Raw genomic sequence first — 55,567 nt, 5'->3', positions numbered from 1 at the left:
CCGACCCATTCCGGGGCCCAGGCCGTCTGGACACTCGTCACCCACTGATCGCCCTCGATGCGATAACGCCCGATATAGGCGACCAGGGTCTTCATCAGCTCGGCCCGCTCGGCTTCGGTCTTGGCAGGCTGCCGGCCGCTGCCTTCGAGGTTGAATGCGACCCAGCCGTCCTTGGTGAAGATCACCCGGCCACGCGGCGTCGGCCCCATCGCCTCAATCAGCTTTCCGGTGTCCTTGTCCTCGACCTTGTAGGACACGAGCTCCCAGGTGCCGACGATCTTTTCAGCGAGCTCCGTTCCGGTCGGGGACGCAGCGACCTTCTCCTCGGCAGAGGCCAATCCGGGCAAGAAAGCCAGGCCTATGCTGAAAGCGAAGGGCAGAATTGTCAGTATTTTTCTCATTTTACACGCCTTACACTATTATAGTGCGAACATTTATCTATAATAAATACCTGCTGAGGCCAGCGCGATTGGAAGACGATTGGCCCGAAATGTATCGCGATGCGCGAAAGGAGCCTCGTGCAGACCTCTCATCTCCCTGCGCGCTCGCCGGCCAGGGTCCGAATGTCTCGAGGGAGTCCGGCTGCGAAATACGACCGGCAAGATGCCCGATCCGTGCGGGTACGATCGGGCCGCGGTCAGGGCGCGGATTGACACGCTGCCCACCACCGACTATCCGACCGGCTCCGCGCGGCTTCCTCGACGAAGTCCGCGCGTTTCGCGTTCGTGCGCTCACGGCTTGGCCTATGCCGCGCGGATGACCTGAACAAGAAGACGGTCCAGGCCCCTCGCGGCGCCGGAGGCCGGCAGAGAACACGAGAGAGAACGATGTTCGCAGTCATCAAGACCGGCGGCAAGCAGTACCGCGTTGCCGCCAACGACGTCATTACCGTGGCCACCCTCGAGGGTGAGGCCGGCGCCGCCGTCACCTTCGGCGACGTGCTGCTGTTCACCGACGGCGATGCCACTCAGATCGGCACCCCGCTCCTGTCGGGCATCGGCGTCACCGGCGAGATCGTGCAGCACGGCCGCACGCGGAAGGTCATCGCCTTCAAGAAGCGCCGCCGCCAGAACTCGCGTCGCCGCCGCGGCCACCGCCAGGACTTCACGGTCGTGCGCATCACCGAGATCAGCGCCGGCGGCAAGACCTCGAAGGCCGAGCCGCGCAAGACCCGGAAGGCCGAGCCGGCCGCCGAGTCCGCCCCGGCCGCCGCCGAGTAATCGGCCGCCCGTCCGAACGCAGATCTAAGCAGAATTCTGGAGCAATCCCATGGCACATAAAAAAGCAGGCGGCTCGTCCCGCAACGGCCGCGACTCCGCCGGCCGCCGCCTCGGCGTCAAGAAGTTCGGCTCGGAGGCCGTCATTCCGGGCAACATCATCGTGCGCCAGCGCGGCACGAAGTGGCATCCCGGTACCAATGTCGGCATGGGCAAGGACCACACCCTGTTCGCCCTCGTCCCGGGCAACGTGCAGTTCGAGACCCGCCGGGGACGCGCGTTCGTCACCGTCGTACCGCTGGCCCAGGCCGCGGAGTAACGGCGGACGCTTGTCGCTGACGACGAAGCGAGCGTCCCGCCGGTGTCCCACACCGAACCGGCGGACGAGTCGCTAAGGCTTCAGGCGAAGCTTCGAGCGGATCGGAACACGGGGGAGGATGGGGCACCATCCTCCCCCTTCGTCGTCCCGGACGGCGCCGCGCGCGCCCTCACATGACCGGCTCACGATGTTCCCCGATCTCACCCGCGACGACGTCTTCCGCATCGAGACGCGACGGCTCTGGCTGCGCTGGCCCACCGCCCGCGACGCCGAGGCGGTCTCGCGGCTCGCCGGCGATCCGGCAGTCGCCGAGATGACGGCGCGGCTCACGACGCCGCTTCCGCTGCACGAGGCCGAGGGCTTCGTGATCCGGGCGCGGGCCGCGAACACCGCGGGCGACGGGCTGATCATGGCGGTCTGCCGACGGGCAGCACCCGCGAACCTGATCGGTGTCGTCTCGGTCGAGGATCGGCCGAATGAGACGGAGCCGCATCTCGGCTACTGGCTCGGACGCCCGTTCTGGGGCGAGGGGCTGATGACCGAGGCGGCCGAGGCGCTAGTGGATGCCCATTTCGCCTATGCCGGCGGACGGGCGCTCGTCTCGGCCGCGATGACCGGGAACCGCGGCTCGCAGCGTGTGCTGGAGAAGTGCGGGTTCCGCCGCACCGGCGAATCGGCGCCGGTCTTCGAGGCGCGGGGCGGCGCCGTGCCGAGCTACACCTACCGGCTCGACCGGGCGGCGTGGCTCAACCGGCGCGGGACGATCGCAGGAGGGCCCTCGCTATGAGGACACGGACGATCGCCGGCCTCGGAGCCGGCCTCACCGCGATCGCCCTCGGCAGCCTGATCTTCGCGATCACCCGCGAGGTGCCGCCGCCGCCGATCGAGCCCGTGGCGGCACCTGCTCCGAAAGCTCGGGGAGAAACCCGGCTCTACTGCGAGTTCTACAACTTCGCGGGCCGCACGCCGAAGGTCGGCTTCTACTTCGCCTCCCCCGCGGGCGGCAGCACCGCCTACGGGCAGTTGTTCCAGCGGGAGGCGGACGGATCGCAGACCCTGTTCGACGAGCGCCCGACCTGGACCTACGATCGATCGGGCGAGGCGCCGACCTTGCAATCGCCGGACGGCGCGATCCAGATCAACCTCTACGGCGATGGCGGCGCCAACGGCCGCCAGCCGGATGCCGGCGGCTGGTTCGAGGCGGGCCTGCGCAGCATCCAATACCTCAACCTCGACGGCCAATGCCGTCGCACGGAGAGTTGAAACAACCGTGCAGGCCGCCCGACCATCGGTCGAACGGCCTGCGTCCGGCGGATGGCCGCCGCCGCGCATTCGCGTGGGCGAGAGGCGATGATCGGGATCGTCACCCCTCGATGACCGGCACCATCCGCGTCCCGCACCTGAGAGAAGCACCGTGAAATTCCTCGACGAAGCCAAGGTCTACGTCCGCTCCGGCGACGGCGGTCCCGGCTGCGTCTCGTTCCGGCGGGAAAAGTTCATCGAGTTCGGCGGCCCCAACGGCGGCGACGGCGGACGGGGCGGCGATGTCTGGATCGAGTGCGTGCAGGGCCTCAACACCCTGATCGACTATCGCTACCGCCAGCACTTCAAGGCGAAGAAGGGCGAGCACGGCATGGGCTCGAACTGCCACGGCGCCAAGGGCGACGACGCGGTTCTGCAAGTGCCCGCCGGCACGCAGGTCTTCGCCGAGGACGGCGAGACCCTGATCGCCGACATGACCGAGGTCGGCCAGCGGGTGCGGCTCGCCAAGGGCGGCAACGGCGGCTTCGGCAACGCCTACTTCACCACCTCCACTAACCGCGCCCCGCGCCACGCCAATCCCGGCCTCGAAGGCCAGGAGATGTGGCTGATCCTGCGCCTCAAGCTCATCGCCGATGCCGGGCTCGTCGGCCTGCCGAACGCGGGCAAGTCGACCTTCCTCGCGACCGTCACCGCCGCCAAACCGAAGATCGCCGACTACCCCTTCACCACGCTCCATCCGGGCCTCGGCGTGGTGCGCTCGGACGAGCGCGAGTTCGTGCTCGCCGACATCCCCGGCCTGATCGAGGGTGCGCACGAGGGCGTCGGCCTCGGCGACCGCTTCCTCGCCCATGTCGAGCGCTGCCGGGTGCTGCTCCACCTCGTCGAGGGCACGAGCGAGCATGCCGGCAAGGCCTACAAGCTGGTGCGGCGCGAACTCGAAGCCTATGGCGGCGGCCTCGCCGACAAGCCGGAGATCGTGGCGTTGTCCAAGGCGGACGCGCTCGACGCCGAGACGCTCAAGCAGCAGATGGCCCGGCTCAAGCGGGCGGCGGGCGGCAAGCCGCTGGTGCTCTCGGCGGCCTCGGGGCAGGGGGTGCAGGAGGCTCTGCGCGCGATTCAGGCGCAGCTCGACGGCCAGCACGCGACGGAAGAGGCGGAGGTGCCGGCCGAACCCTGGCACCCGTGACCCTGCCACCCTTCCTCGGAGCGGCGCTACGCCTCAGCCCGCTCCCGGAGACGGGCCTTGGCGCTTCGGCCTAACATCGGGCCATGCGCAGCCGCCTCGCCCTTCTCCTCGTCCTCGCCGCCTCCCCCGCCTGGGCGGAGGCCTCTTGCGATGAGCTGATCGAGCGGGTGCAGGCGGCCACCGGCGCAAAGGTCGCCGAGCGCAATGCCGACTTCGCCCGGTTCGATGCCGGCCCGCAGACGGCGCTGACGCTCTCCTGCGCGGGCGACCAGTCCTCCGTCGGTGCCCAGATCAAGGGCGAGACCGTGCCGGAGACCTACGACACGCTGTTCGCGCAGGCGGCCCGTGCCGTGACGGGGATCGCGCCGGACCGCCTGAGGGAGGCTGCCCGGCAGGCCCGTGACGGCGCACAGGCCAAGCGCCACAGCACCGTCGATGTCGAGGGCGCTCGCGTCACCTGCGCCTTCATGCGCCGGGAGCAGGGTGCGCTCACGCAATGCGCCGTGCTTCAGCGGCCGAGCACATGATCCCCGTGAGGAGAAAGGCGGGGCAATGCCCCGCAACCACGCCAAAGGGGTGATCCCTTCGGGATCCCGGATTCATGGGCTCGGCAGCATCGCCGGGACGGGATCGTCGGCGTCGAGGGTGCGGGCCACGGTGCGGGCGACGTTGACCAGCGCGGTCACCATCGGCGTCGCCGGATCGCGGCGCGGGGCAACGAGGCCGATGGCGTGGCGCAGGTCGGGCTCGACGATCGGGATCGCTCGCAAGCCCTCGGTCGGCCCCAGTGCGTCGGCGAGAATCGCCGGCATCACGCTCGCCCATTGCAGCGTGCGCACATGGGTCATCAGCACGACCATGGAGTTCGATTCCAGCGTCGGCGCCGGCTCGCCGCCAGCCGCGCGGAGCTGCTGGTCGATGATGCGCCGGTTCTGCATGTTCGGCGTCAGCAGGCAGAGCGGGATCCGGGCGAGCTCCGCCCAGGTGACGCTGGCGCGGTCGTCGTAGGGACCGCCGGCCGCGGTGAGCAGCTGATAGTGCTCGGTGTAGAGCGGCACGGCAATGACGCGCCTCAGCGGCTCGTTGTCGAGATAGGTCAGTCCCGCATCGGCCTCGAGGTTGTCGATCAGCGAGAAGATCTCTTCCGAGGTCGTCGAGATCACGCTGAAGCGCACGTTCGGGTAGCGTGCCCGGTAGGGCGTGGTCAGGGCCGCCACCATCGGCAGTGCAGTCGGCACGGCGGCGATGCGCAGATGGCCCGAGAGGCCCTTGCGGAGCGCCGCCACGTCGTCCTGCATCGCCCGGGCGTCGCCGACGATGCGCCGGCCCCAGGCCAGCACCCGGTCGCCCTCGGGGGTGAAGCCCTGGAAGCGCGAGCCGCGCTGAACGAGGCGGACGCCGAAGCGGTCCTCCAGGCTCTTCACCCCCGCCGAGAGCGTCTGCTGAGTGACGCCGCAGGTCTCGGCCGCGCGCCCGAAATGCTGCTCGCGGGCGAGCGCCAGGAGGAATTCGAGCTTGTCGATCACGTCTGCGCCGCCCGGACACCCGCAGAGAGGGCGGGCCTCCGCCGTGGTAGGCCGATTGCGAAAGCCTGCTCAAGACATTGGGATGAGATGCGTATCAGCCCGCGTCGCTGGCACCCTCGCCCGCGAGTTGCGGGTTGCGGGTGGCCGGGCGCACCGGGCTCTCGGTCGTCGGCTGCTCGTGCAGAGCCTTGTGGACCAGGGCGTCGAGCCGGTCGCCGGCCTCGTCGCTGTAACCTTCGAGGTCGCGGCGCATCTTCGGCGTCCAGAACGCTACGATGTGGTTGTGGATGCCCGCCACCGCCTCGTCCTCCGGATAGGACCGGAAGAACAGGGCGATCTGGTTGGCCATCCGAACCAGCTTGTCGTTGGGATTCGTCGCGCTCATCGCCTGCTCGGGCTCTGTATGGGTGAGGCTGTGTTCCGACCCGCGCCCTCATCCTGAGGTGCCGGTTGGGAGAAGAGACCGGGGCGGGCCTTCGGTCCGCCCCTCAATCCCAAGGGACTACTCCGCGGCTTCCGCGATCCGGGTGAGCGAGAAGTCTTCCTCGTAGAACTTCGCCTGCCAGTCGGAGGGCCGGTTCGTGCGCCGCACCTGCACCGCCGTCACCTTGTATTCGGGGCAGTTGGTGGCCCAGTCCGAATAGTCGGTGGTGATGACGTTGGCGCCGGTCTTGGCGTGGTGGAAGGTCGTGTAGACGATCCCCGGCTGCATCCGCTCGGTCACCTTGGCCTTCAGCGCGATATCACCGGACCTGCTCTCCAACGCGACGAGGTCGCCGTCGACGATGCCGCGCATCTCCGCGTCGAAGGGGTGGATCTCCAGCACGTCCTCCTCGTGCCAGCGCGAGTTCTCGGTGCGACGGGTCTGCGCGCCGACATTGTACTGGGAGAGGATGCGGCCGGTGGTGAGGATCAGCGGGAACTTGCCCGTGGTCCGCTCGTCGGTCGGCACGTATTCTGTGATCATGAAGCGGCCCTTGCCGCGCACGAACCGGTCGACGTGCATCATCGGGGTGCCGAGCGGCGCCTTCTCGTTGCACGGCCACTGGATCGAGCCGAGTTCCTCCAGCTTGTCGTAGGAGACGCCGGCGAAGCTCGGGGTGAGGCGGGCGATCTCGTCCATGATCTCGGACGGGTGGCTGTAGTTCATCTCGTAGCCGAGCGCGCGGGCGAGCAGGATCGTGCCCTCCCAGTCGCCGTAGCCGCCGAGCGGCGCCATCACCTTGCGCACGCGGCTGATGCGGCGCTCGGCGTTGGTGAAGGTGCCGTCCTTTTCCAGGAACGAGGCGCCCGGAAGAAAAACGTGGGCGTACTTGGCCGTCTCGTTCAGGAAGATGTCCTGGATCACGATGCACTCCATCGCCCGGAGGCCGGAGGTCACGTGATGCGTGTCGGGGTCGGACTGAGCGATGTCCTCGCCCTGGATGTACATGCCCTTGAAGGTGCCGGAGACGGCCTCATCGAGCATGTTGGTGATGCGCAGGCCCGGCGCGTTGTCGAGCTTGGCCCCCCAGATCGCCTCGAAGCTCTCGCGGGTGGCGTCGTCCGAGACGTGGCGGTAGCCCGGCAGCTCGTGCGGGAACGAGCCCATGTCGCACGAGCCCTGCACGTTGTTCTGGCCGCGCAGCGGGTTCACGCCGGCGCCCACCATGCCGATATTGCCGGTGGCCATGGCGATGTTGGCCATGCCCATCACCATGGTCGAGCCCTGGCTGTGCTCGGTCACGCCGAGGCCGTAGTAGATCGCCGCCTTGCCCCCCGTGGCGTAGAGGCGGGCCGCCGCACGGATCTCGGCCGGATCGACGCCGGTGATCGCCTGGGCCGCTTCCGGCGAGTTGCGCTCCTCGGCGATGAAGCGGGCCCAGGACTCGAACTCGGCCAGATCGCAGCGCTCGCGGACGTAGTCCTCGTCAACCAGCCCTTCGGTGACGATGACGTGGGCAAACGCGTTGATGAAGGCGACGTTGGAGCCGGGCTTCAAGGGCAGGTGATGGTCGGCCCGGATGTGGGGCGACTTCACGAGGTCGATCTTGCGCGGGTCGGCGACGATGAGGCGGGCGCCTTCACGCAGCCGCTTCTTCATCCGCGAACCGAAGACGGGGTGGCCGTCGGTCGGGTTGGCGCCGATGACGAGGATCACGTCGGATTCCTCGACGGACTTGAAGTCCTGCGTGCCGGCGGAGGTGCCGAGCGTCGACATCAGGCCATAGCCGGTCGGCGAGTGGCAGACGCGGGCGCAGGTATCGACGTTGTTGTTGCCGAAGGCGGCGCGCACCAGCTTCTGGACGAGGTAGGCCTCCTCGTTGGTGCAGCGCGACGAGGTGATGCCGCCGACCGAGTCGCGCCCGTACTTCGCCTGGATGCGCTTGAACTCGGAGGCCGCGTGGTTGATCGCCTCCTCCCACGACACCTCGCGCCACGGATCCGTGATCTTGGCGCGGATCATCGGCTTGGTGATACGGTCCTTGTGGGTGGCATAGCCGTAGGCGAAGCGGCCCTTGACGCAGCTATGACCCTCGTTGGCCTTGCCGCCCTTGTAGGGCACCATGCGCACGACCTTGTCGCCCTGCATCTCGGCCTTGAAGGCGCAGCCGACACCGCAATAGGCGCAGGTCGTCACCGCCGCATGGTCGGGCTGGCCGAATTCGTGGATCGTCTTCTCCTGCAGCGTCGCGGTCGGGCAGGCCTGGACGCAGGCGCCGCAGGACACGCATTCCGACTGCATGAAGTTGGTCGGGCCCGCCGCCACGCGGCTGTCGAAGCCGCGGCCCTCAATCGTCAGAGCGAAGGTGCCCTGCGTCTCCTCGCAGGCGCGGACGCAGCGGTTGCAGACGATGCACTTCGAGGGATCGTAGGTGAAGTAGGGGTTCGACTCGTCCTTGGGCAGGTAGCGGTCGGAAGACGGCTTGACGTGATTGTCGCCGTCATAGCCGTAGCGCACCTCGCGCAGACCGACCTGACCGGCCGTATCCTGCAGCTCGCAATCTCCGTTGGCCGCGCAGGTCAGGCAGTCGAGCGGGTGGTCGGAGATGTAGAGCTCCATCACGCCCTTGCGCAGGCGGTGCAGCTTGTCGGTCTGCGTGTGCACGACCATGCCGTTCTCGGCCGGCGTGGTGCAGGAGGCGGGCGTGCCGCGGCGGCCGTCGATCTCCACGAGGCACATGCGGCAGGAGCCGAACGGCTCCAGCGAGTCGGTGGCGCAGAGCTTGGGGATCTTGGTCCCCATATGCATCGCCGCGGCCATCACGGAGGTGCCGGCGGGCACCGTCACGCTCTCGCCGTCGATGGTCAGCGTCACCGTCTGCTCGTTGAGCCGGATCGGCGTGCCGTAGTCGATTTCCTTGATGAGGGTCATGGCTCAAGCCTCCTCACTCGGCCGCGACGGGCAGATCGCCCGCGCGCCGAAAATCTTCCGGAAAGTTGGTGATCGCGCTCATCACGGGCATCGGCGTCAGGCCGCCCATGGCGCAGAGCGAGCCGTCGGTCATGATCTCGCAGAGATCCTCGACGAGCTTGAGATTGGCCTCCGGGCGGATGCCGGAGATCACCTTGTCCATGGTCTCGACGCCGCGGGTCGCGCCGACGCGACAGGGGGTGCACTTGCCGCAGGATTCGGTGGCGCAGAACTCGAAGGCGAAGCGAGCCTGACGCGCCATGTCCACGGTGTCGTCGAACACGACGATGCCGCCGTGGCCGACGAGGCCCTTCTTGGCCGCCATCGCCTCGTAATCGAGCGGCGTGTCGAGCAGCTCGTCTGGGAAGTAGGCCCCGAGCGGGCCGCCGACCTGCACCGCGCGGACCGGCCGGCCCGAGGCTGTGCCGCCGCCGAAATCCTCGATCACCTGACGGATGGTGATGCCGAAGGCGTACTCGATCAGACCGCCGTGCTTGATATTGCCGGCAAGCTGGATCGGCAGCGTGCCGAGCGAGCGGCCCATGCCATACTCAGCGTAAGCCTTGGCGCCGTGCTCCAGGATGTAGGGCACGGCCGTAAAGGTCATGACGTTGTTGACCAGCGTCGGCTTGCCGAGGAAGCCCTTGAGCGCCGGGATCGGGGGCTTGGCCCGGACGATACCGCGCTTGCCCTCGAGGCTCTCCAGCAGCGAGGTCTCCTCGCCGCAGATATAGGCGCCGGCGCCGAGTCGGACTTCGAGGTGGAAATTCTTGCCGCTGCCCAGGATGTTGTCGCCCAACACACCGGCCTTGACGCCGTTGGCGATCGCGTCGCGCAGGGTCTTGAACGCCTGCGGATACTCGGAGCGGCAGTAGATGTAGCCCCGCGTGGCCCCCGTTGCGACGGCGGCGATCGTCATGCCCTCGATCAGGTTGAAGGGGTCGCCCTCCATCATGATCCGGTCGGCGAAGGTGCCGGAATCGCCCTCGTCGGCGTTGCAGACCACGTATTTCTGGTCCGCCTTCGCCAGCATCACCGTGTTCCACTTGATGCCCGCCGGGAAGCCGGCGCCGCCGCGCCCGCGCAGACCCGAATCGCGCACCTCCCCGACGGTGCCCTCGGCGCCGAGCTTCAGCGCGGCCTCCAAACCGCGATAGCCGCCATGGGCCCTGTAATCCTCGACCGAGAGCGGATCGACCACGCCGCAGCGGTGGAAGGTGAGGCGGTGCTGCCGGGCGAGGAAGGGGATCTTCTCGGGGTCTCCGAGGCAGAGCCTATGCTCGCCGCCCGCTGCGAAATTCGCGTCGAGCAGGCTCTCGACATCGGCCGGTGTCACCGGGCCGTAGGCGATGCGGCCCTCAGGGGTCGCCACCTCGACCATCGGCTCCAGCCAGAGCAGGCCGCGGGTGCCGGTGCGGACGATGCGCAGATCGAGGCCGCGGGCTTCCGCACCGGAAAAGATCGCGCGGGCGACGCGGTTGGCGCCGAGCCCCAGGGCGACGGCGTCCTGCGGAACGTAGACGGTGATGCTCACGCGCGGGCCTCCTTGAGGGCGGCGTCGAGGGATTCGGCCGAGAGGCGGGCCAGCGGCTCGTCATCGACCAGGGCGGCCGGACCGTTGGCGCAGAGACCGAGGCAGTAGACCGGCTCGACGGTGACGCCGTCAGGACTGGTGCCGTGCCAGTCGCAACCCATGCGGGAGAGGATCTCGCCGTGCAGACGATCGGAGCCCATGGCCTGACAGGCCTCGGCCCGACACAGCTTCACGTGGTGGCGCCCAGCCGGCGGCTCGCGGCGGAAGTCATGGTAGAATGTCAAGCAGCCGTGGACCTCGGCGCGCGACAGGTTCAGCGCGTCGGCGATCATCGGCACCGCCTCCGCGTCGACGTAGCCGAAGGTCTCTTGCAGCGCATGCAATATAGGGAGAGTCGCGCCCTCGAGAGATTGCAGCTCCGCAACGATCCCAGCGGCGCGTGCGGCGTTCCAAGGCTCGGAACCAGCCATGTTTTCCTGCCCAACTTGGTTTTGTTCTAAGGCTGGATCCAAACAGGGCCGGCACTAAAGTTCAATCAAGCTGTCTCGTGGTTTGACAAAAATCATTGGTCAAAAGAGCTAGTTTGCACTGCGTCAATCGATCAAGCAGGGCCTAAAAATATTTTTGATGCTCTTCTGATTTTTCTTTTACTGCAACGAGATACCACTGTTGCGCGAAGGCCGGGTCGCGGGGCGCCGGATGCTCGGTGGCTTGAGAACCACCGCGCGCCTTGCCCGTCGCTACGACGCGCCCCGAACCGCCCGGAACTGCGCGTAGCGCTTCAGCAGGTCGTTGATCAGCCGCTCACGGCCGTATCCCGTGACGTCGTGCGGGCGGTCGCCCTCGGAGGTCTGGACCAGGGCCCGATAGTGTCGCTCGCCGGATGCCTTCGACGGATTCTCCGCCCAGGCGAAGCTCGGCGTCCGCAGGCCGCGCACGCGGATGCCGTACCGGAAGGCGCCGCGGTCGCTGTAGGGAACGATCAGGTCGACCCGCTCGGCCGACCGCACGACCTCTGGCGACAACCCGCTTCCCCGCATCTGCTCCGCCACCGCTTCCAGGGCGGGGGCGGCGGTGCCGTCAAGAAAGGCCGTCACGTCCTCCTTCCGGTAGGAATGGGTGATCGCCGCCAGCCTCTCCTGCCAGGACAATCCGCCCGACGCCCCGGCAGCCGCCGAGGACAGGTCGAGGCCGCCGCTGCGCCCCTCCATCTGAAGCGCCCGCAGCAGGCCGTAGCAGATGAAGATCATCACCACCGAGAAGGGCAGGGCGCTGGCGATCGCCGCGGTCTGGAGCGCGTCCAGCCCGCCCGCCACCAGCAGCACCGCGGCGATGGTGCCGCCGCTGATCGCCCAGAACACCCGCTGCCAGAGCGGCGGATCGTCGGCCGCGCCCGAGGTGATCATGTCGATCACCAGCGCACCGGAATCGGCCGAGGTGACGAAGAAGAAGATCACGAGCAGCGTCGCCAGGCCCGAGGCGATCGTGCCCAGCGGCAGGTGCCCCAGCATCTCGAACAGGGCGACCGGCATGTTGTCTTTGACGATCTGCGTCAGCGCCACCGCGCCGCTGCGATCCATCTCGATGGCGGTGTTGCCGAACACCGTCATCCAGAAGAAGGTGAACAGCACCGGCACCAGCAGCACGCCGGAGACGAATTCGCGAATGGTGCGGCCGCGGGAGATGCGGGCGATGAACATGCCGACGAAGGGCGACCACGCGATCCACCAGCCCCAGTAGAACAGCGTCCAGCTCCCGAGCCAGTCGTTGGGCCGATAGGCGTAGGTCTGGAGCGTGCGTTCGACCACGGCACCGAGATAGGCGCCGATATTCTGGACGAAGGCCTGGAGCAGGAACACGGTCGAACCGGTGACCAGCACGAAGACCAGCAGGAGGACGGCCAGGACGATGTTGAGTTCGGACAGGACCTTCACGCCCTTGTCGAGCCCCGAGGCGACGGAGAGCGTGGCGCAGCCGGTGATGGCGGCGATGAGAATGATCTGAACGACGATGTTGTTGGGGATTCCGAACAGGTGGGTGAAGCCGGCATTGACCTGAAGCACCCCGAGCCCCAGCGAGGTGGCGACGCCGAAGATCGTGCCGAGCACCGCGAAGATATCGATGGCGTGGCCGATCGGACCGTTGATCCGGTCACCGATGAGCGGGTGCAGGGCCGAGCGCACCGTCAGCGGCAGCCCGCGCCGGAACGCGAAATAGGCGAGCGCCAGCCCGACGACGATGTAGATCGCCCAGGCATGCACGCCCCAGTGGAAGAAGGTCAGCACCATCGCCCGCTGCGCGGCCTCGATGGTCTTGCCCTCGCCCACGGGGGGCGAGGCGTAGTGCTGGATCGGCTCGGCCACGCCGAAGAAGATCAGGCCGATGCCCATGCCGGCGCTGAACAGCATGGCGAACCACGACAGGTAGCTGTAGTCGGGCTCGCTGTCGTCCGGCCCCAGTTTCACATCGCCGTAGCGGCTCAGCATCAGGAAGATCGCGAAGCCGAGAAAGCCGGCCACGCTGGCGATGTAGAACCAGCCGAACTCGCGCACGATCCCGGCCTGAAGGGCATCGAAGATCGACTTGGCTTCGGCAGGAAACAGCGCGCTGAGGCCGGCGAAGGCGAGCGTCAATCCGGCCGAGGTGAAGAAGACCGGCGGATTGACCTGCATCCTCGGGCCCCTTCGGCCGAGCGGGTTCTGCACGGTGAGATCGTCCATGTCCGGGGCCGATTCCCTTGTTGCGTTCGAACGATCCGGTTGCGGCGGATGCGGGCAGCCGCGCAGCCTCCGAGCGGAGACGCGCTCCGCCCGACACCGAGAAAACGCCTACGGACATATGTTAATTGCCGCGCTTCCGTTCCCGAGACGTGCCCGGGGGGCCTTCAACTCTCGATGGCGGCGTAGGTCAGCACCCGCAATTCGCGGCGCAGGGGCAGGGCGGAGGAGGGGATGAGCTGGGTCATCAGCACCACCGCCATGTCCTCGTCGGGATCGACCCAGAAGGAGGTGCTCGCCACGCCGCCCCAGGACACCTCGCCCGGCGTGCCGAGAATCTGGGCGCGCGCGGGATCGAGCATCACCGAGACGCCGAGCCCGAAGCCGATTCCGGCGTAGGAGGACTCGGCGAAGCGCGGCTGGCCCATGGCGGCCAAGTCGCCCGGCAGGTGGTTCATCAGCATCAGTTCGACGGTCTTCCGCCCGAGGAGCCGCACGCCGTCGAGCTCGCCGAGATTGAGGAGCATCCGGCAGAAGCGCAGGTAGTCGGTCGCCGTCGAGACGAGCCCGCCCCCGCCCGAGGCGAGCGGCGGCGGTGTGAGGAACCGGCTCTCGACGCTGTCGTCGTAGATCCGGAGCTTCCCGGCCCGGTCGAAGACATAGTTCGCCGCAAATCGCGCCTGCTTGTCCTCCGGCACGAAGAAGTCGGTGTCGTCCATGCTGAGCGGGCGCAGGATGCGCGTGCGCATGAACTCGGCGAAGTCCTGGCCCGACACCACCGCCACGAAGTGGCCGAGCACGTCGGTGGCCACCGAGTAGTTCCACTCCGCCCCCGGCTGGGCCAGGAGCGGCTGCTGCGCGAGCCGTGCGACCAGTTCGCCGAGCGACAGGGTCGAGGTCTGGAAGTCGATTTCGTTCTGGCGGTAGAGCGCGTCGACGAGGGTCGCCTCCATGAAGCCGTAGGTCAGGCCGCTGGTGTGGGTGAGGAGGTCGCGGATCGTGATCGGGCGCAACGCCGGCTCGGTCTCAATCTTGGCCCGGTTGCCGCCGGTCATCACCCGCATCTGCGCGAATTCCGGCAGGAAGCGCGCGACCGGATCGTCGAGCTGGAACCGTCCCTCCTCGTAGAGCATCAGCACCGCGAGCGAGGTCAGCGGCTTCGTCATCGAGTAGATGCGGGTGATGGTGTCGGCGGCGAACGGTTTGCCCCGCGCGAGGTCGGCATGGCCGTGGGCGCGGAAGAAGGCGGTCTGGCCGCCGCGCAGCACGCTCACCGAGAGGCCGGCCAGCCGCCCGCTCTCGACGTAGCCCCGCATCCAGGCGTCGATCCGCTCCAGGCGATCGGGGCAGAGGCCGAGGTTTCGGGGATCGGTCTCGACCTGCATGCACGGCTCCTCGGGTTCGTGTCGTCAGGCCGATGTAGCGACCTCACCGAGGGGCGCCAGCCTGAAAAGCGTCACCAGCCCATCGTGCCGGGTCCGCCCTTGAACGGACCGACGAGGCCCGGCGTGATCCAGCCGCCGTAGAAGCCACCGGGCTGCGGCTCGGCCCGCACGTCCCCGACGAGGCAAGCCTCCATCGGACCGGCATAGAAGGCGACGTAACCGGCAATCGGCCGGAAGTCCGGCGTCGGGTCGGGATAGGCCCAGGCCGCCCCCGGCGCCCGTTCGCCGCCGCCGGTCCCGTCGAACAGCACGGCCCGGCCTTTCCACTCGCAGATCCCGGCCCGGCGCGGGGGGCCGAGGACGCCGTCCGCGATATCGGCGGGTGGAAAGTAGTAGGTCGGCGGGTGGCTCGTCTCCAGCACCCGGAAGCCGGAAGTGGTCGCGGCAAGGGTCTGCCCGCCGAGGATGACCGTCAGCCGCTCCGGCACCGGCTCCAGCCGCGGCGGGCGGGGGTAGTCCCAGACGCTTTCCTGCCCTGGGCCGGGGCGGATGGGGATGGGCCGCACGGGTGCCTCCGTTGATGTCGTATCACCGGTTTGTCGCAACCGGCCCTCATGCTAGCGCAGGAACAGCCCGAGAGAAGGACGATGCCGTGAGCGAAACCGCAGATTACGCCCTGTTCCTCGATTTCGACGGCACGCTGGTCGAGATCGCGCCGCGGCCCGACGCGGTGCGGGTCGATCCCGATCTCGTGCCCGCCCTGGAGCGGCTGCGGGCGCGGCTCGGCGGCGCGCTCGCGATCGTCACCGGGCGCCCGGTCACGGTGATCGACGACTTCCTGAACCCCGCCCGGTTCGACGTCGCCGGACTGCACGGGGTCGAGCGCCGGGTGGACGGGACCTTGAGCGGCGGACGGCCGGAGGATCACCCGGACCTGCGCGCGGGCGTCGAGCGGTTGCACGCGGAGACGGCGCGCTACGAAGCCGTGCTGATCGAGGACAAGGGCGCCTCGGTCGCGGTCCACTGGCGGCTGGCCGCACCCGGCGATGCGGAAGCGGCCGAGGCGATCGTCAAGGCAGTGGCGCGCGATCTCGGCGCCGCCTACCGGCTCCAGCTCGGCAAGGCCGTCGGCGAGATCGTGCCGGCGGACGCCACCAAGGGCCACGCGATCCGCGCCTTCGGGGAGGCCGCCCCCTATGCCGGCCGCCGGGCGATTTTCCTGGGCGACGACCGCACCGACGAGATCGCCTTCGCTTCTGTGAACGAGGATGGCGGGGTCAGCGTGCGCGTCGGCGAGGGTGAGACGGTGGCGAGCCGCCGCCTCGCCGACCCGGAAGCGGTGCGCGCGCTGATCGCGGCCTGGGCCGAGGGCGCGCCGATCGACCCGGACGCGCTGCCCGCCGCCTGACATCGTTCACCGCTGGGTTCACCGCTTGCCGAACGGCCCGCGCACCCTCTGTTAAGGTCGCGGCAAAGCACGGCGAGACGCGAGAGGCGGATGTTCGAATTCCCGGTGCTGATCGGCGATATCGGCGGGACCAATGCCCGCTTCGGCCTGATCGAGACGAAGGGCGCGGCCCCGCGTCTCCTCTCCCGCGAGGCAACCCACGGCCATCCCGATCCGAGCGCGGCGATCCGGGTCTCCCTGGCCGGAAGCGGCGCCCCGGCGCCTCGCTCGGCGATCCTGGCGATCGCGGGACGGGTCGATGCCCCGGCCGTCCACCTCACCAACGCCGACTGGCTGGTGGACGCCGCCGCGATCGGCCGGGATTTCGGGCTGAGCCGCGTCGCCCTCGTCAACGATTACGTGCCGGTGGCCGCCGGTGCGGCCGGGATCGCGCCTGACGACCTCACCCCGATCGGTCCGATCTTGGGCGACGCGCGCGGGCCCCGCCTTGTGCTGGGTCCGGGCACCGGCTTCGGCGCCGCGGCTCTGATCCCCTACGAGGATCGCCTCGCCATCGTCTCGACGGAGGCCGGCCACACCGATCTCGGGCCGACCGATGCGGACGAGGCCGAGATCTGGCCGGCGGTCGAGCGCGTCGAGGAACGGGTGACGGTGGAGACCCTGCTCTCCGGTCCGGGTCTTGCCCGGCTCTGCGCCGCGATCCGCGCGGTGCGGGCGGGCGGCGACGGCTCGCTGTGCGACCCGGCCGAGATCACCAGCACCGGTCTCTCGGGTGAGGATCCGCACGCACGCGCCGCGCTCGCGCTGTTCAGCAAGATCCTCGGCCGCGTCTGCGGGGATCTGGCGCTGACCTTCCTCGCCACCGGCGGCGTCTATATCGGCGGAGGCATCGCCCCGCGGATCGTGCCCATCCTGCGCGAAGGCGGCTTCCGCGAGGCCTTCGAGCGCAAGGCCCCCTTCGCCGAGCAGATGCGCGCCATTCCCACCAGCGTCATCACCGTGAAGGATCCCGCCTTCGGCGGTCTCGCGGCCCTGGCGAGCGAGGGCGGGCGCTTCGTCTATCACGGGCAGGGCTGGAAGCTGGCGGGCTGAGCCAACCCTGCTCCCTTCTTGCCGCTGGCGTTGGCCGAACGGTCTGTTAACCATGGGTGGCGATAAGCTCGACCGTCCGGCCCGCCTCGTCCCGAGACGGCCGGAGCGTGGAGCCGCCCAGAGTCCCGACCATGCGCGCCAAGCCTTCCCTTTGCGCCCGCTTCCTCGTTCTCGCAGGGGCGCTCGCTCTTCCAGTGGCGGCTGAGGCCGCGCCGCGGGCCCACAAGGCCAAGGCCGCGCCCGCGGGCGTCGCCGTCGATTACAGCGTCAACCTCGCCGGTATCACGATCGGCAACGCCCAGCTCACCGGCGCCTTCGACGGCCCGCGCTACCGCATGGACGTGTCGGCGGTGCTGACCGGCCTCGTCGGCGCGGTCACCGGCGGCCAGGGCTCGGCCCGCTCCTCCGGCAGCATCGCCGCGGCGCCGCTGCCGAGCGCCTTCTCGATCGCCACCCGCACCAGCAGCTCCGGCATCGCCGTGCGCATGGCGCTGGCCAACGGCAACGTCACCCAGGCCGAGATCACCCCGCCTCTGCTCGACACCGGCGACCGGGTGCCGGTCACCGCCGCGGCCAAGCGCGGCGTGATCGATCCGGCCAGCGCCCTGATGATGCCGGCCCGCGCCCGCGCCGACCTCACCGATCCGGAGAACTGCAACCGCACGCTCCCCGTCTTCGACGGCGCCACCCGCTTCAACGTGGTCCTGAGCTACGGCGAAACCCGCCAGGTGGAGAAGCCCGGCTACAGCGGCCCGGTGCTGGTCTGCAACGCCCGCTACGTCGCCATCGCCGGCCACCGGCCCGACCGGCCGGGGGTGAAGTTCATGGAAGAGAACCGCGACATGTCGGTCTGGCTCGCGCCGGTCGAGGGCACGCGTGTGCTGGTGCCGCTGCGGATTTCCGTGCGCACGACGCTCGGCACCAACATCATCGAGGCGACCCGCTGGACGCGGACGGGCACCGCGACCGCCACGGGCGGCGAGGCCCTGCCGGCCACGGTGGCCGATGCGAGCCTGTCGCAGCAGTAGTTTTTCGAACCGAGGGTCGGTTCGTTCCGGCGATCCCACTCTCGCCCTCATCCTGAGGTGCCGGCGCGCAGCGTCGGCCTCGAAGGGTGTTCCAGGGATCACGCGGTCTCTGGAGGATCCTTCGAGGCCCGCTGACGCGGGCACCCCAGGATGAGGGATTCGGGTTGGAGGCGCGAAATCGGACCGGTTCGTTGGCGGTCAGGAGGTTTGCCATGCGCCCATTCACGATCGCTGCAGCCTGCAAGAACCCCCTCCGCATCGCCGGCCTCGCCATCGCACTCCTCGCGTCCGGCACGTCACAGGCCGGCGGCCCGCTCACGACGGGTCCCGATTGCGGCCCGGACGCCTTCTCCTCGGCACAGGTCATCGAAGGCCACCCGCCCCGCCGCGGCCCGCTGACAGCGATGCCCGACACCCTCTGCACCGACCTGACGCCGCAGCAGCCCCAGCCCCGGATCGACATCTACGCCTATCCCGCGATCAATGCGCCGGCTGGCGCGCCGGGGCCGGGCGTCCCATATGAGGGAAGGCCGCCGCGGTTCGTCCCGTCCCGCTAGCGGCCGTTCTCCGCCGCAGGGTTTTTCCAGCCCGGCGGCCCTCCGCTCCGCCGCCGGCCCCCAGCGCCGCAGGGATCACTCCCTCCGCATGACGCTCCGCACCCTTCACCGCGAGGCCCGCGCGCGCGGCGTCACGGCGGTGCTCGGCCCGACGAATACGGGCAAGACCCACATGGCGATCGAGCGGATGCTGCTGCATCCGACCGGCATGATCGGACTGCCCCTGCGGCTCTTGGCCCGCGAGGTCTATCTGCGCGTCGTCGCCAAGGTCGGGTCCGAGAACGTCGCCCTCGTCACCGGCGAGGAGAAGATCAAGCCGGACCGGCCGCGCTACTGGATTTGCACCATCGAGGCGATGCCGCGCGACCTCGAAGTGGCCTTCGTGGCGATCGACGAGATCCAGCTCGCCGCCGACATGGACCGCGGCCACGTCTTCACCGACCGCCTGCTCTACCGTCGCGGGCGCGAGGAGACGCTGCTGATCGGCTCCTCGACCATGCTGCCGCTGGTGCAGGCGCTGATCCCCGGCGTCCAGACGACGACGCGGCCGCGCCTCTCAAGCCTCACCTTCGCGGGCGAAAAGAAGATCTCGCGGCTGCCCCATCGCACGGCGATCGTCGCTTTCTCGGCGGAAGAGGTCTACGCCATCGCCGAGCTGATCCGGCGCCAGCGCGGCGGCGCGGCAGTGGTGCTCGGCGCGCTCTCGCCCCGCACCCGCAATGCCCAGGTCGAGCTCTACCAGTCCGGCGAGGTCGATTACCTCGTGGCCACCGACGCGGTCGGGATGGGGCTCAACCTCGACGTCGATCACGTCGCCTTCGCGGCCAACTGGAAATACGACGGCACCCGCTTCCGCAAGCTGACGCCGGCCGAGATGGGCCAGATCGCCGGCCGTGCCGGCCGCCACATCGCCGACGGCACCTTCGGCTCCACCGGGCGCTGCCCGCCCTTCGAGCCGGAGATGGTCGAGGCGCTGGAGACGCACGACTTCGATCCGGTGCGGATGCTGCAATGGCGCAACCCGGACCTCGACTTCACGTCCCTCGAAAAGCTGCAGGCGAGCCTCGACGAGCACCCGCACGAGCAGGGCCTGACCCGCGCGCCGATGGGCGAGGACCAGCAGGCGCTCGAGATCCTGATGCGCGAGGACGACATCCGCGACATGGCCAAGGGGCCGGCGGCGGTGCGCCGCCTGTGGGACACCTGCGGCGTGCCGGACTACCGCAAGGTCCATCCGCAGACCCATGCCGACCTCGTGGCGCAGCTCTACCGCTTCCTCATGCGCGGTATGGCGGGGCGCATCCCCAACGATTGGTTCGCCCGCCACGTGGCGATGATCGACCGCACCGACGGCGACATCGACGCCCTATCCCAGCGCATCGCGCAGGGGCGCACCTGGACCTTCGTGGCGAATCGACCCGACTGGTTGCTCGATCCTCTGCATTGGCAGGGCGAGACGCGTCGGGTAGAGGACAGATTGTCCGACGCCCTGCACGAGCGCCTCGCGAGCCGCTTCGTCGACAGGCGCACCAGCGTCCTGATGCGGCGCTTGAGAGAGAAGACGATGCTGGAAGCCGAAATCACCTCCGGCGGTGACGTCACCGTCGAGGGTCAACATGTGGGCCGTCTTCACGGCTTCCAATTCGTGCCCGACCCCCAAGCCGAGGGCCACGAAGCCAAGACGCTGCGCTCCGCCGCCGACAAGGCGCTGGCCGGCGAGATCGAGGCGCGGGCGGACCGCTTCGCCTCGGCCGCCGACGCCGCGCTGGTGCTGTCGCATGACGGGGTCATCCGCTGGACTGGCGATCCGGTCGCCAAGCTGACGCCGGGCGACAAGCTGTTCGAGCCCGGCCTCCGCCTCATCGCCGACGACAGCCTCGCCGGCGCGTCGCGCGAGAAGGTCGAAACGCGGCTGTCCGCGTGGCTGCGCGCCCACGTCGTGCGCCTGCTCGGACCGCTGATGGAGATCGAGTCGGCTGCCGACCTCACGGGGCTCGCCCGCGGCATCGGCTACCAAGTGGTTGAGGCGCTCGGCGTGCTGGAGCGGGCCAAGGTGGCGCACGAGATGCGCAGCCTCGATCAGGACGGGCGCGCCAATCTCCGCCGCCACGGCGTCCGTTTCGGCGCCTACCACATCTTCCTGCCAGCGCTGCTGAAGCCGGCCCCGCGCACGCTCGCCGCCCAGCTCTGGGCGCTCAAGAGCGGCGGCCTCGACCAGCCGGGCCTCGACGAGATCGCGCATCTGGCGAGCTCCGGCCGCACCTCGATCAAGGTCGATCCCAGTATCGCCAAGGGCCTTTACCGCGCCGCCGGCTTCCGGGTCTGCGGTGAGCGGGCGGTGCGCGTCGACATCCTCGAGCGGCTCGCCGACCTGATCCGCCCGGCCATCGCCTACCGCCCCGGCACCACGCCCGGCGAACCGCCGGCCGGCACCGCCGACGGCGACGGATTCGTGGCCACCGTCAACATGACCTCGCTGGTCGGCTGCTCGGGCGAGGATTTCGCCTCGATCCTGAAGTCGCTCGGCTACGTGGCGCAGAACCGTCCCGGCCCGGCCATCACCGTACCGCTAGTCGCCGCTGCCCCGACCGTCCCCGCCGCGCGCGCCGCCGAGGCCGCGCCGGAGGAGACGGCCACGGACGCCTCGACCGGGGAAGCGGCTCAGGAAGCTGCGCCGGAGACGTCCGAGGGTGAGACCGCCGCCGAGCCGGCGAACGCATCCGCTGTCGAGCCGACTGCCGACGCAAGCGGCGAGGCCTCGACCGAGGCGGAGGCTCCCGAGGCCGAAGCGACTCCAGCTGAGCCGACGGATGCATCCGCCGAGGCGGAGGCTCCGGCGGACGAACCGGCACCGCCCGAAACCGCGACCGAGGACGCAGCTCCCGAGGCCGCGGCACCGGAAGCCTCCGCCCCGATGCCGGCCGAGACCGCAGCCGCCGCACAGGACGCAGCCGCGACCGGTGAGGTCGAGGCTGTCGACGCCGCCGATTCGGCACTCCCCACCGAGGAGGCCGCTGAAGCGCCCGCCGCCGAAACGACGGCCTCCGAGGCCGGCACCGAGCCGGCCGCGCCCGAGACCGTCGAGGTCTGGCACCTGCACCGTCCGCAGCGCCATTCCGGCCCGCGGCACGGCCGCGGCCAGGGACGCCAGGATGGGCGCCAGGACGGACGGCAAGAAGGGCGGCAAGAGGGACGGCCGGACGGTCGTCAGGATGGCCGCCAGGGCGAGCGCCGGGGCGATGGTCCGCGCCGTCCCCGCGAGGACCGTCCGGAGGGTGGACGTCCCGCCCGGGCCGAAGGCAGGGGTGACGGGCGCCGGGACGGCCAGGGGGAGGGCGGCCCGCGCCGCGATCATTCCGGCAACCGCACCCGGCCCGACCGCCGCGACGACAACCGCCGCCCGAACGCCGAGCCGCGCCCGCCGCGCCGCGAGCGCCAGCCCGATCCCGACTCGCCCTTCGCTGCACTCGCTGCCCTGAAGGCGAAGCTCGAAACCGACGGGGGCAAGCGCTGAGACCGCGTCTATCAGGGCCTCAATCGCCGGCGCCCGCCTCCGCGGGCTCGGGCTTACGCTCCGCTCGATGCTGATCAGGATCGGTGTCCTGATCAGCCCGCTCCGCGGGGCGCTCTCAGCGCCGCAAAGCCGCTCAAGCGGCTTTGAGCGACGGCTTCGGTCCCTTCTTCCGAGCGCGGAATGAGCGAGGGGCGCCAGCGCCTCGACAAGTGGCTGTGGTTCGCGCGCTTCGCGCGGACCCGCTCGATGGCGGCCCGGCTCGTCACCGACGGCCATGTCCGCGTGAACGGCACCCGCGCCGACGCGCCGGCCAAAGCGGTCCATTGCGGCGACGTGCTTACCGTCGCGGCCCCCCACGGCACGATGCTGGTCCGAGTGCTCGATCTCGGCGAGCGCCGCGGCGGCGCTCCCGAGGCGCAGCGGCTCTATGAACCCGTCGGCGAAGACGCCTCCTGAGCCCTCGAGCGCGGCAATTCTCTCTCTCGGCACACCTGCCGCTTGATCATCGTCGCGCAAGCCTCTAAGCGGACCGCGCCTTTAGTGTCTCTCACAAAACTCCCGCTGCGCCGTCGCGGCCAGAAGGAGGACTCCCGAGACCCGGGAGTTTTGCGAGGCACTCTTACGCCCGGCTCATGCCCGGTCCCGCGGTAGGATTGCACGATGGCCAAGGAAAAGTTCACCCGTTCGAAGCCGCACTGCAACATCGGCACGATCGGACACGTCGATCACGGCAAGACGTCGCTGACGGCGGCGATCACGAAGGTTCTGGCGGAGTCGGGCGGGGCGACCTTCACGGCCTACGACCAGATCGACAAGGCCCCCGAGGAGAAGGCGCGCGGTATCACGATCTCGACCGCCCACGTCGAGTACGAGACCACCAACCGCCACTACGCCCACGTCGACTGCCCCGGCCACGCCGACTACGTGAAGAACATGATCACCGGTGCCGCCCAGATGGACGGCGCGATCCTGGTCGTGTCCGCCGCCGACGGCCCGATGCCGCAGACCCGCGAGCACATCCTGCTCGCCCGTCAGGTCGGCGTGCCGGCGCTCGTCGTGTTCCTCAACAAGGTCGACATGGTCGATGACGAGGAGCTCCTTGAGCTCGTCGAGCTCGAGGTGCGCGAGCTTCTCTCGAAGTACGACTTCCCCGGCGACGACATCCCGATCACCAAGGGCTCGGCCCTGATGGCGCTCGAGGACAAGGAGCCGAAGATCGGCCGCGACGCCGTGCTGAAGCTGATGGAGACGGTCGACGCCTACATCCCGCAGCCGGAGCGTCCGATCGACATGCCGTTCCTGATGCCGATCGAGGACGTGTTCTCGATCTCGGGCCGCGGCACGGTGGTGACGGGTCGCGTCGAGCGCGGCATCGTCAAGGTCGGCGAGACGGTCGAGATCGTCGGCATCCGTCCGACCACGACGACGACGGTGACCGGCGTCGAGATGTTCCGCAAGCTGCTCGACCAGGGCCAGGCGGGCGACAACGTCGGCGTGCTGCTGCGCGGCACGAAGCGCGAGGATGTCGAGCGCGGCCAGGTCGTGTGCAAGCCGGGTTCGGTGAAGCCGCACCAGAAGTTCAAGGCCGAGGCCTACATCCTGACGAAGGAAGAGGGCGGCCGCCACACGCCGTTCTTCACCAACTACCGCCCGCAGTTCTACTTCCGCACCACGGACGTGACCGGGGTGTGCACGCTGCCCGAGGGCACCGAGATGGTGATGCCGGGCGACAACGTGACCATGGACGTCGAGCTGATCGTGCCGGTGGCCATGGAAGAGAAGCTGCGCTTCGCCATCCGCGAAGGCGGCCGTACCGTCGGTGCCGGCGTCGTCGCCGCCATCAACGACTGATCTTTTTTGGATTGAGGCGCACGAGCATCGCTCGTGCGCCTTCCCGTCGAGATCTTCGATGAAAAGGGTCGGCACCATGCCGGCCCTTTTTTCGTCCCGCCCGCCGCCACACGAGGATCACGCCTGCCTCGCAGACGAAGCAGGCGATCCGCGCCTGCGCCGCCGGTCCCTCCGGCAGCGGCATCGCTCATGTTCGGGGCGGAGACGGCCCCTGCGAACCAGTCTGCGATCACGGCCGGTTACAATCCGCCGCTCACCCGCGCTCAACGAGGGCGGCCGGACAGCGGCCGCACCCGCCGCTGCATTTCCGCGGAAGCGGCGAGAGCCGCGCCGAGGCTGGCGGCGGCCGCATCCTCGGCGAGCCCGCGCGCGAGGCCGTACGGCGCGCCCGCGCCGGAGCCCCGCGCGGCTCGGCCGAGCAGCGTGCCGGCGAGGGCACCCGCGACGCCGGCGAGTGCGCCGGCCTCGGGCGACACCCGCCGACCGGCCAGCATCCAGCCGCCGACCGCACCGATCGCGAGCCGGACTGCGAAGGAGGGCGGAACGCGCCGGTCAGGGGCGAACGGCATCTTGTCTCCGGCCATCTCGGCCAAAGCCGCCGTCGTGGCGACGACGCGCGCGACGGGCCCCGAGGGAATCGAAGCGCTCCGCGTTCGCCCGCGCGAGGCGGCCCAGCTCAGTGCGGCGCAGGCCGACATCGTGCGAAGCCCCGCCACGAATCCGATCCCGAACGCGCTGCCATACTCTCGCATCGTGCCTGCCCCTGGCCGAAGGGAATTTCGGTTCCGGCAGGGCAAGACGGCAGAGCTGGCCGGTGTTCCGGCCAGCCATGCCGGAACTGCGGGACCCGAAATCGCCGTCGCGAACGGCGCCGGACCGCACAGGGAGCCGCCGGCCGGTTCGAGCGTTGACGGCAACCATCATGAAATCGCGGCGGTCGAGCCTCCCTGGCTCCCGACCGCGAGCGCGTCGGCCACCGCGTTCGCCCCGTTCGCGTGAGGCCGGCGCGTCCCGCTTCGCCCCGGCCCCGCGACCGGTCGGCTCGGGGTTTGGGTGAAGGGCGCCCAGTTCTCGCAGGAGATCGAGTGGCGGCCCAATCTGCTCGCCAATCTCTGGCACAACCTCCGCGAGGTCGGCAGAGTCCGCTTCGAGAACATCCCGATCGCCACACGGCTCGGCGGCACCTCGATCGAGGTCGGGCTGCGCGTGACGTGGTGACCGCTGTGGAACGACCGCCCGACTGATCGGATCAGGCGAGGGCATCGTCCCGAAAGCTAGCCTCCCGCTTTTGGGACGATGCACAATCCGGCCGTCCTCCACCTGATCTCCGACGAAGACACTGCCGCATTCGGCAATCATCGGATCCGATCCTGCCGCTGCGTCGGATACCCGACCCTTGCGCCGCCGCGGCACCGTCCGCGCGGACTGCCCGGAACATGAGCACAGAGCACGCGTTCACTGCGCAATTCTTCAACATCCACTCGCCAACAGGGCTACCCCATGCGCGACCTCAACACGTCGAACGGCCGTGCTATGCTCAATCGACGCAAGCGTAACGGTGAAACGATGCCCGCAATGCATGTCGCCGGACGGGCGAATTCATGTCCAGTCGAAACTGCGGGCCACACGGCTCATGGGAAGCCGTGCTCGCCGGTCAAACGAGTCTCACCGACAAGCGACTTCGAGGGGTTCGGCTCGTTCTCGAGCTGAGCGCCACCCTTTCCCACGCGCACGGCGCGGAGATCACCCGACAACGAGTCGGATGAACGCTGTTTCGTCAGCAAAGAAAAATCCCGCACCTTCGACAAGGTACGGGATCAAAACTTTAGAAAACCACAGATCTCAATCGCTCAGAGATCAGATGGTGCCCAGGAAAGGACTCGAACCTTCACCTCTTGCAAGACTGGTACCTGAAACCAGCGCGTCTACCAATTCCGCCACCTGGGCGCCGGACCGTTTCCGGTCGGCGATGGGGTTCGTTTAGGCGGCGGCGGCGAAGGCGTCAATCGCTGTTTCGCTGCCGCCAGCCAAAAATCCCGATCGAAGCGTTCGCGCGGCGCGGGGGTCACACACCCGCGCCGCGTGCTGCGATCAGGCTCAGTTGCGCCACTCGCGGATATCGACGAAGCGGCCGGCCACCGCCGCCGCCGCCGCCATCGCCGGGGAGACGAGATGGGTGCGGCCGCGCGGGCCCTGGCGGCCCTCGAAGTTGCGGTTCGAGGTCGAGGCGCAGCGCTCACCGGGCCTGAGCTTGTCCGGGTTCATGCCCAGGCACATCGAGCAGCCGGGCTCGCGCCAGTCGAAGCCCGCATCCTTCAGGATGCGGTCGATCCCCTCGGCCTCGGCCTGCGCCTTCACCAGGCCGGAGCCGGGCACCACCATCGCCGAGACGCCGTCATGGACCTTGCGGCCCTCGACCATCTTGGCGACGATCCGCAGATCCTCGATCCGGCCGTTGGTGCAGGAGCCGATGAACACCCGGTCGAGCGTGACGTCGGTCATCCGCGTGCCCGGCGTCAGGCCCATATAGGCGAGCGCCTTCTCCTTGGACTGCCGCTTGTTCTCGTCGGCGATCTGCGCCGGGTCAGGCACCGTGCCGAGAATTGAGACGATATCCTCCGGCGACGTGCCCCAGGAGACCAGCGGGGGGAGGTTCGCCGCGTCGAGACGGATCTCGCGGTCGAAATGCGCGCCCTCGTCGCTGACGAGGCTCTCCCAGTAGCGGCGGGCGGCGTCGAACGCCGCGCCCTTGGGCGCCTTCGGGCGGTCCTTGACGTAGGCGTAGGTGGTCTCGTCGGGGGCGACCATGCCAGCGCGCGCGCCGCCCTCGATCGACATGTTGCAGATCGTCATCCGGCCCTCCATCGAGAGGGCGCGGATCGCCTCGCCGGCATACTCGATGACGTGGCCGGTGCCGCCGGCGGTGCCGATCTCGCCGATGATGGCGAGCACGATGTCCTTCGCGCTCACGCCTGGCGGCAGAGTGCCGTCGACGGTGACGCGCATGTTCTTGGCCTTGCGCTGGATCAGCGTCTGCGTGGCGAGCACGTGCTCGACTTCCGAGGTGCCGATGCCGTGGGCCAGTGCGCCGAAGGCGCCGTGGGTGGAGGTGTGGGAATCGCCGCAGACGATCGTCTGGCCCGGCAGGGTGAAGCCCTGCTCCGGCCCGATGATGTGGACGATGCCCTGGCGCCGGTCGAGGGCGTCGTAGAACTCGATGCCGAAGTCGCGCACGTTCTCGGCGAGCGCCTCGAGCTGGGTGCGGCTCTCGGGATCCTCGATGCCCTTGGAGCGGTCCGAGGTCTGGACGTTGTGATCGACCACCGCCAGCGTCTTGTGCGGCGCGCGTACCTTTCGGCCGGCCACGCGAAGCCCCTCGAACGCCTGGGGGCTCGTCACCTCGTGCACGAGGTGGCGGTCGATGTAGAGGAGGGCGGAGCCATCCGGCTCGACATCGACGACGTGGTCGTCCCAGATCTTGTCGTAGAGGGTGCGCGGCGCGGTCATGGTGCAGCTATTCTGACGGGTTGAAGGCTCCATCGCGGACAATGCCCCGGTCGGGCCGCGAACCGTGCGGCCGGATCGTGGGGAACATCCGGAAGACCTCTTGTGTAATGCGCCGAGGGCGATTTCGAAAGGGCGGCGGCGCACATGACACTTTTGCTGCCGGATCGCCCCGTCGGCCGGCCGCGACTGGACCGGCGCGCGGCGCGGCGGTACTCCCGCTCTATCCTTTGTTGACCTTTCGCTCCCTCGACCTTCGGGAGGCCGTGAGCCGGTGCCGCCAGCCGAGACCCCCGACATCCTGCTGATCCGGCAGACCCGCCCCGACGTCGCCGAGCGGCTCGCCGAGCGCTTCCGCCTGCATCGAATCGAGGAGACCCCCGACCGCGCGGCGTTCCTCGACACCGTGGGCCCCCGCATCCGGGCGCTCGCGGTCGGCGCCATGTGCCCGATCGATGCCGCGCTGTTCGACCGGCTGCCGCGGCTCGAGATCGTGGCGAGCTTCGGCGTCGGCTACGACACCATCGACGTGGGCGAGGCGCATCGCCGCGGCATCGTCGTCACCCACACGCCGGACGTGCTCTCGGACGAGGTGGCCGACCTCGCGCTCGGCCTGCTGCTCGCCACCCTCCGCCGGATCCCGCAGGCGGACCGCTACCTGCGCGCCGGTCGCTGGCGGGAGGGCAGCTTCCCGCTTACCACCAGCCTCAGGGAGCGCCGGGTCGGAATCCTCGGGCTCGGGCGGATCGGCCGGGCGATCGCCCGCCGCCTCGAAGGGTTCGGGGTCACCATCGCCTATCACGGCCGGACGCCTCAGGACGGCGTGCCTTATGCCTATCACGACAGCCTGCTTGGTCTGGCGCGGGCGGTCGACACCCTGATCGTGGCCGCCCCCGGTGGCCCGGGCACCAACGGGATCGTCGATGCCGGGGTGCTTGCGGCGCTCGGGGCGGACGGCATCGTCGTCAACATCGCCCGCGGCAGCGTCATCGACGAGGCGGCGCTGATCGCGGCGCTCCAATCCGGGACGATCCTCGGCGCGGGGCTCGACGTGTTCGAGAACGAGCCGCACGCGCCGCAGGCCCTGATCGATCTCGATCAGACGGTGCTGCTGCCGCATGTCGGCTCGGGCTCGCACCACACCCGCGCGGCGATGGGCCGGCTGCTCACCGACAACCTGTTCTCCTGGTTCGACGGCAAGGGGCCGGTGACGCCGGTGCCGGAAACGCCCTGGAAGGGCCAGCGATGAAGGGCCCGACGATGACGCGCATGGCTGTCGCGGGGGCGCTGGCCGCGGCCCTGACCGTGCTGGCGGCGGGCGCAGCCCCGGCACAGGAGAGCCCGCCGGCCCCGGAACCGCCTCCTGCGGCGACGCCGGCGGAGAATGGCGGAACGCCGCCCGGCCTCGCGACGCTGCCGACCACCCTGGCGGGTGCGGCGGGCAGCTGGGACCTCTCCCTCGACGGCGGGCGGCGGCGCTGCGTGCTGACGCTCGCCCTCGAGGCGGGCCCGAGCGGACGCGTGGCGCGGTTTCCTGCCGGCTGCCGCCGAGCCCTGCCGCTGATGGCCGGTATCGGCGGCTGGCTGTTCACCGACGAAGGCTTGCGCCTCGTGGATCGGAACTTGCGGCCGGTGCTGGCCTTCGCCCGAAGCCCCGACGGGATGAGCCTCGGCGCCACCGCCGAGAACGGCGAGCGCTACAACCTCGTGCCACTTCAAATCGCGGCGATGCAGCCGCCCGCCGCCCCCGGCACGGCCACCGTCGCGCCCGCGGCGCAGGGCGAGGCGACGGAGAAGCCGGCCGAGCTGCCAGGGCCAGGACCGGCGCTTGGCCTCTACGCCCTCGATCGCGCCGAGCAGAAGGATGTCTGCCGTCTGGAATTTTCGGCACCCGTCGAGGCCGGGAAGGACACGGCCCCCGTGCGGGTTCTGCCGGATTGCCGCGACAGCGGGATCACCGTGTTCGATCCGGTGAGCTGGCGCTTTGCCAACGGCCACCTGACGCTGAAGGCGCGGCGCGGCCACGCGGTGAACCTCGTGGCGATCGGGGAGGGACGCTGGCGCCGCGACCCCGAGATCGGCGCGTCGCTCGTGCTCAGGAAGGTCGAGCCGTAGGGCATCGTCCCAGAAGGGGGCACCGACTTTCTGAACGGTACTTTGGGGCGTCAGGCTCAGAACAGCGGCCGCAGGACGAGGTGCAGCCCGAGGCCCAGGAGGCCGACGAAGAAGCAGCGGCGAAAGACCCGCTCGCTCACCCGGCCCCGCACCCAACCGCCCAGCGCCATGCCGATGAGGGCCGGCACGAGGGCGATGAGGGAGGTGCCGGCGACGCCGAGCGAGAGGGCACCGCCGCCGGCCAACGCCACGGCCAGCGCCACGGTGGAGACGGTGAAGGACAGCCCCAGCGCCTGGATCAGGTCGTCCTTGGTCAGGCCGAGCGCTCCGAGATAGGGCGCGGAGGGGAACGAGGAGACCGCGGTCGCCGCCGTCACCAGTCCCGTCGCGGCGCCGACGAGCGGTCCGAGCCAGCGCTCCGCGGCGGGCGGAACGTGAAGCCGGAGCGCGGCGAGCCCGACCACGGCGTAGGCGATCAGGGCAAGGCCGAGGAAGACCGTGGCCTCGGCACCGTAATTCCCGTGCAGGATCCCCGCCGCGACCAGGGTGCCGACCACGCTCGCCGCCAGCATCGGCCAGAGCCGGCGCACCAGCGTGCCGAAGCGCGGACCCGCCGCGAGCTGCCAGACATTGGTGACGAAGGCCGGCACGACGAGAAGCGCCGCCGCCTGCACCGGTGCCATGACGAGGCTGAGCAGGCCCATCGCGACGGGCGGCAGGCCGAGCCCGACCATGCCCTTGACGAAGCCCGCGAGCAGGAAGGCCGAGGCCGCCACCGCGAGGGGGAGGGGGTCCATGGAGAAGGACATGCGCGTGTTCTGATTTCCGAGGCGTGGTTCAATCGTGGAGCAGCATGTCGCGCAAGCTGGCCTGCCGGGCAGCGTCCGCCTCGGCCTCCGTCGGCGGCGCGGGAGCGGGCGCGGCGATGGCGGCCGGCCGGAGCGTCGCTGCCGGCGGGTCGAAGCTGCGCGAGACCGCATCCGAGCGGGCGATGGCGACCAGCGCCGTCACGGCCGCGAGGAGAAGGGCAGCCGTTTCGAGCCGGGCATCGCCCGAGCGGGTCGTGGTTCGTATGTCCCGTGCCATGGCCTCAGTTTCGCAGCGTGACGGCACGCGACAATGCGGAAGTTGCTGCAGACAGCCTTCGGCCGAGCCGAAGCCTCTGCGATGCGGGGGCCTTGCCGTGCGAAGTGGCCTCGCCGACGATGGCGCCATGCGCTTCGACCTCACCGATCTGCGGCTGTTCCTCCACGTCGTCGAGGCGGAGAGCATCACTCGCGGCGCCGAGCGGGCCGGTCTCGCGCTCGCCTCGGCAAGCGAGCGCATCCGCGGCATGGAGGCGGATGGCGGCGTGCCCCTGCTGGAGCGCCATGCCCGCGGGGTGCGGCCGACGCCGGCCGGGCTTGCCGTGGCGCATCACGCCCGGCTCGTGCTCGGCCAGCTCGAACAGATGCGCGGCGAACTCGGCCAGTACGCCCACGGCCTGCGCGGCCATGTCCGGCTATTGTCGATCACCGCGGCGGTCGCCGCCTTCCTGCCCGACGCGCTGTCGGGCTTCCTCGCCGCGTATCCGAGCGTCGATATCGATCTGGAGGAGCGCACCAGCCGCGAGACCGTCGATGCCCTGGCCGGGGGGCTTGCCGATATCGGCATCGTCGCCGACACGACCGATCTCGGGGCGCTCGAAACCGTGCCGCTCCACCTCGACCGGATCGTCCTCGTCGTGCCGGTGGATCATGCCCTGGCGCAGCGCAGCGGCGTCGCGTTCCGGGAGGTGCTGGACGAGCCCCTGGTCGGCCTCAGCCATGGGCGCGCGCTGCAGGCGCATCTGGCGACCCACGCCGCCCGCGCCGGCCGGCCGTTCAAGCTTCGGGTGCGGCTGAACGGGCTCGACGCGGTGTGCCGCATGGTCGAGCGGGGCGTCGGCGTGGCGATCGTGCCCGAGGCGGCGGCGCGGCGCGCCGCCGAGACGCTGGCGATCCGCGCGATCCCGATCGACGAGCCCTGGGCTTTGCGCCGCCTCAGCCTCTGCGCCCGCAGCTTCGCGGCGCTGCCGCCACATGCCCGCCAGCTCGCCGAGCACCTGGTCGCCCATCTCGGCGCGATCGAGAGTCCGGGGTTCGAAAGGACAAGTCCTTTCGCGGGTCCGGAGCAGAGCCCTGGATGATGCCGGGGCTCTGCCCCAGCACCCCGCCAAAGGAATGATCCCTTTGGAAATCCGTCCTTGCGGGTCAGGCGAGGCGTTCGACCGAGACCGGATGGCGCGGGACGCCCTGCCGCTCGTAGGCGGACAGGTTCTCGATGGTGGTCGCCGCGATCGCCGCCAGCGCCTCGGCGGTGAAGAAGGCCTGATGGCCCGTCACGAGCACGTTCGGGAAGGTGAGCAGGCGCGCGAAGACGTCGTCCCGGATGATCTGGTTCGACAGATCCTCGAAGAACAGGCCGCCTTCCTCCTCGTAGACGTCGAGGCCGAGATGGCCGATGGCGCCCGACTTCAAACCCTCGATCAGCGCGGCGGTATCGACCAGCGCGCCGCGCCCGGTGTTGATCAGCATCACGCCGCGCTTCATCCGGGCCAGCGCGGCCCGGTCGATCATGTGGTGCGTGTCGGGCGTCAGCGGGCAGTGCAGGGAGACGATGTCCGCATCGGCCAGGAGCCGGTCGAGGCTCACCGCCTGCGCACCGAAGGCGGCGATTTCGGCCGAGGGCCGAGGATCGTAGGCCAGCACGCGGCAGCCGAAGCCGGCAAGGATACGTGCGACGGCAACGCCGATGTTGCCGGTGCCGACGATGCCGGCCGTGCGCCCCTTCAGATTGAAGCCCAAAAGTCCTTCGAGCGCGAAGTTCCCCTCACGGACACGGGCATAGGCCCGCTGGATATTGCGGTTGAGCGCGAGGATCAGGGCGACCGTGTGCTCGGCGATCGAATCCGGCGAGTAGGCCGGCACGCGGCCGACCACGATGCCGAGCTGCGCGGCGGCCGCGAGATCGACGTTGTTGAAGCCGGCACTGCGCAACGCCACCATCCGAGTGCCGGAGGCGGCCAGCACCTCCAGCACGGGCCGGTCGAGCACGTCGTTGACGAAGACGCAAACGGCCGCGGCTCCCTGTCCCAGAGGAGCGCTCTCGCGGGCCAGCCGCGCTTCGAGGTAGCGCAGGCGGTGCGGCCCGCCAGCCGCCGCGTTGGCCTCATCGAGGAAGCGCCGGTCATAGGCCTTGGTGCTGAAGATCGTAACGTCCATTCCGCCTCATCTCGCATGCGCCGATCCGCCCGATGATCGCCCATCCGCGTGGCGGACGCCCCGTCAAACAGCAAGCCGGCTCAGGGCGGCGGCACCGGCGCGGCCGCGGGAGCCCGCTGGGGTCCTCGGCCTCGGCTACACGAAGCCTTCCTCGACTAGGCGGCTTCCCGCCGAGGTGATCTCGTGCCGCTGCCCTGAGCCGCCGACGACGCGGCACCAGCTCTCCGCGACGAGCACGGCCTCGACGCCGTTCGACCGGAGGCGGTAGGCGAAGCCGCCATACATGCCGGGCACGGCAAACCAGACCGGCTCGTCGCCCGGCACTTCCAGCAGCGGCCCCAGTTCGGGGAGCCGGAGGCTGGCCTTGCGAACGAGGTCGTCGGCCCGGCCGCGGATGACGGCGTGGAAATGGGCCTGCATCGACGCGAGGATACCGGCCGGCACGCGGCGGCACAGCACCGGGCGCAGGATCTCGGCGGCGCGCCCGTAGCCGCACCGCTCCGCCACGTCGACGGGCCGCTCGCCGCGCGCGTTCAAGAGCATCCGCCAGGCACCCAGGCCGATCAGCGCCTCCAGAACGGCGGGCGGCGCATTTCCGTGCGCGGCCTGATGCAGGGGCGCGAACAGCGAGGCGCCGCCGAGCCGCGTCGTATTCACGAGGTCGGGGTGTGCGCGCAGCAGGGCCAGCACCGTCGACCAGTCATAGGCTTTGGCGGCATCGGCCAGCCGATGCCGCTCGGCCGCGATTTCCGCGTTCACCACACCGTCGATGGTGATGCCGTCCCAGACCAGCGACATGGTTCGCCCTCGCGCATCCGAGCCGCCATCATGCCGGCCGGAGGGCGGACGGTCGAACCTTGCCCGAGAGAAAACAGGGCGCGACCGATCCTGAAACGTCGCGCCCTGGATTGCCACGGCTCCGCCTCGCACTGACGGAGGCGAGACCGGAGGGATCGACGGGCCGGCGCATCAGAGGCCGAGGGCGAGGCCGTCGCTGCGCGGATCGTGGGCGCCGACGAAGCCGCCATCGTCCTCGATGCGGATCGCACCCGGATGGCCGGCGAGCGGGCTCTGCGCCGGGATGGGACTGATGGCGTGGCCGCGGGCTTTCAGCTCCGCGAACACGCTGTCCCCGGCATCGAGTTCGAGCTTCAGGCTGTCGCGGCTGTCGGAGAACGTCTTGCCCAGCAGGAACCGCGGCCGGGCGAGGGCGGTGAGCGGGTCCATGTGATAATCGATCAGGCGCGTCAGCACCGCCGCCAGCGTCTGCGGCTGCCCGTCCGCCCCTTGCGTGCCGTAGAGCAGCCGCGGGCGGCCGTTCTGGAAGTACATGCCGGGATTGAGCGTGTGGAACGGCCGCTTTCCGGGCTGCAGCGCGTTGATATGGCCGGCCTCCGTGCTGAAGGCCGCACCGCGATTGTGCCAGAGGATGCCGGTATCGCCCGCGACGACGCCGCTTCCCCAGTCGAAATAGACCGTCTGCAGCAGGCTGACGCAATTGCCGTCCCGGTCGGCCGCGCCAATGAAGACGGTGTCGCCGGTCTTGAAGACATGCGGCCAGGGCACGGCCTGGCGCGGATCGATGCTGCGGGCCAGCCCATCGAGGTGGGAGGGCGACAGCAGCCGCTCGACGGGAACCTCCGTGAAATCGGGATCGGCGATGAAGCGGTTGCGGTCGATGAAGGCCAGCTTCACCGCCTCGACGAGGAGGTGGTAGTAGTCGGCGCTGCCCTCGAGGACGGAGGCCATGTCGAAGCGGTCGAGGACGCCCATGATCTCGAGGGTGGTCAGCCCCTGCGTCGGCGGACGCAGGCTGACGAGTTCCCCGCCCCGGTAGGGCACGCGCAGCGCGCTCTCGTTCCGGGCCCGGCAGCGGGCGAGGTCGTCAACTGTGAGGGGCGAGCCCGCTTGTTGCAGCCCCCGCGCGATCCGGCGGGCCAGCTCGCCCTCGTAGAAGTCGCGCCCGCCGTTCTCGGCCAGCATCGTGAGCGTGCGGGCGAGGTCGGGCTGGCGAAAGGTCTCCCCGGCCTCCGGGATGCGGCCCTCGGCGGTGAACACGCGCACGATATCGGGCCAGTTGCCGATCTCCTTGGCGCGGAAATTCGCCCAGAACCGTTGCGACGGTGTCAGGGGGAAGCCGTCCCCCGCATACGCGATGGCGCGCTGAAACAGACCGCGCCAGGATTGCCGCCCGCCCAGGGCTCGCTGACTGTAGATGAAGGCCTGTTCCCAGGTATCGACGGCGGCCGCCGCCGTGATCGCCGAGCCGGGGCCGCGCACCGGGATCGGCCGTCCATCCTGCGGCACCGTTGCTGCCGCCTGCCCGATGCCGGACAGGGTGAAGCTGGCGCCGTTGCGATCGCTGACGATCATGAAGGCGTCGCCACCCAGGCCGCAGAAATGCGGGTAGGTCACGCAGAGGGTGGCGTTGATGGCGATCGCCGCCTCGATGGCGTTGCCGCCCGCCCGCAGCACCTCCCGGCCCGCCTCGCTGGCGAGTTCGTGCGGGCTCGTCACCATGCCCTGGCGGGACCGGGCGAGGGCGCCGCGGGGAGCACCCGCCTCGGCGAAGAGTCGGCTCGGCATCATCGTCGCCCCCAGGGCAGAAGCGGAGGTCAGGAGAAGCGCGCGCCGCGAAGCGTCCGGCGTGGGATGGGGCAGGCCTTCGTTACGATCCATGCTGGCATCTCCGGGATGATCGCTCGGGCCGGGCGCGAGGCTCTCCACCGAGGATTGGCCAGGCCGACCGCATCGGGGGTCTACGCTGCCCGCTCGGCGGCGTGCGCCGCGATCGCGCCGGCCGTGGTGAGCCAGACCGTGTCCCGATGCCCGGCGATCCGTTCAAGCGCCTGCCGCAGGGGGCGCAGCCGGTGCGGCTGGCCGACGATGTAGGGGTGGAGCGCGATGCCCATGACCAGCGGCGCGCGGCGCGACTGCTCCAGCATCTCCTCGAAGCCGTCCGCGACGGCCTCGGCGAATTGCCGTCCCGTCTCCTTGCGGGCGACGATGGCCGGAATGTCGTTCAGCTCCTGCGGATAGGGCACCGAGAGGATGCGCCCGCCGTTGCGGGTGGCGAACCATGTCGGCTGATCGTCGTGGCACCAGTCGAGCAGGTAGCGGTAGCCCGCCTCCGCCAGCAGGTCCGGCGTGACCCGCGACTGCGAGATCCAGGGGCCGAGCCAGCCGGCCGGCGCCTTGCCTTCCTCCCGCGTCAGCACAGCGGTCGCCTCGGCGATCAGCGCCCGTTCCTCGGCCTCGGTGAGGGTGCCCTGCCGCTCGGCATTGGTGCGGCCGTGCCCGACGATCTCGTCGCCCCGCGCCCGGAAGGCCTCGATCAGGCCCGGACAATCCCGGTAGATCCGGCTGTTGACGAGGACGCTCGCCGGCATCCGCAGGTCGTCGAGCATGTCGCGGATGCGCCACGCGCCGACCCGATTGCCCCAGTCGCGCCACGCATAGTTCAGCACATCCGGCTGCGGCCCGCCCGGCGCCAGTTCGGCGCCGAGGCCGTCTCCGAAATCGAAGGTTTCGAGGTTGAGAGCGAGGTAGACTGCCAAGCGCTTTCCATCCGGCCAATCGTAGACCGGCCGGTCCGGCAGGGCGGAATAGGGGTAGCGGCCATGGCTCGACACGGTCGGCTCCGAACTCGTCACGGGGATTGTCTCGATCCTGAGGTTGAGGGAAACGCGCGGCCTCACGCCGCCCCGAGATAGGCCGCCTCGAGCGCCGCGTCCGCCTTGAGCTCCGCCGCGGTGCCGGAAGCGGCGACGCGCCCCTGCTCCAGGACGTAGCCCCGGTCCGCTACGGTGAGCGCGAGGGCGGCCATCTGATCGACGATCAGGATCGTCGTGCCTGCATCGCGCAGCTCGGCAACGGTGGCGTAGAGGCTGTTGATGATCGCGGGAGCCAGGCCGAGGGAGGGTTCGTCGAGTAGGAGGATGCGCGGATGCGCCATCATCCCGCGGGCGATGGCGAGCATCTGCTGCTCCCCGCCCGAGAGCAGGCCGGCACGGCTGCCCGCCCGCTCGCGCAGGCGCGGGAACCGGTCGAGCAGCGCCTCGACCTCGGCCGGATCGACCCGGCCGCCGCGACTCCAGGCGCCGAGGCGGATGTTCTCGACGACGGTGAGTTCGGGAAAGACCTGCCGCCCCTCCGGCACGAGGGCGAGGCCCAGCCGCGCGATCCTGTGCGCCGGCAGCGCCGCGATCGGGGCGTCGGCCAGCACCACCGATCCCTCGACCGGGCGCAGCAGGCCGGCGAGCGCCCGCATCGCCGTCGACTTGCCGGCGCCGTTCGAGCCGAGCAAAGCCACGGTCTCGCCCGGCCGCACGGCGAGGTCGATGCCATCGAGAACCGGCGCGGCGCCGTAGCCCGCGCGCAGGTCAAGCGCCGCGAGGACCGTGTCGCCCGGACCGCTCCAGGGCGCGGATCGCGGCCGGGCCGGGGTCTCGGCGGCCCCGAGATAGGCGCGCAGCACGGCGGGGTCCCGGCGCACCTCGGCCGGTGCGCCGCGGGCGATGGGGCGGCCGGCATCCATGACGAGGATATGGTCGGACACCCCCATCACCAGGGGCATGTCGTGCTCGACGAGGATCACCGCGATGCCGCAGGCCGCGATCCGGCGCAGCAGCGCGCCGAGGCGGTCGGTCTCGGCACGGGCAAGGCCGGCAGCCGGCTCGTCGAGGAGCAGCACCCGAGGAGCCCCGGCGAGCGCGCGGGCGATTTCCACCAGCCGCCGGTCGACATGGGGCAGCTCGGAGGCCGGCCGATCGAGGGCGCCGGCATAGCCGACGAAAGCCAGCAGGGCCGCCGCGTCTCGACGGTCCCGCGCCTGCGCCCGGCGCAGCAGACGCCCGGGGGCGCGGGCGAGGATGACGTTCTCGACCACGCTGAGCGAGCCGAACAGCCGCGTCGTCTGGTAGGTGCGGGCGATGCCGGCGCGGGCGATGGCGTGGGCCGGCCGGCCAGCGAGGTCGCGCGCGCCCAGACGGATCGTGCCGGCGCTCGGCCGGTAGAAGCCCGAGATCATGTTGAGGACGGTGGTCTTGCCAGCCCCGTTCGGACCGATCACGCTGGTGATCGCGCCGGGCCGCGCTTCGAAGGCGACGCCGTCCGCCGCCCGGATGCCGCCGAAGGCGATGCCGAGGCCCTCGACTGTGAGCGGCTCGCCCCCGGTCCGGTGCAGGAAGTCCAGCGCTTCCGATCCGGCTTGCGGGCGCGCCTCGCCGCCCCGCGGCAACAGGCGAGCGAGGCTGCCGACGATGCCGGCCGGCACGAGCCAGAGCACCACCAGGGTGGTCAGGCCGAAGAACAGCAGGCGGTACTCGGCGAGCCCCGCCAGCGCCTCGGGCAGCAGCACCGTCACCAGGGCGCCGAACAGCGGCCCGAGTACGGTGCCGGCTCCGCCGACCACCACCGCCAGCACGAACAGGATCGACTGCGTGAACGGGAAGGAGCTCGGCGCGATGAACAGCATCAAGGGCGGCAGCACCGCACCCGCGAGCCCGGTCAGCGCCGCCGAGATCGCGAAGGCAGCGGTCTTCACCCGCACCGGATCGAAGCCGAGCGAGGCGGCGGCGACATCCGCGTCGCGCACCGCGCGGAGCGCCTGGCCGAGGCGGGCATGGCGCAGCCGGTGGAAGCCGTAGAGGCTCAAGGACGCCGCGATCACCGCGAGGATCGCAAGGTCGCGCTCGCCGAGAGGGTGGCCGAACAGGCTCGGGCCGGTCGCGACCACGAGGCCGTTCTGGCCGCCGGTGAGTTCCCCGCCCTCGATCAGCGCGTGCTCGACCAGGAAGCCGAAGGCGATCGTCACCATGGCGAGGTAGGGCCCGCGCACCCGCATCGCCGGCACCGCGAGAGCCGCGCCGACGAGGGCCGAGAGGCCCGCCGCGGCCGGAAGCGCCAGCCAGAAGCTGAACCCCTTCAGCGTCAGGATCGCGCTGGCATAGGCGCCGAGCGCGTAGAAGCCGGCATGGCCGAAGGAGATCAGGCCGGCGAGCCCCAGCAGGACGTTGAGGCCGGTGCCGGCGAGAACCGTCAGCGCCACGAGGGCGATGACGAAGTGGCTGTAGCCGCTCGTGCCCGCGACGAGGCCGAGGCCCGCGAGCGTCAGAGCCAGGATGGCGAGCGGCATCGCGGCCGGTGCCCGGAGAAGCGCGCGCATGGTCTCTAGACCTTGTTGACGGCAGCGCGGCCCAGCAGGCCGTTCGGACGGATCGCCAGCGCGAGGATGATGACCGAGAACACGACGATCTGGGTCGCGCCGGAGCCCAGCGTCGCGGTGACGCCGGCCTCCACGAGGCCGTAGAGCAGGCCCGCCAGCACCACGCCGGTGGCCGAGCCGATGCCGCCGAGAATCGCCACAGCGAACGCCTTGATCCCGAACAGCGCCCCCATCTCGGCCGAGACGGAGAAGAGCGGCGCGATGAGCAGGCCCGCCGCGCCCGCGAGCACCGCCGAGAGCGCGAAGGCGCAGGCCACGGTGCGGGCGACGTCGATGCCCATCAGCCGCGCGGCTTCCGCGTTCTGCGCCACCGCCAGCAACACCCGGCCGAGCTCGGTCCGGCGGAAGACGGTGCGGATTGCGACCGCCGCCGCGACGCCGACCACCGGGATCAGGAGCTGGAGCGGGTAGATGCCCGCGCCGAGGATCTGGACCGGAGCCGAGACCAGCGGGGAGGGCAGGCTGCGCGGCTCCTTGCCGAAGGTGAACAGCAGCACGTTGTCGAGGATGATGCCGCCGGCCACCGTCGCGAGCAGCCACGCGTCGGAGCCGCGGGTCACGAAGGGGCGCACCAGCAGGCGCTCGACGGCGAGCCCGAGCCCTGCGCAGCCGGCGAGCGCCGCAGCCGCCGCCAGCGGCATCGGCCAGCCGAGCTGGACCGCGAAGGCGTAGCCCAGCACCGCGCCCAGGGTGACGGCGCTGCCCTGCGCGAAATTCACGGTGCCGGAAACCGCGAAGGTGATGTGGAAGCCGAGCGCCACGAGCCCGTACATGCTGCCGAGGCCGAGGCCGCTGACGAGGGTCCCGGTCAGCATGGGCGCCTCCCCGTGCAACGGCTCCGAGAGATGCTCCTGAGGCCGCTCACTTGGACACCGCGACGATCTCGCCGTTGCGGAAGCTGGCGAAGATGTAGTCCTCCGGCTTCAACGCGTCGTGCCGGTCCGGGGCGAAGGGCGCCTCGTAGGTCTTGATCAGGCCAGCATAGGCCGGGACCTTGTAGAAGCCGTCGCGGACCTTCGGCCCCTCGGTGGTGCCGGCCGCCTGGATCGCGAGCGCGATCAGGTGCGTGGCGTCGTAGGCGTTGGCGATGCCGACGGCGGGCGTGACGTCGGCCATGGACTTGATCGCCGGGTACTTCGCCTTCAGCGCGTCGAGCACCGCCTTCGCCTTCGGGCTGTCGTTGCCGGCGAAGGTGAAGGTCTGGACGAAGTGGACCCGCGCCGCACCCGGCCCGGCGAGTTCGTCGAAGCGCCCGCCGGCCGGGCCCCAATGGGAGATCACCGGCACGGTCCAGCCCATCCGGTCGAGGGATTTCACCACCTGAGCCGAGGGGCCGACATTGCCGACGAGAAACAGCGCGTCGGCGCCGGCCTCGCGCAGCCGCGACAGTTGCGGCACCATGTCGATGTCGTTGGCTTCGTACTTCTCGATGCCGGCGCTGGGCAGCCCCGCCGCCTTCAGCGCCGCGACGATTCCCTGCTGGTTCGACTCGCCCCAGGCGTTGTTGACGAGGATCGCGCCGGGCTTCTTGGCGCTGTAGGTCTTGATCGCGTAGGCGACGAGGGCCTCGTCCACGAGCGCATCGACCGCGGAGACCCGGAACACGTAGTTGTCGGCCGCGCCGTTGCGGGTGATCCCGGTGCCGGCCGCCCAGGGCCCGACGAAGGGCACCTTCATCTGGTTAGCGATCGGCACGATCGCCATCGAGACCGGCGTGTCGAGCCCGCCGATCAGCGCCACCACCCTGGCGCGCTGAACCAGCTCGCGAGCAGCGAGCACGCCCTTCGACGGGTTGGCCTCGTCGTCGCGGGCGACGAGTTCCAGGGGCCGGCCCAGGACGCCGCCATTGCGGTTGATCTCCTCGATCGCCAGTCCGATCCCGCGGGAGATCGCCTCGCCGGACTTGGCGGATTGGCCGCTGAGCGCGGTGACGAGACCGATTCGCACCGGCTCGGCCGCCTCGACCGGTGCCAAGCTCGTGAAGCCCGCCAGGACGGCGCCGAGAGCGAGGCGCCGTGTCAGGGCGCGGGCGGCAGAGAGGCGGTGAGGCATGGCGGTCCGATCCCCGTATGTGGTCGACCGACGACCGCAACAGCCGTGCCAGTCGCTGCGACGCAAATTTCTCTCAGGTTTCCCGAATCGCGTGCGGATTGCCCAAGAAGTGTGCACAAAGTCGCGGCAAAGTGCATACACTTTCTGCATGCAGGCATCGGCCGACTCCGCCATGTTCGGCCGGTATCGCCGAGCACGATGGAGGATTCCGGCATGGACGCGAAGGAAGCGGAGACCGCGCGCGACGCGGCGGCAGTGACGGCCTATCTGGAAGCCTCGATGGTGCCCGATCCCGAGACCGCTGCGGGCTACATGAAGCCCGGCATCGCGATCGTCTTCACCGGCGGCCGGGTGTTCCGGCATCCGCGCGAGGTCACGGCCTTCAATGCCGGCCGCTACGCCTGGGTGAAGAAGCGGATGGAGCGGCTCGACGTGGTGCCGGGCGAGGGCGTCACCACCGTCTACAGCCTCGGTACGCTCTACGGCGCGTGGCCGGACGGCACCGCGTTCGAGGGCAACCGCTACGTCGACCGCTTCACCGTGCGGGACGGCCTGATCGTTTCCATGGAGGTGTGGAACGACAGCGCCGAGCGGATTCTCGAACGGCAGGGTGGGCCGGCCTGACCGGTCATACAAAATCCGGCGATCGCTTCGCGATGCGGATTGTGTGCCTTGCTCAAGTGCCGTGCGGGCTTGGTGATGCGGTGTCCGCTTCCATCAAGCGGCACCGCGTCACCCCTCGACGTAGGGCGCGAGCAGGCGGAGGAGGTCGCGCTCGCGCCGGGGCTCCGTGAGGATGCGCGCCCGCTCCGCCACCGCATCGAGATGGTGGTCCATCAGGGCAACCGCTCGCCCGGCATCGCCGGCGACCAAAGCCGCCACGATGTCCCGGTGCTCGCTCACGGCGCAGTCGGACGAGTGCGGCCGGCTATAGAGCGATAGAATCAGGGCGCAGCGATAGCCCAGTTCGGCGACGTAGCGGCCGAGCACCGGACTTCCGGTCATCTCGGCAAGCAGCAGGTGGAACTCCGTGGCGAGCCGGATCGAGGCCGCCTCCGGCCCGCCGCTCGCCCGTTCCTCTCCGGCGATATGCGCGTCGAGCGCGGCTCGCTGCTCGGCGCTCAGGCGGCCGGCGAGCCGCTGGACCACGAGGCGCTCCAGGCTGATGCGCACGTCGAAGGTATCGCGCGCCTCCTCCCAGCTCGGGCTCGCGACCACGGCGATGCGATTGCGGCGCAGTTCGACCAATCCTTCACCCGCGAGCTGAACCAGCGCCTGGCGCGCGATGGTGCGGCTGACGCTGAACCGCTCGCCGAGCGCGTCCTCGGGCAGCCGGTCGCCCGGCGTCAGGGCCCGCTCCACGATGGCCCGTCGCAGGGACCGGCAGATCGTTCCGACGCGGTCGGCCGGGGGGCTCGTCTCGCCCTGTCTCATCGTTGACGCACATCCTGTTGCGGAGCGCGGGCGCTCCCGGCCCAAACAGCCCACCGGTCCCGGGGGCCGCTGCCGGCTTTTGGCACCGGCTTTCGACAGATGCACGATTGACGCCGATGCACCTCGCCCCCGCCGATCCGATCACGCGAAATGCGTGCCCGCGATGCTTCGGTGAATTGCGGGATGCCAGCCGCGCTGCGGAGGCGGTCAGGTCGCAAACAAAGCCGAGGCTGCGCGCGAGGGGCTTCTCAGGCCTTCCTCCGGTGGGAAGGCGCTCGGCCTCTGCTCCGAACAGGGTGGTATCGACGCGCAGGAGCCGCCTCCCGTGGGGGCCTTCGCAGCACGCAAACGCAAAGCACTCACGCCACAGCATAAGGGAGCGGAGCGTCGGTCTATTCGATATGTTTGGAGATTCGAGTGGCTGGGGGACCTGGATTCGAACCAGGACTAGCGGAGTCAGAGTCCATCCCTAAGCTTTGAAAATACTGCGCTTTTTCTCCGAATACGGAGGAAAGCGATCATGACGGACCAATGGGTTAGAACGGGAACGTCCACCGGAAACGGGCCGCCGGACCCCGGAAATGAAACCGCCGCCCTGGGGGTTGGAGCCCAGAACGGCGGATGTCGAGAAAGCATCTGGGAAGGAGCCTTCGGACACGGAACCTACCGCGAGACGGCGGTCGCGTCCATTGAGATCGGAGGCACGGTATGACCGACCTCCGCGCCATGGCTCGCGACCTCGGCGGCGAGGTGGCTGGTATCGGGCAGATCCTGTGCCCCGGTCCCGGCCATAGCTCCCGCGACCGCTCGCTCTCCGTCCGCCTCGACCCGCGCTCGCCCGGCGGCCTCGTCGTCCATTCCTTCGCGGGAGACGATCCCCTTGCCGCAAAGGACTACGTGCGGCAGCGGTTACGGCTACCCGACGATTTCCAGGCAGAACGCAATTTTGCGTCGCCCCCAGTTGAGGTCCCCGGATCGGGCGACCGCACCGCGCGCGCCCTGGCGATCTGGACAGAGGCTCGGCACCCGGCCGGCACCCCCGTGGAGACGTATCTGTCGGGCCGAGGTCTGAGCCTGCCTGCCGATTCCGCCGAGGTCCTGCGCTACCACTCGGCTTGCCCCTTCGCGGGCACCCGCACCCCGGCCATGGTCGCGCTGGTGCGAGACATCGTGACCAACGCCCCCGTCGCAATCCACCGCACTGCCCTGAGTTTCCAGGGCATCAAGGTCGAGGTGAACGGCGCCGACCGCCTGGCGCTCGGGCCGATCGGCGGCGGGGCCGTGAAGCTCACCGCCGATGAGAACGTGACCACCTGCCTCGGGATCGGGGAGGGGATCGAATCCACCCTCTCGCTCCGAAGGTCCCCCGAGTTCGGGGAATCGTCCGTGTGGTCCCTGTTGGCGGCCGGCGGCATCAGCACCTTCCCCGTGCTCTCCGGCATCGAGACGCTGTGGCTCGCGGTCGATCACGACCCGGCCGGGCTCCGGGCTACCCGCGCCTGCGCCGACCGCTGGCAGGCCTCCGGCGCCGAAACCTACCTCATCACGCCGGCCGTCCCCGGCGCGGATCTCAACGACCTGTACCAGGGGGCGCACCATGCTTGAGCAGCACGGCTACACCATCGAGCGCGGCGCGCCCTACGCCCGCGGGGCATCCTCAGACGCGAGAGCGCCCCGCAGTGGGGCTAAAACCCCCGTGAAGCCCGTTATCTTCTCGGCCGCCGAGCTGCGCCGCCGGGAGTTCGATCCGATCCGCTACGTGGTTCCCGGATACATCGCCGAGGGCTGCACGCTCCTGGCGGGCCGGCCCAAGCTCGGCAAGTCGTGGCTGGTGCTGGAGGCGGGACTCGCCGTAGCGCGCGGCGGCGACTGCCTCGGCGGCATCGGCTGCGAGCAGGGCGACGTGCTGTACCTCGCGCTCGAGGACAACGCCCGTCGTCTCCAGCGCCGTATGGACAAGGTGCTCGGCGCCTTCACGGAGGAGTGGCCGGCGGCGTTCGAGTTCGCCACCGAGTGGCCCCGTGCCAACGAGGGTGGCATCGACGCCATCCGCGAATGGATCATGTCGAAGGAGAACCCGCGCCTCGTCGTCGTGGACGTGCTCGCGATGTTCAAGCCGGTGCGCGGCGACAAGGAGAGCCTGTACGAGGCCGATTACCTCTCGATCAAAGGCCTCCAGGCCCTCGCGGGCGAGTTCGGCGTGGCGATCGTCATCGTGCACCACACCCGGAAAAGCGGGTCTGAGAGCGATCCGTTCGAGAAGGTCTCTGGCACCCTCGGGCTCTCCGGCGCAGCCGACAGCGTGGTTATCCTCGACCGGGACGGCAACGGGGCGACGCTCTACGGCCGGGGCCGCGACATCGAGGAGATCGAGAGCGCCGTCGTCTTCGACAAGGTGGCCTGCCGCTGGCTGGTCCAGGGCGAGGCGAGCGAGGTCCGGCGCACGGACGAACGTGGCTCGATCCTGGCGGCCCTGGATGAGGCAGAGGAGCCTCTGTCACCCGGGGAGATCTCGGACGCGACCCGGATGTCGAACCAGAACGTCCGGCAGTTGCTGGTGAGCATGGTCAAGGCCGGCGAGGTCATCAAAGCCGGTCGCGGCCGATATCTGCATCCCGATCACAACCGTACCCCCGATCACAACGATCACAAGATCACAAACCCGCCTGCGATCAGCAGCGATAAGGGGGCAGAGCCGTATCTCGCACCAGTCTGCGACGTGCCCGTTTGTGATCCCGCCCCCATCACGGAGTCACAAGCCGCGATCTGCGATACGTCCGCTTGTGATCTTGTGATCGATGTGATCGACGGTGCCGATGTGATCGGTGCGCCTGACACCGGGCTTTCGGCCCCGGCCACCGAGTTCCTAAACTGGCTCCGCTCCCGTACCGAGCAGCCGGTGAACGCCCGCCTCATCACCAGCCACGCGCCCAAGCACATCCGGGCGCAGGAGGTGCGAGACCCGATCCTGCAGGAGCTGGAGCAGCGTGGCCTCATCAGGATCGAGGCTACCAGAGCGTCTAACGCCAGCAGGGTCACGCGCCTGATCCACATCACCGAGGGGGCGAGCCGATGAAGAGCGCACGCCTCCGGCCGCCCCCGGCCCATGCCCTCACGGATCTCGCCGAACGCCTGCGCCGGCTGGCTCCGTCCTCCCGCAACCCCGAGCGCTTCCACGAGGAGAAGAGCGAGATCGTGCACGCCCTGCGCCTGATCGCTCGGGAGGTGGCACATGGCTAAGTGGCCCTACGGCACGTCCGAGTGGAAGGCGTTGCGAGCGGCGAAGCTCCAGGCCTCGCCCATCTGTGAGCCCTGCGAGAAGCGGGGACGCACGGTGCCAGCCAACACGGTGGACCATCGTACCAGCATCGCGAAGGGCGGCCCGGCCTTCCCTCCGCTCTCCGGCCTGATGTCCATGTGCCCTGCCTGTCACAACGCCAAGACACGGGCCGTGGACAGGGCAGGGGGATCTGGAGTGGCCTTCCCCGGCTGCGACGCCTCCGGCCTGCCTGTGGACCCCTCGCACCCGTTCTTCGGCGGTCCTAGCAAGGGGTATACCCCCTCGAAGGACCAGCCGCTTAGGGGGCGGGACCGCATGGGTAGTCGATCGCGCACTAAGTTTCGGGGAGGCCGCTGATGGGACAGCGTGGCCCCGGCGCGAAGCCCATCAAAAGGCCGTCCGATCCCGTCGCCGAGGCGTCATCGGAACCGCACACGTGGGAGGCGGAAGGCCTCACGAGGGCGGAGCGCGTCATCGCCTTCATGGAGAGCCTGCCCGTCACGTCGGGCGCACTCGCCGGTACGACGTTCCGGGTCCGGCCGTGGCAGCGGAAGTTCCTGAAAGCGGTCTACGCCACCGACCGGCGCGGCCGGCGGCAGGTGCGAACCGCCGTGCTCTCGATGGCCCGGAAGAACGGGAAGACGGACGTGGCGGCCCGCCTCGCCCTCTGCCACATCGCGGGGCCGGAGGCGGAGGAGCGCGGCGAGGTCTACTCGGCGGCCAACGACCGCTTCCAGGCGGGGCGCATCTTCTCGGAGATCTGTGCCCTCATCGAGCGGGTGCCGTGGCTCTCGGAGCGCATCTCGATCCGGCGGCACTCGAAGGAGTTGGAGGACATCGGCGGCACCGGCACCGTGTTCGCGGCGCTCTCGGCCGACGTGGCGACGAAGCACGGCCTCTCGCCGTCGATGTGGATCTACGACGAGTTGGGGCAGTCGCCGAGCCGGGATCTCTACGACACGCTCGACACCGCCATGGGTGCCCGCGGCGAGCCGCTGAGCGTGGTCATCTCGACCCAGGCGGCGCGGGACGAAGCGCCGATGTCCGAATTGGTCGACTACGGGCTCCGGGTGAACCGGGGCGAGGTGAAGGACGCGAGCTTCCACCTCACGCTCTACTCGGCGCCCCTCGACGCCGATCCGTGGGAGCGGGCGACGTGGAAGGCCGCTAACCCGGCGCTCGCCGACTTCCGGTCCCTGGAGGACGTTCAGCGCCTCGCCTCGCAGGCGCAGCGGATGCCGAGCCGAGAGGCCTCGTTCCGCAACCTGATCCTGAATCAGCGGGTGGACGCGACCCAGCAGTTCCTCACCGTGCCGGTCTGGAAGGCCTGCGGCGAGGCGGTGCCCGATCTCGACACCCTCAAGGGCCGGCCCTGCCACGCCGCGCTCGATCTGGCGGCCTCGCGCGACCTCACGGCCCTAGTGCTCGTGTTCGAGGACGAGGATGGCGGATACGACGTGGTGCCGTTCTTCTGGCTCCCCGACGACGATCTCCGCGAGCGGGAGGACACCGACCGGGTGCCCTACGTCCAGTGGCGGGACGCGGGCTTCCTGCTCACCATGCCGGGGAAGACGACGGACCCGGAGGTGATCGCCCGCAAGATCGCCGAACTGCATGGCCGCTTCGGCTTCACGGCCCTGGCCTACGACCGCTGGCGGATCGAGGACCTGCGCCGCGAGTTGGGCGCGATCGGCGCGGAGGTGCCGCTGGTGGAGTGGGGGCAGGGGTTCAAGGACATGAGCCCGGCAATCGACGTGCTGGAACGCCTCGCGGTGGAGGCGAAGCTACGGCACGGGATGCACCCGGTCCTGACGTGGTGCGCCGGCAATGCGAAGACGGTCCCCGATCCGGCCGGGAACCGGAAGTTCGACAAGAAGAAGAGCACGGGCCGGATCGACGGGCTTCAGGCCCTCGCCATGGCGCTCGGGGCGGCGAACCGCCACGAGCCAGAGGCGGAGTGGAGCCCCATGTGCGACTTTGTTTAGTTGGCAGACTTCGACGGCATCTCGCCAAAATGCATCGCCGAAGTCTGTACAACCTGCTCTCCGGCTTGCTCATACACTTTCTTGATCGTATCAGACACGATTGAGAAAACGTACTGGCCTTCTGGCGTGCTTTTCATCTGACCCAGAGCCCGCTCGGCAGCCTCGTTCAGCATGTTGGAAAGCTCAGAGGCTAACTGCCGGACCTCCGCTTCCTTCGTGCTGTCAATTGAGGATTGTACGATTTGCCCAGCAATTATGTTTTGCATAATCAATTGCAGCGCCATCATCTGGGCAATTTGCTGCATTTGCACCTGTGCGATCTCTTCCGGGTTCATCTCTGTGCTCGCAATGCAAGTTCTACAAGCTGACGGATAGCTTCGGGCCTAGACGGCTTCGGATCCGCTTGAGCAACTATCCAGGCATCAAGGGCCGCAAGCTGATCGGGAGGAATGCGCACACCGACGTGCGTTGCTCCGACTTTCGGCCGGCCTCGTGATTTTCTGTCATTGGGTATTGACGCCATCATTATCTGATGACAGAAAATAGAGCGGGCCGCAACGGTGGTGGAACACCGAGACGGCCCTAACCACCGCGATCGTCAGGAGATCGAAATGGCTGACCAAGCCCATAGCACACCTGCGCCCAAGATCATCGCAAGCGGCGGGCCCGTCTCCGCCGCCATCACGGCCGGCCGGGGCGAGTGCGATCCCATCGCCGCGATCCGTGAGGGGCTGGAGGAGTTTTTCGCCGGCATCGACCTCTCGGTCGATTTCGACGCCCCGGTTTCTGGGGAGGCCGCGTGATGGCGCCGGCTTCTCGACGCGGCTTCCTCCGCGGCCTCACCACGCTTCCGCTCATCGGCGGCGGCGTGACGCTCATCGGCAGTGCTTCGGCGGCCAATGTGCCTTCCGACCTCGCTCGCGCCTGCGACGCGGCCGTTGCTCGATTGCGGTACGTCAATGAGAACGACGAGCCGGATGAATGCTGGCCTGATGAGCGTATCACCGCCGAAAACATGGCTTTCGACGCAGCTCTCGAAAGGTCGGCGACTGAGAAGGCGAGCTGTCTAGGCGACCTATCAGCCAAGGCTCGCCTCCTGCTCTGTGAGTTTCGAGAAAATCTTGGGGGCGATCTCGAGGCCAATGCGGGTGAGCGCGCCTTGATGGCGTTCCTGCGTGAGATGGCCGAGGAGGGCACGCTATGCGCGTGATCCCGGCTTCGGCTGCGGCATACGCTGCCTAAAGCCTCTGGAAATTATTCAGTCCGCCAACAATCGCTCTTGCGTTTCCCAAGAGGCAGGACTACCTATTGTTCGAACCAAGAGGTAGCCCTGCCATGACGATTGCACCGAAGCTCACACCCCTCGCCGCGTGCCGCGTGGCCCGCATCGACCGCGACCGCTTCAACGAGCACGTCGCCGCCGGCCGATACCCCTGCGCCCCCGCCACCACCGCCGGCAAGGCGCGCCTCTTCGATCCGGACGACATGATCGGCCTCTACCTGTTCCGCGAACTGCTGGACGACGGCCTCAACGCCGCTCGCGCAGGCGCCATCGCGTGCGAGGTCAGCAACGCCGCCCGTGCTCACCCCGAGGCCCCGGCGATCACCTACGTGCAGAGCTACTTCGGCCCCGATCACGGCAGTGCGTGGCCATCCGACATCGTGCCCGATCCTGCTCAGTGGGACACGGCCATGTTCAGCGGCCACGATGTTCGTAAGACCACGACCTTCAACATCGAGAAGATGCGCAAGTTGATCGCGCACTACACCGAGGAAGAGCGGTCGATCATCGGCGAGCGCGAGTAACGGCGGGAAGGATAGATCATCATGCGCACCCTCATCCAACTTCGCGAGCAGCGCGGCCTGAAGGTCGATGCGATCCGCGCCATCCACGCCAAGGCGGCGACCGAGAACCGTGACCTGAACGACGCGGAGCAGTCCGCCTTCGACACCGGCAAGGGCGAGGTCGAGCGCCTGGAACGCGAGATACGGAACCATGAGTTCCTGGCCGATGCCGAGCGCCGCGCCGAGGCCGAGCCGGTCGGCGAGCGGCACAACGACATGGCGGACATCGAGGTCCGTTACAGCCCGGCCAAGGCCCTGGCCGAGTACGTCGAGAACGGCCGCCTCACCGGAGCCGAGGCCGAGTGGGCCGCCGAACACCGTTCCGGCCGGCAGGGTGCCATCGCCATGCCCGTCTCTGCCTTCATGGGCGAGACCCGCGCGCTGCTCACCACCAGCCCGGCGGCCGGCCCCGGCGGCAACCTTGTCCCGACCCAGCAGGGTGCCCTCATCGACCGGGTACGCCCGACGCTGGTGACGGAGAGCCTGGGCGCCACGGTGCTGCGCGGCCTGACCGGCAACCTCGATCTCCCGCGGGTGAAGGATTCGGGGCAGGCGTTCTGGGTGCCGGAGCACGGCAACGTCACCCGGTCGGACATGAAGTTCGACAAGGTGAGCATGGGGCCGAAGACGGTCGGCGCCGAGTACGAGGTCTCCCGCCGGATGCTGCTCCAGGCGACGGCGCTGGAACCGATCCTGCGCGCGGACATCGCCTTCCTGCTCCGGCAGGCCCTTGACGCCGCGGCGATCCAGGGCGGCGGCACCAACGAGCCGGTCGGCATCCTCGCCACGCCGGGCCTCAACGTCCTGCCTCTGGGCACCAACGGCGGCGTGCTCTCGATCGATACGGCGGCCGACATGATCGCGGCGATCGACGACGATGCGGACGGGAACCGAGGCTTCCTCATCACCAAGGCCATTCGCACCGCGGCGCTCAAGATGAAGGACGGGCAGGGCCAGCCCTACGGCCTCGCCACGGTGTTCTCCAACGAGCCGGTGCGGGTTTCCAAGGCGCTGCCGAGCAACCTGACCAAGGGCACCGGGACCAACCTCTCGGCCGCGATCTACGGCATCTGGTCGGACCTCATCATCGGCTACTGGTCGAGCGTCGATATCGTCCCGAACCCCTACCACGCGGATGTGGCGTCCAAGGGCGGCTTGCTGCTCCACGCCTTCCTCGACGCCGATGTGGCGACCCGGCATGTCGAGAACTTCGTGGCCGTGAAGGACGCGAAGACGGCATGACCGACGCGGCACCCCCCGAGCGCCGTTCCGCCTCGATCGAGGTGCGGGCCAAGGGCCGGCGCCTGGAGGGGCACGCTGCGCTCTTCGGAGTGGAGGCCCGCATCGGCACCTTCTCCGAAACGATCCGGGCGGGCGCGTTCAAGGACTCGCTCGGCCGGGACGTGCTGGCCCTGGTGGATCACGACCCGAGCCGGGTCCTGGCCCGCACCCGGTCCGGCACCCTGCGGCTCGCGGAGGATACCCGCGGGCTCGCCTTCGACCTCGACGTGCCGGACACCAGCATCGGCCGGGACATCCTGGCGCTCGCCGAGCGGGGCGATCTCGGCGGCATGTCCTTCGGCTTCACGGCGTCCCCGGGCGGGGAGGCATGGTCCGGGGAGAAGCGCGAGCTGCGCGCCGTCACGCTCTTCGAAATCAGCGTGATCCAGGCGCTGCCCGCCTACCCTGGCACCATCGTCCAAGCCCGCTCGGCGGCGCCGCCGGCCGGCCACCGCCTGGCGCTCGCCGCCCGCTACCTCGACACCCTTCGGAGCTAAGATGGGCATCCTGGCACGCCTGTTCGGAACCGAGACGCGCGCCGCCGGCGAGGGCGACGTGCGCCTGTCCGATCCCTACCTCGGCGAATTCTTCGGGATACAGGGCCGGGGCGGCACCGTCACGCCCGACGCCGTGCTCTCCAACCTCGCGGTAGCGGCCCGGTGCGTGGCGCTGCGCTCCGAGATGATGGCGAGCGTCGGCCTCTACCTCTACCGGCGCACCGAGAACGGCGGCCGGGAGCGGGCCGACGACAACCCGCTCTACGGCGTGCTCCATGATATCGCCAACCCGAACATGACGGCGTTCGAAGCGCGGGAGTTTCTGGTGCGCTCGCTCGACCTGACGGGCAACGCCTACGCCCGGATCGAGCGGAACGCCCGCGGGCAGGTGACGGCGCTCTACCCGCTGGCGCCGCTCTCCGTTGGCGTGGAACGGCTCGCCTCCGGCCGGCTGCGCTACCGTGTCAGTCAGGAACGCGGTGCCCCCTACATCCTCCTGCAGGAAGAGATGCTGCACCTGCGCGGCCCTTCCCGCGACGGCATCCTCGGGCAAAGCCCCATCTCGATTTCGCGGGGCTCCCTCGGCCTCGCCCTCACGAATCACGATACGGCGTCGGCTCTCTCGGCCAACAGCCTGCGCCCCTCCGGCATCCTCTCGTTCGCCGAACGCCTGACGCCCGAGCAGCGCATCCAGGTCCGCAAGAGCATGGAGGAGCGCTACGTCGGGTCGGACAAGGCCGGCAAGCTGATGGTGATGGACGGCGGCGCCAAGTTCGAGCGCATGGCCTTCACCCCGGAAGACGCCGAGTTCCTCGACAGCCGCAAGCTCGGGAACGAGGACGTGGCCCGGATCTTCGGGCTTCCTCCGACCTCCGTCGGCATCACGGACAAGGCCACCTACAGCAATACGGAGCAGGAAGGCCGGGCGCTGGTCCAGAACGCGCTTGGGCCGCTCGCCGGCCGGATTGAGGCGGCCATGCTGCGATGCCTGCTCACGGACGTGTCGCGCCGATTCCTCTACGTCGAGCACGACCTCGACACGTTGCTCCGGGGCGACGTGAAGGCCCGGTTCGAGGCCTATCGGCTCGGCCGTGAGATCGGCGCCTTCAGCCCGAACGACATCCGGCGCCGCGAGAACGAGCCGCCGATCGCCAACGGCGATGTCTACCACCAGCCCGCCAACTGGATGCCGCTCGGCAACACGGCCCCGGCCGCCGCACCCGTGGTGGAGGCGTGACCGTGCCCCGTCAGCCCAAGGCAACTCAGGCCGCCATCACCCGCGCCGTGAAGGGCGCGCTGGCCGCCGGCCTCAAGGTCGGCCGCGTGGAGATCGACGGCAATCGGATCGTGGTCCATCCCAGCGAGGACGTCCGGCCGGAGCCGGCGTCCGAACTCGACGCATGGAGGGCCAAGCGCAATGCGCGTTAGATTGAAGGGTCTCAACTCCAAGACGAAGGTCTTGGCGGACGGGACCAAGCGAACCTACTGGTACGCCTGGAAGGGTGGCCCCCGGATCGAGGGCAAGCCCGGCACGCCGGAGTTCATGGCGAGCTACAACGCGGCGGTGACAGCCCGGCGGACCCCGGCGGCTGGCACCTTGTTCTCAATCATGCAGGGCTTCCAGGCCAGCGACGCCTTTCTCGGCCGGGAGCCGCGGACCCGAGCCGACTACATCCGCCACATCAAGGCGATCGAGGTTGAGTTCGGGGACTTCCCGCTCGGCGCCCTCACGGACCGGCGCACCCGCGGCGAGTTCATGGCATGGCGCGACCGCCTCGCGCTGCGCTCCCGCCGACAGGCCGACTACGCATGGAGCGTGCTGGCGCGCATCCTGTCGTGGGCGCTCGACCGCGGCTTGGTCCTGGCCAACCCGTGCGAGCGAGGAGGGCGGCTCTACCGGGCCGCACGAACCGACAAGGTGTGGACCGACGCGGACGAGGCAGCGTTCCTGGCTCGCGCACCGGCCCACCTGCACCTGCCGCTGATCTTGGCCCTCTGGACCGGACAGCGCCAAGGAGATCTCCTGCGCCTGCCCTGGTCGGCCTACGACGGCAGCACGATTCGTCTGACGCAGGGGAAGACGGGCGCGCGGGTCGTGGTGCCGGTCGGGGCCGCGCTGAAAACTCGGCTGGATGCCGCGCCGCGCCTGAGCCCGGTGATCCTGCTCAACTCCGAGGGGCGGCCCTGGACCGGCGACGGCTTCCGCTCCTCATGGGGCAAGGCGTGCCGCTCGGCCGGCATCAGTGGCGTGACGTTCCACGACCTGCGCGGGACCGCCGTAAGCCGTCTGGCTCTTGCGGGATGCACGGAAGCGGAGATCGCAACTCTCACGGGGCATAGCCTCGCGGACGTTCGGTCGATCCTCGACGCCCACTACCTCAACCGCGACCCGGCGCTCGCCCTGGCCGCGATCCGCAAGCTCGAAACGAGAACGCAAACACCCGACCGCGTTCCCGACCGGGCGTAATGTTCTCACGATGAATTGGAAAAAGCGTAGTCTTTTCAATGGCTGGGGGACCTGGATTCGAACCAGGACTAGCGGAGTCAGAGTCCGCGGTTCTACCGTTAAACTATCCCCCACCGGAACCGTCACGCATCAGGCCGGTACGGGCTGTTGCGTTCGGGAAAGCGTGGACCTTGCGTCCCCGCCAACGGTGCTGGCGTCAGATAGGCTGTGCCGGGCGCCGCGTCAACATGGATGACGCATGATCGGCGCGGTGAGGCCAAAGCGACACGCTCGCCTGCTCCCTCCCCGGTCCGGTTGCGGGACCTGCGGGCTCGTGAACCTCGACCATCGTCCTGAAAAGTGGCCACGGCTTTTAGGGGAAAACAATGCCGAAACAGGGGGCTAGCGCATCGAGGGCTGCCCGTGCCCGCCTTCAGCCTCGACGCGCGACGGCTGCGCGGACGGGGGAGCGGGCCGGGCGACCGGGCCCAGCGCCAGGGTCTCGCCGATGACGTAACGAGCCAGCGCGTCGAAGGTGTAGACCCGTTCGACCAGTGCCTGGGCCGCGGCCGTCATCCGATCGACCCCGGCATCGTCGGTGCGCAGCAAGAGGTCGAGGCCGCGTTCCAGATCCTCCTGCGGATCGAGATAGAACCCCTCGCGGCCGTGCAGGAAGGGTTCGATGCCGGTCAGCGGGCGGGTGTCGAAGATCGGGACGCTGCCCAAAGCCGCGACCTCGTAATGCCGGTAGCAGTCCCAGCCGACACCGCCCGGCGACAGGCAGAACCGGCTCCCGGCGATCGCCTCGGCGAAGGCTTGGCGGCTCAGTCGGTGCGGGGGCGCGTGGATGCGCCAGCCTCGGGCAGCCAAGCGCGGCAGAACGCTGCTCACGGCCTCGCGGAAGCCGATCCCCTGCGCCGAGCCGGCGTAGAACAGGTCGTAGCGGCGAGCGGAGGCTGGGATCGGCGGCGACAGCGCCGCGGCCTCGATCCCGAGGGCAAAGGGGCGCAGCTTGGCCCGGAGCGCGAGGCAGGCGGGGTCCTGCCGGGCATGGCCGGCGCAGGCGCCGCGGGGCAGGACCGTCTCGAGCGTGTTCCAGCGGTTGGCGGCGAGTTCCCGCTTGAAGAACAGGTCACAGCGGCGAAGGAAGGCGCGGTCGCGCGGATGGATCGTGAGATGGTCGGTGACGTCGAGGATCGCGAGCCGGACGCGGGGGCCGCGGGCGGCGAACAGGACGAGGCCGCGGAAGGCGAGGCCGATCAGGCTGAGGGCCGCATGGACCGGCAGGGAGCGCCCGGCGCTGTTCACGGGGCCGACACAGCGGGCGACGACGATGTCGTAGTCCTGGACGAGGCAGGTGCGGCCGATACCGGCCACCCGCCGCGCCAGCCTCAGCAGCCGCACCGGCAGGCTGCCGGAACGGGGCGCGCGGGTCCTGACATCGGCCCAGCGCAGCCGCGTGTCGAGGAAGGTCGTGCGTTCGGGGAAGGCGGTGGTGACGAGCGGCATCAGGCCGAGTTCGAGGATCTGCGGGGATCCCGGCGGACAGTCCGGCGCCGCCGCGCGGGGGCGCTCGCTCACCGTCTCCATGGCTGGTCCCCGGCGGTCTCAGAGCGGGCCTTCCCGCCGACGACGCCTGCCCGACCTGCCGGCCGGCAGCCGCGCTTCC

The 55,567-nt window shown here is 69.6% G+C and carries 55 protein-coding genes, 2 tRNA genes and 1 pseudogene (1 of these 58 cut by a window edge); 32 read left to right on the top strand and 26 right to left on the bottom strand.

The annotated features are described in order from the left end of the window. A protein-coding gene (locus LPC10_RS22465; protein ID WP_231344456.1) for a lipocalin-like domain-containing protein crosses the window boundary here: on the bottom strand, positions 1-347 show its 5' portion. The gene continues 130 nt to the left of window position 1, outside the view; only the first 347 of its 477 coding nucleotides appear in the window; its start codon is at positions 345-347; its stop codon lies off the left edge, out of view. A 480-nt stretch (positions 348-827) separates the two neighbouring features. Between LPC10_RS22465 and rplU the strand changes: the two are divergent. From rplU to LPC10_RS22435, 6 genes and pseudogenes are all read left to right on the top strand, one after another. Beyond that, positions 828-1,136: pseudogene (gene rplU, locus LPC10_RS22460) on the top strand (50S ribosomal protein L21); the annotation flags it as partial. Positions 1,137-1,269: 133 nt separating this feature from the next. Then, positions 1,270-1,536, top strand: coding sequence for a 50S ribosomal protein L27 (rpmA, locus tag LPC10_RS22455; RefSeq protein WP_017483720.1), 267 nt, complete (start codon positions 1,270-1,272; stop codon positions 1,534-1,536). Positions 1,537-1,723: 187 nt separating this feature from the next. Further along, positions 1,724-2,323, top strand: coding sequence for a GNAT family N-acetyltransferase (locus LPC10_RS22450; protein ID WP_231344455.1), 600 nt, complete (start codon positions 1,724-1,726; stop codon positions 2,321-2,323). After that, entirely contained in the window at positions 2,320-2,799 is a 480-nt protein-coding gene (locus LPC10_RS22445) for a hypothetical protein (protein ID WP_231344454.1), read from the top strand. Before LPC10_RS22450 ends, LPC10_RS22445 begins: the two co-directional genes overlap by 4 nt. A 151-nt stretch (positions 2,800-2,950) precedes the next feature. Further along, on the top strand, positions 2,951-3,985 hold the full coding sequence (obgE, locus tag LPC10_RS22440; protein ID WP_133089574.1) for a GTPase ObgE: 1,035 nt from the start codon (positions 2,951-2,953) through the stop codon (positions 3,983-3,985). An 83-nt stretch (positions 3,986-4,068) separates the two neighbouring features. Then, a complete protein-coding gene (locus tag LPC10_RS22435; protein ID WP_231344453.1) occupies positions 4,069-4,512 on the top strand; it encodes a hypothetical protein in 444 nt (147 codons plus the stop codon). 72 nt (positions 4,513-4,584) lie between these two features. Here the strand turns inward: LPC10_RS22435 and LPC10_RS22430 are convergent, their stop codons facing one another. The 8 genes from LPC10_RS22430 to LPC10_RS22395 all read right to left on the bottom strand — a co-directional run bounded on the left by LPC10_RS22430 (position 4,585) and on the right by LPC10_RS22395 (position 15,107). Continuing rightward, positions 4,585-5,511: a LysR family transcriptional regulator gene (locus LPC10_RS22430; RefSeq protein ID WP_231344452.1), complete on the bottom strand. Its 927-nt coding sequence runs from the start codon at positions 5,509-5,511 to the stop codon at positions 4,585-4,587. Between the two features lie 94 nt (positions 5,512-5,605). After that, entirely contained in the window at positions 5,606-5,896 is a 291-nt protein-coding gene (locus LPC10_RS22425) for a formate dehydrogenase subunit delta (protein ID WP_231344451.1), read from the bottom strand. Positions 5,897-6,013: 117 nt separating this feature from the next. Continuing rightward, positions 6,014-8,866, bottom strand: coding sequence for a formate dehydrogenase subunit alpha (fdhF, locus tag LPC10_RS22420; protein WP_231344450.1), 2,853 nt, complete (start codon positions 8,864-8,866; stop codon positions 6,014-6,016). Between the two features lie 13 nt (positions 8,867-8,879). Beyond that, complete coding sequence (locus LPC10_RS22415) at positions 8,880-10,439, bottom strand: NADH-quinone oxidoreductase subunit NuoF (protein ID WP_231344449.1); 1,560 nt, start codon at positions 10,437-10,439, stop codon at positions 8,880-8,882. Next, the gene (locus tag LPC10_RS22410) at positions 10,436-10,909 is read right to left on the bottom strand and encodes a formate dehydrogenase subunit gamma (RefSeq protein ID WP_231344448.1); all 474 of its coding nucleotides are present in this window, start codon (positions 10,907-10,909) and stop codon (positions 10,436-10,438) included. The genes LPC10_RS22415 and LPC10_RS22410 overlap by 4 nt, the downstream gene beginning before the upstream one ends. A gap of 270 nt (positions 10,910-11,179) precedes the next feature. Further along, the gene (locus LPC10_RS22405; protein WP_370644743.1) at positions 11,180-13,111 is read right to left on the bottom strand and encodes a BCCT family transporter; all 1,932 of its coding nucleotides are present in this window, start codon (positions 13,109-13,111) and stop codon (positions 11,180-11,182) included. A gap of 212 nt (positions 13,112-13,323) precedes the next feature. After that, positions 13,324-14,541 carry a serine hydrolase gene (locus tag LPC10_RS22400; RefSeq protein WP_231344445.1) on the bottom strand — a complete coding sequence of 406 codons (1,218 nt, stop codon included), beginning with the start codon at positions 14,539-14,541 and terminating at the stop codon, positions 13,324-13,326. A 71-nt stretch (positions 14,542-14,612) separates the two neighbouring features. Continuing rightward, a complete protein-coding gene (locus tag LPC10_RS22395) occupies positions 14,613-15,107 on the bottom strand; it encodes a DUF427 domain-containing protein (RefSeq protein ID WP_231344444.1) in 495 nt (164 codons plus the stop codon). Positions 15,108-15,193: 86 nt separating this feature from the next. Here LPC10_RS22395 and otsB point away from each other — a divergent pair, with 86 nt between their 5' ends. The 7 genes from otsB (at position 15,194) to tuf (ending at position 23,991) form a co-directional block, all read left to right on the top strand. Continuing rightward, positions 15,194-15,949, top strand: a complete 756-nt coding sequence (otsB, locus tag LPC10_RS22390) for a trehalose-phosphatase (protein WP_231344443.1) — start codon at positions 15,194-15,196, stop codon at positions 15,947-15,949. Positions 15,950-16,039: 90 nt separating this feature from the next. Further along, positions 16,040-17,041, top strand: coding sequence for a glucokinase (locus LPC10_RS22385; RefSeq protein WP_231344442.1), 1,002 nt, complete (start codon positions 16,040-16,042; stop codon positions 17,039-17,041). A gap of 131 nt (positions 17,042-17,172) precedes the next feature. Then, on the top strand, positions 17,173-18,069 hold the full coding sequence (locus LPC10_RS22380) for a DUF3108 domain-containing protein (RefSeq protein ID WP_231344441.1): 897 nt from the start codon (positions 17,173-17,175) through the stop codon (positions 18,067-18,069). Positions 18,070-18,281: 212 nt separating this feature from the next. Continuing rightward, positions 18,282-18,626, top strand: coding sequence for a hypothetical protein (locus LPC10_RS22375; protein ID WP_231344440.1), 345 nt, complete (start codon positions 18,282-18,284; stop codon positions 18,624-18,626). An 88-nt stretch (positions 18,627-18,714) separates the two neighbouring features. Continuing rightward, complete coding sequence (locus tag LPC10_RS22370; protein ID WP_231344439.1) at positions 18,715-22,140, top strand: helicase-related protein; 3,426 nt, start codon at positions 18,715-18,717, stop codon at positions 22,138-22,140. Positions 22,141-22,320: 180 nt separating this feature from the next. Beyond that, the gene (locus LPC10_RS22365; protein WP_231344438.1) at positions 22,321-22,596 is read left to right on the top strand and encodes an RNA-binding S4 domain-containing protein; all 276 of its coding nucleotides are present in this window, start codon (positions 22,321-22,323) and stop codon (positions 22,594-22,596) included. 204 nt (positions 22,597-22,800) lie between these two features. Beyond that, on the top strand, positions 22,801-23,991 hold the full coding sequence (gene tuf / locus LPC10_RS22360) for an elongation factor Tu (protein ID WP_096487202.1): 1,191 nt from the start codon (positions 22,801-22,803) through the stop codon (positions 23,989-23,991). Positions 23,992-24,254: 263 nt separating this feature from the next. Here the strand turns inward: tuf and LPC10_RS22355 are convergent, their stop codons facing one another. Beyond that, positions 24,255-24,629, bottom strand: coding sequence for a hypothetical protein (locus tag LPC10_RS22355; protein WP_231347124.1), 375 nt, complete (start codon positions 24,627-24,629; stop codon positions 24,255-24,257). Between LPC10_RS22355 and LPC10_RS22350 the strand changes: the two genes are divergently transcribed. Both LPC10_RS22350 and LPC10_RS22345 read left to right on the top strand, forming a co-directional pair. After that, positions 24,562-24,990, top strand: coding sequence for a hypothetical protein (locus tag LPC10_RS22350; protein WP_231347149.1), 429 nt, complete (start codon positions 24,562-24,564; stop codon positions 24,988-24,990). The genes LPC10_RS22355 and LPC10_RS22350 overlap by 68 nt on opposite strands. Before the next feature lie 54 nt (positions 24,991-25,044). Next, entirely contained in the window at positions 25,045-25,209 is a 165-nt protein-coding gene (locus LPC10_RS22345) for a hypothetical protein (protein ID WP_231344437.1), read from the top strand. A 644-nt stretch (positions 25,210-25,853) separates the two neighbouring features. Here the strand turns inward: LPC10_RS22345 and LPC10_RS22340 are convergent. Both LPC10_RS22340 and leuC read right to left on the bottom strand, forming a co-directional pair. Next, positions 25,854-25,938 (bottom strand) — tRNA-Leu (locus LPC10_RS22340). Positions 25,939-26,088: 150 nt separating this feature from the next. Continuing rightward, complete coding sequence (leuC, locus tag LPC10_RS22335) at positions 26,089-27,498, bottom strand: 3-isopropylmalate dehydratase large subunit (protein ID WP_231344436.1); 1,410 nt, start codon at positions 27,496-27,498, stop codon at positions 26,089-26,091. A 271-nt stretch (positions 27,499-27,769) separates the two neighbouring features. Here leuC and LPC10_RS22330 point away from each other — a divergent pair, with 271 nt between their 5' ends. Both LPC10_RS22330 and LPC10_RS22325 read left to right on the top strand, forming a co-directional pair. Beyond that, a complete protein-coding gene (locus tag LPC10_RS22330) occupies positions 27,770-28,744 on the top strand; it encodes a 2-hydroxyacid dehydrogenase (protein WP_231344435.1) in 975 nt (324 codons plus the stop codon). After that, entirely contained in the window at positions 28,741-29,610 is an 870-nt protein-coding gene (locus LPC10_RS22325) for an AprI/Inh family metalloprotease inhibitor (RefSeq protein WP_231344434.1), read from the top strand. The genes LPC10_RS22330 and LPC10_RS22325 overlap by 4 nt, the downstream gene beginning before the upstream one ends. Positions 29,611-29,666: 56 nt before the next feature. Here LPC10_RS22325 and LPC10_RS22320 read toward each other — a convergent pair whose 3' ends face one another. Both LPC10_RS22320 and LPC10_RS22315 read right to left on the bottom strand, forming a co-directional pair. Next, a complete protein-coding gene (locus LPC10_RS22320; RefSeq protein ID WP_231344433.1) occupies positions 29,667-30,419 on the bottom strand; it encodes a sulfite exporter TauE/SafE family protein in 753 nt (250 codons plus the stop codon). Positions 30,420-30,447: 28 nt separating this feature from the next. Further along, the gene (locus LPC10_RS22315; RefSeq protein ID WP_231344432.1) at positions 30,448-30,696 is read right to left on the bottom strand and encodes a hypothetical protein; all 249 of its coding nucleotides are present in this window, start codon (positions 30,694-30,696) and stop codon (positions 30,448-30,450) included. A gap of 127 nt (positions 30,697-30,823) precedes the next feature. Between LPC10_RS22315 and LPC10_RS22310 the strand changes: the two genes are divergently transcribed. Next, positions 30,824-31,777: a LysR substrate-binding domain-containing protein gene (locus LPC10_RS22310; RefSeq protein WP_231344431.1), complete on the top strand. Its 954-nt coding sequence runs from the start codon at positions 30,824-30,826 to the stop codon at positions 31,775-31,777. A 64-nt stretch (positions 31,778-31,841) separates the two neighbouring features. On the opposite strand, the gene LPC10_RS22305 is transcribed toward LPC10_RS22310, so the two are convergent. The 7 genes from LPC10_RS22305 to LPC10_RS22275 all read right to left on the bottom strand — a co-directional run bounded on the left by LPC10_RS22305 (position 31,842) and on the right by LPC10_RS22275 (position 41,130). After that, a complete protein-coding gene (locus LPC10_RS22305; protein ID WP_231344430.1) occupies positions 31,842-32,852 on the bottom strand; it encodes a 2-hydroxyacid dehydrogenase in 1,011 nt (336 codons plus the stop codon). Positions 32,853-32,987: 135 nt separating this feature from the next. After that, positions 32,988-33,650, bottom strand: coding sequence for an ankyrin repeat domain-containing protein (locus LPC10_RS22300; protein ID WP_231344429.1), 663 nt, complete (start codon positions 33,648-33,650; stop codon positions 32,988-32,990). A 171-nt stretch (positions 33,651-33,821) separates the two neighbouring features. Beyond that, positions 33,822-35,438, bottom strand: coding sequence for a gamma-glutamyltransferase (gene ggt / locus LPC10_RS22295; protein WP_231347123.1), 1,617 nt, complete (start codon positions 35,436-35,438; stop codon positions 33,822-33,824). Between the two features lie 173 nt (positions 35,439-35,611). Continuing rightward, positions 35,612-36,505 carry a polysaccharide deacetylase family protein gene (locus LPC10_RS22290; RefSeq protein WP_231344428.1) on the bottom strand — a complete coding sequence of 298 codons (894 nt, stop codon included), beginning with the start codon at positions 36,503-36,505 and terminating at the stop codon, positions 35,612-35,614. 41 nt (positions 36,506-36,546) lie between these two features. Then, positions 36,547-39,018 carry a branched-chain amino acid ABC transporter ATP-binding protein/permease gene (locus LPC10_RS22285; RefSeq protein ID WP_231344427.1) on the bottom strand — a complete coding sequence of 824 codons (2,472 nt, stop codon included), beginning with the start codon at positions 39,016-39,018 and terminating at the stop codon, positions 36,547-36,549. Between the two features lie 5 nt (positions 39,019-39,023). Continuing rightward, entirely contained in the window at positions 39,024-39,893 is an 870-nt protein-coding gene (locus tag LPC10_RS22280; protein WP_133089600.1) for a branched-chain amino acid ABC transporter permease, read from the bottom strand. 46 nt (positions 39,894-39,939) lie between these two features. Further along, entirely contained in the window at positions 39,940-41,130 is a 1,191-nt protein-coding gene (locus tag LPC10_RS22275; RefSeq protein WP_231344426.1) for an ABC transporter substrate-binding protein, read from the bottom strand. A gap of 213 nt (positions 41,131-41,343) precedes the next feature. Between LPC10_RS22275 and LPC10_RS22270 the strand changes: the two genes are divergently transcribed. Next, complete coding sequence (locus LPC10_RS22270; protein WP_231344425.1) at positions 41,344-41,754, top strand: nuclear transport factor 2 family protein; 411 nt, start codon at positions 41,344-41,346, stop codon at positions 41,752-41,754. Positions 41,755-41,862: 108 nt separating this feature from the next. Here LPC10_RS22270 and LPC10_RS22265 read toward each other — a convergent pair whose 3' ends face one another. After that, positions 41,863-42,564, bottom strand: a complete 702-nt coding sequence (locus tag LPC10_RS22265) for a GntR family transcriptional regulator (RefSeq protein ID WP_108942031.1) — start codon at positions 42,562-42,564, stop codon at positions 41,863-41,865. 708 nt (positions 42,565-43,272) lie between these two features. On the opposite strand from LPC10_RS22265, the gene LPC10_RS22260 reads away from it, so the two are divergent. The 3 genes from LPC10_RS22260 to LPC10_RS22250 are packed head-to-tail and all read left to right on the top strand — an operon-like array spanning position 43,273 to position 45,804. Beyond that, the gene (locus tag LPC10_RS22260; protein ID WP_231344424.1) at positions 43,273-44,169 is read left to right on the top strand and encodes a toprim domain-containing protein; all 897 of its coding nucleotides are present in this window, start codon (positions 43,273-43,275) and stop codon (positions 44,167-44,169) included. Then, entirely contained in the window at positions 44,162-45,640 is a 1,479-nt protein-coding gene (locus LPC10_RS22255; RefSeq protein ID WP_231344423.1) for an AAA family ATPase, read from the top strand. The genes LPC10_RS22260 and LPC10_RS22255 overlap by 8 nt, the downstream gene beginning before the upstream one ends. Further along, complete coding sequence (locus LPC10_RS22250; protein WP_231344421.1) at positions 45,637-45,804, top strand: hypothetical protein; 168 nt, start codon at positions 45,637-45,639, stop codon at positions 45,802-45,804. The genes LPC10_RS22255 and LPC10_RS22250 overlap by 4 nt, the downstream gene beginning before the upstream one ends. 6 nt (positions 45,805-45,810) lie before the next feature. Here LPC10_RS22250 and LPC10_RS22245 read toward each other — a convergent pair whose 3' ends face one another. Next, entirely contained in the window at positions 45,811-45,981 is a 171-nt protein-coding gene (locus LPC10_RS22245; protein WP_231344420.1) for a hypothetical protein, read from the bottom strand. On the opposite strand from LPC10_RS22245, the gene LPC10_RS25735 reads away from it, so the two are divergent. Both LPC10_RS25735 and LPC10_RS22240 read left to right on the top strand, forming a co-directional pair. Further along, positions 45,899-46,201 carry a hypothetical protein gene (locus LPC10_RS25735; protein ID WP_370644742.1) on the top strand — a complete coding sequence of 101 codons (303 nt, stop codon included), beginning with the start codon at positions 45,899-45,901 and terminating at the stop codon, positions 46,199-46,201. The genes LPC10_RS22245 and LPC10_RS25735 overlap by 83 nt on opposite strands. Further along, entirely contained in the window at positions 46,201-47,829 is a 1,629-nt protein-coding gene (locus tag LPC10_RS22240) for a terminase large subunit (protein WP_231344419.1), read from the top strand. Before LPC10_RS25735 ends, LPC10_RS22240 begins: the two co-directional genes overlap by 1 nt. On the opposite strand, the gene LPC10_RS22235 is transcribed toward LPC10_RS22240, so the two are convergent. Continuing rightward, a complete protein-coding gene (locus tag LPC10_RS22235) occupies positions 47,826-48,164 on the bottom strand; it encodes a hypothetical protein (protein ID WP_231344418.1) in 339 nt (112 codons plus the stop codon). The genes LPC10_RS22240 and LPC10_RS22235 overlap by 4 nt on opposite strands. A gap of 276 nt (positions 48,165-48,440) precedes the next feature. Between LPC10_RS22235 and LPC10_RS22230 the strand changes: the two genes are divergently transcribed. The 8 genes from LPC10_RS22230 (at position 48,441) to LPC10_RS22195 (ending at position 53,919) form a co-directional block, all read left to right on the top strand. Next, on the top strand, positions 48,441-48,632 hold the full coding sequence (locus LPC10_RS22230; protein ID WP_231344417.1) for a hypothetical protein: 192 nt from the start codon (positions 48,441-48,443) through the stop codon (positions 48,630-48,632). Continuing rightward, positions 48,632-49,039 (top strand): hypothetical protein, encoded by a 408-nt coding sequence (locus LPC10_RS22225; RefSeq protein WP_231344416.1) that lies wholly within the window; start codon positions 48,632-48,634, stop codon positions 49,037-49,039. Before LPC10_RS22230 ends, LPC10_RS22225 begins: the two co-directional genes overlap by 1 nt. A 167-nt stretch (positions 49,040-49,206) precedes the next feature. Next, positions 49,207-49,635, top strand: a complete 429-nt coding sequence (locus LPC10_RS22220) for a hypothetical protein (RefSeq protein ID WP_231344415.1) — start codon at positions 49,207-49,209, stop codon at positions 49,633-49,635. Between the two features lie 21 nt (positions 49,636-49,656). Beyond that, positions 49,657-50,916: a phage major capsid protein gene (locus tag LPC10_RS22215; RefSeq protein ID WP_231344414.1), complete on the top strand. Its 1,260-nt coding sequence runs from the start codon at positions 49,657-49,659 to the stop codon at positions 50,914-50,916. After that, complete coding sequence (locus LPC10_RS22210; RefSeq protein WP_231344413.1) at positions 50,913-51,452, top strand: HK97 family phage prohead protease; 540 nt, start codon at positions 50,913-50,915, stop codon at positions 51,450-51,452. Before LPC10_RS22215 ends, LPC10_RS22210 begins: the two co-directional genes overlap by 4 nt. A gap of 1 nt (position 51,453) precedes the next feature. After that, positions 51,454-52,689 (top strand): phage portal protein, encoded by a 1,236-nt coding sequence (locus tag LPC10_RS22205; RefSeq protein WP_231344412.1) that lies wholly within the window; start codon positions 51,454-51,456, stop codon positions 52,687-52,689. 2 nt (positions 52,690-52,691) lie between these two features. Continuing rightward, positions 52,692-52,880: a hypothetical protein gene (locus tag LPC10_RS22200; RefSeq protein ID WP_231344411.1), complete on the top strand. Its 189-nt coding sequence runs from the start codon at positions 52,692-52,694 to the stop codon at positions 52,878-52,880. Next, on the top strand, positions 52,870-53,919 hold the full coding sequence (locus LPC10_RS22195) for a tyrosine-type recombinase/integrase (RefSeq protein WP_231344410.1): 1,050 nt from the start codon (positions 52,870-52,872) through the stop codon (positions 53,917-53,919). Before LPC10_RS22200 ends, LPC10_RS22195 begins: the two co-directional genes overlap by 11 nt. 39 nt (positions 53,920-53,958) lie before the next feature. Here the strand turns inward: LPC10_RS22195 and LPC10_RS22190 are convergent. Beyond that, positions 53,959-54,032 (bottom strand) — tRNA-Gln (locus LPC10_RS22190). A gap of 268 nt (positions 54,033-54,300) precedes the next feature. Further along, complete coding sequence (locus LPC10_RS22185) at positions 54,301-55,488, bottom strand: hypothetical protein (protein ID WP_231344409.1); 1,188 nt, start codon at positions 55,486-55,488, stop codon at positions 54,301-54,303. Positions 55,489-55,567 lie beyond the last annotated feature (79 nt).

The organism is Methylorubrum sp. B1-46 (assembly GCF_021117295.1).
Lineage (GTDB): Bacteria > Pseudomonadota > Alphaproteobacteria > Rhizobiales > Beijerinckiaceae > Methylobacterium.
Note: the sequence above shows the minus strand (reverse complement) of the source record. Positions and strands in the feature narration are given on the sequence as shown.

Coding starts and splice junctions, on each gene's coding strand:
- rpmA (WP_017483720.1), top strand. CDS start 1,270: ATGGCACATAAAAAAGCAGGCGGCTCGTCCCGCAACGGCCGCGACTCC.
- LPC10_RS22450 (WP_231344455.1), top strand. CDS start 1,724: ATGTTCCCCGATCTCACCCGCGACGACGTCTTCCGCATCGAGACGCGA.
- LPC10_RS22445 (WP_231344454.1), top strand. CDS start 2,320: ATGAGGACACGGACGATCGCCGGCCTCGGAGCCGGCCTCACCGCGATC.
- LPC10_RS22435 (WP_231344453.1), top strand. CDS start 4,069: ATGCGCAGCCGCCTCGCCCTTCTCCTCGTCCTCGCCGCCTCCCCCGCC.
- LPC10_RS22425 (WP_231344451.1), bottom strand. CDS start 5,896: ATGAGCGCGACGAATCCCAACGACAAGCTGGTTCGGATGGCCAACCAG.
- fdhF (WP_231344450.1), bottom strand. CDS start 8,866: ATGACCCTCATCAAGGAAATCGACTACGGCACGCCGATCCGGCTCAAC.
- LPC10_RS22410 (WP_231344448.1), bottom strand. CDS start 10,909: ATGGCTGGTTCCGAGCCTTGGAACGCCGCACGCGCCGCTGGGATCGTT.
- LPC10_RS22405 (WP_370644743.1), bottom strand. CDS start 13,111: ATGCAGGTCAATCCGCCGGTCTTCTTCACCTCGGCCGGATTGACGCTC.
- LPC10_RS22400 (WP_231344445.1), bottom strand. CDS start 14,541: ATGCAGGTCGAGACCGATCCCCGAAACCTCGGCCTCTGCCCCGATCGC.
- LPC10_RS22385 (WP_231344442.1), top strand. CDS start 16,040: ATGTTCGAATTCCCGGTGCTGATCGGCGATATCGGCGGGACCAATGCC.
- LPC10_RS22380 (WP_231344441.1), top strand. CDS start 17,173: ATGCGCGCCAAGCCTTCCCTTTGCGCCCGCTTCCTCGTTCTCGCAGGG.
- LPC10_RS22375 (WP_231344440.1), top strand. CDS start 18,282: ATGCGCCCATTCACGATCGCTGCAGCCTGCAAGAACCCCCTCCGCATC.
- LPC10_RS22370 (WP_231344439.1), top strand. CDS start 18,715: ATGACGCTCCGCACCCTTCACCGCGAGGCCCGCGCGCGCGGCGTCACG.
- LPC10_RS22365 (WP_231344438.1), top strand. CDS start 22,321: ATGAGCGAGGGGCGCCAGCGCCTCGACAAGTGGCTGTGGTTCGCGCGC.
- tuf (WP_096487202.1), top strand. CDS start 22,801: ATGGCCAAGGAAAAGTTCACCCGTTCGAAGCCGCACTGCAACATCGGC.
- leuC (WP_231344436.1), bottom strand. CDS start 27,498: ATGACCGCGCCGCGCACCCTCTACGACAAGATCTGGGACGACCACGTC.
- LPC10_RS22325 (WP_231344434.1), top strand. CDS start 28,741: ATGAAGGGCCCGACGATGACGCGCATGGCTGTCGCGGGGGCGCTGGCC.
- LPC10_RS22320 (WP_231344433.1), bottom strand. CDS start 30,419: ATGTCCTTCTCCATGGACCCCCTCCCCCTCGCGGTGGCGGCCTCGGCC.
- LPC10_RS22315 (WP_231344432.1), bottom strand. CDS start 30,696: ATGGCACGGGACATACGAACCACGACCCGCTCGGGCGATGCCCGGCTC.
- LPC10_RS22310 (WP_231344431.1), top strand. CDS start 30,824: ATGCGCTTCGACCTCACCGATCTGCGGCTGTTCCTCCACGTCGTCGAG.
- LPC10_RS22305 (WP_231344430.1), bottom strand. CDS start 32,852: ATGGACGTTACGATCTTCAGCACCAAGGCCTATGACCGGCGCTTCCTC.
- LPC10_RS22300 (WP_231344429.1), bottom strand. CDS start 33,650: ATGTCGCTGGTCTGGGACGGCATCACCATCGACGGTGTGGTGAACGCG.
- ggt (WP_231347123.1), bottom strand. CDS start 35,438: ATGCCGAGCCGACTCTTCGCCGAGGCGGGTGCTCCCCGCGGCGCCCTC.
- LPC10_RS22285 (WP_231344427.1), bottom strand. CDS start 39,018: ATGCGCGCGCTTCTCCGGGCACCGGCCGCGATGCCGCTCGCCATCCTG.
- LPC10_RS22280 (WP_133089600.1), bottom strand. CDS start 39,893: ATGCTGACCGGGACCCTCGTCAGCGGCCTCGGCCTCGGCAGCATGTAC.
- LPC10_RS22275 (WP_231344426.1), bottom strand. CDS start 41,130: ATGCCTCACCGCCTCTCTGCCGCCCGCGCCCTGACACGGCGCCTCGCT.
- LPC10_RS22270 (WP_231344425.1), top strand. CDS start 41,344: ATGGACGCGAAGGAAGCGGAGACCGCGCGCGACGCGGCGGCAGTGACG.
- LPC10_RS22265 (WP_108942031.1), bottom strand. CDS start 42,564: ATGAGACAGGGCGAGACGAGCCCCCCGGCCGACCGCGTCGGAACGATC.
- LPC10_RS22260 (WP_231344424.1), top strand. CDS start 43,273: ATGACCGACCTCCGCGCCATGGCTCGCGACCTCGGCGGCGAGGTGGCT.
- LPC10_RS22255 (WP_231344423.1), top strand. CDS start 44,162: ATGCTTGAGCAGCACGGCTACACCATCGAGCGCGGCGCGCCCTACGCC.
- LPC10_RS22250 (WP_231344421.1), top strand. CDS start 45,637: ATGAAGAGCGCACGCCTCCGGCCGCCCCCGGCCCATGCCCTCACGGAT.
- LPC10_RS22245 (WP_231344420.1), bottom strand. CDS start 45,981: ATGGACATCAGGCCGGAGAGCGGAGGGAAGGCCGGGCCGCCCTTCGCG.
- LPC10_RS22240 (WP_231344419.1), top strand. CDS start 46,201: ATGGGACAGCGTGGCCCCGGCGCGAAGCCCATCAAAAGGCCGTCCGAT.
- LPC10_RS22235 (WP_231344418.1), bottom strand. CDS start 48,164: ATGAACCCGGAAGAGATCGCACAGGTGCAAATGCAGCAAATTGCCCAG.
- LPC10_RS22230 (WP_231344417.1), top strand. CDS start 48,441: ATGGCTGACCAAGCCCATAGCACACCTGCGCCCAAGATCATCGCAAGC.
- LPC10_RS22225 (WP_231344416.1), top strand. CDS start 48,632: ATGGCGCCGGCTTCTCGACGCGGCTTCCTCCGCGGCCTCACCACGCTT.
- LPC10_RS22215 (WP_231344414.1), top strand. CDS start 49,657: ATGCGCACCCTCATCCAACTTCGCGAGCAGCGCGGCCTGAAGGTCGAT.
- LPC10_RS22210 (WP_231344413.1), top strand. CDS start 50,913: ATGACCGACGCGGCACCCCCCGAGCGCCGTTCCGCCTCGATCGAGGTG.
- LPC10_RS22205 (WP_231344412.1), top strand. CDS start 51,454: ATGGGCATCCTGGCACGCCTGTTCGGAACCGAGACGCGCGCCGCCGGC.
- LPC10_RS22195 (WP_231344410.1), top strand. CDS start 52,870: ATGCGCGTTAGATTGAAGGGTCTCAACTCCAAGACGAAGGTCTTGGCG.
- LPC10_RS22185 (WP_231344409.1), bottom strand. CDS start 55,488: ATGGAGACGGTGAGCGAGCGCCCCCGCGCGGCGGCGCCGGACTGTCCG.